A 43288-nucleotide genomic window follows, 5' to 3' on the forward strand; every position below is an offset into this window, starting at 1 on the left:
CATACTGGAGTTAATATAGTAGAAAAAGTTGTGAAGAATGGAATTTTGGTTCACGAAAAATAGTTATTAGCTATTTTTATATACAAAATTAAATATCTTCGGTTAACACACAGGTGGATTCACTTATTTTGCTTTAAAATAAGTGAATTTGCTTTTTAATTATTGGAAAAATTAATAAAATATCAATATAATTAAAATAGAGGTGATTTATATGGGGAATAAATTAGATGAAAGTATTCTTCAATCTTTTATGGAGATTAGTCCATATCTATCTAGTTTATTAGATGAAGAGATTAGTTTTGCATTAACAGATAGAGAGAAATTTATAGCATTTCTTCCAAGAGAAAATATAAAACCTGATATAAAGGTAGGGGGATTTATAAAAGAAGGAAGTTCTACTTATGAAGCTTTAAGATTGGAAAAAGTAGTATCTAAAATAGTTCCAGAGAATGTATTTGGGTTTAAGTTAAAATCTATTGCAGTACCATTGAAAAATGAACGAGGCAATATTGTTGGAGTAGTATCTATAGGGAAAAGCCTAGAAAAACAAGAGCATATTTTAAATTTATCAAAAAATCTATCAATAGCATTAAATCAAATAGCTTCTGCCATTACTGAACTATCGGAAGGAGTTCAAAATACTGCTTCTTCAAACGAGATTATATTGAAAGAAGCCAAAGATGCTTCAGAAAAAACTGAAAATACAGATGAAATTTTATCTTTCATAAAAAATATTGAAAAACAAACCAACTTATTAGGGTTAAATGCATCTATAGAGGCAGCTAGAGCAGGAGAATTTGGAAAAGGGTTCTCGGTAGTAGCATCAGAAATAAGAAAATTATCTAATTCAAGTAATGAATCTATTACTAAAATAAATAAAGTTATTAAAGAAATAAGAATATCTGTTGAGAAAATTTTGGATAGAATAAAAATAGTTAATGAAACTTCTCATAATCAAGCAGCAGCTTTAGAAGAAATTACCGCATCTCTTCAGCAAGTAAATACTACAGCGGAAAAATTAGAGCAAATATCCTCAAAATACTAAATAAAGGTCACAATTTTACATTATAATCTTTATATATTATACTTAATATAGAATATTAAATTTATGCGTGGAGAAAGAGGGGATAATATATGAGCACTATTTATGGAAAAATGTTTGGTACTCCCGTTATAAAGAAAGATGAAAAAGAAATTTTATTTCCATATAACAAAGTAAAGGCTTTATTTTATTATCTAATGGTTAATAAGCAAGCTAGCAGAGATGAGTTAGCAGGATTGCTATGGACTGATGAACAGGAAAATATAGCAAAAAAAAATTTGAGAAATGCAATTTATAAAATAAAAAAGTCTTTTGATGATGAAGTAATTATATCTCCAAAGAAATCTATAGTTATGTTAAATCCTAATATGGATATAAAATGTGATATAGATATATTTTTAAATGATTCAGAAAAATGGATTGACGCATATACAGGAGAATTTTTACAAGGCTTTTTTGTTAAAAATGCAGAGGAGTTTGAGGAATGGCTTATTAAAACTAGAGAAAGTTTTAAAGAAAAATATGTAACAAAATTATATGATAAAATATCAGAAGATATAAAAAATTCTATTGATGATAATATAGAGAGATGTGCTAAATCACTAATTAATGTAGATGAATTTGATGAGAAAGCTTATAGAATATTGATGGAATATTACAAAAACATAGGAAGCTATGGAAAAGCTATAGATATATATAATAAACTTTCTCAATTATTAGATAAGGAATTAGGAATAGCTCCAGATGAGCATACTAGAGAAATATTTAATAAAGTGTTGGATATTATGAATGAAGGTAAGATTGGAAATAACACTGGGTTTGTAGAATTTTTTTATGGTAGATGTAATGAATTAAGATTATTGGAAAATAACTATAAAAGTTTTATGAAAGGTAATGATGGAAAGTCAGTTATTATAACAGGAGAAGCTGGTATAGGCAAAAGCACATTAAAAGATAAATTTATGGAACATATATATGAAGATGAGGTATACATATTTGAAACCAGTTGTTATCAAGTAGAGAAAGAATATTTTTTAAAGCCATGGAATGCAATTATATGTAAAATATCAGATACTATAGTAAATGATAATATAAATATTCCTACCATATGGGAGAATATTATTTCAAATATATTTCCGGAATTTCATAAAAATCAAGGAGATTCTAATATAAAATTAATAGAAAATATCGATACTCTTAAATACGAAATGATAGCAGATGTGGTTGCGGATATACTGAAAAAGATTACAGAAAAAAAGAAAGTTATATTTGTTTTTGAAGATATTCAGTGGATGGATAGTATGAGTTTATCTTTACTAAGTAGTATAATGCTTCATCAACATAAAAATAATATTATATTTATTGCTACTTATAGGAATGAATATGATAGTAATATAGACAAATTTATAACTACAATGAAGAGTTATAATAAAATAATAACTATAAACTTACCTAGATTTACCAGTACAGAAGTGGAAGGATTTATTAGAAAAGCTATTCCAGATTATCATATAACAAAGGAAATATTAAAAAAAATTTATGATGAAACTGAGGGAAATACTTTTTTTCTAAATGAATATCTAAATATCATGAAATCTAATGGAGACACGAATATAATGTCAGTAAAGATGCAAGATGTATTGAAAAGTAGATTTCTTTATATATCTGAAGAAGGAAAGAAAATATTAAATATAGCTTCTTTATTTTTCGATGAAGTTCCATTAAGTATATTAGAAAATTTAACAGGAAAAGATCAATTAGAGATAATGGACATAATAGAAGAACTAGAGAATAAATTCATATTAAAAGAAATGAATAGTAATGATAAAATAAGTTTTAAATTTACTCATCAGAAATTAAGAGAATTTGTTTATATAAAGCAATCCGATGGTAGAAAGAAAATTCTTCATAATAAGATAGGAAATTTGTTGGAAAAAAATTTAAAGAACGATAAGACAGACATAAATACTTATCATAAATTGATATATCATTATTCTAATAGCGATAATAGAGTAAAGTCTTTGTATTATAAAATAAAGATTTTAAATTATTATTTAAATTTTAGTCATGAACTCTTTCCTATATTAAGTAATCAAGATATAGAAGCTTATAAATATGCATACTTTAGTAAAAATCAGACAATTAAGCATTTAAAAGATATTGAAAATCTATTAAAAGAAGTTAAGAAAAAAGAGGGTGCTACGGAAGAAGTTATAGAATTGGAAATAGCGTCTCTTCATATGAAGGGTAGATATTTAATAAGAGAGGGAGATTATGACCAAGGAACAGGTTTTATACAAGAAATGGTTGAAAAATCAATAGAAATTAGAGATAAAGATTATGCTTTAGAGGGATATAAGCAAATGATATATTTCTGTATACAAACTAATAATACTGATCTTATGATAAAATATGTAGGCTTAGCATTAGACTTGGCAGTAGAATGTAACTATCATAAGGAAATAGGTATATTATTAAGATTAAAGGGATTATATAAAATAATGTGTGGAGAATATGAAGAGGCTGAAAAACTTCTTAATGAGTCTATAAATATATTTAATGTAACAAAACAAGTGGCAGACAAATATTCTTTAAATATTGCAGCAGCTTACAATTATATTGGAGAAATAAGAAGATTTAACATGAAATTTTCAGAGGCGTTAAATTATTATGATAAAGCTATAGCTATTTGTGAAAATAAAAATGCTTTAACTAGTTTAGCAGTATTTAATATAAATGCAGGTCAAGCAGCATTTGATATGGGAGATTATTATAGAGCTAAAGATTATTTTGAGAAAGCTTATAGTTTATATAATCAATTTGATTCCGTATGGAGACGTTCTATATTAGAAGCTTTTATGGCACTTTTACATGTAAAGGAAGGTAATTATAATGAAGCTTTACAATATTTAAAAAGTGCAGATTCACATTCTCAAAAAATTAAAAATCCTCATGAAATAGGTGTTGGGTATAGAGTGAAAGCTGAAATAAGAGTAAATATGGAAGATAATGAGAATTTAAACAAAGTATTTAGCAAATACTTAGATAAGGATATAAATTATTATTGTGATGAAGGTGTTAAGTTTCTAAATGAAGCAAGAGATAACTATGAAATAGAAGTTATAAATATACTTAGAAAATCATATAAAAACTAATTGAATTAGTGATATCTAGGATAAAAAGTGATTTGTAATTCAAATCACTTTTTATTTTTAAATATTTTTGTACGACTTTACTTGTGGCATTTATAATAACAGTTATAAATGCAAGAATAAAACCATTAAGAAGTAAAAAAAGATGAATATTATGGCAGAGTAGAAGGAGAGAAAGAAAAAGTCAATATATTAAAGACAGACTGGAAGAAATGAAATTTGCTGATAATTTGATAAGTTAGGGAAAGAATATAATTGATACTATTATTTTATAGTTTTTATAATTTATCAGATTATTATAATAAAGTGATAATGAATTAAAATAATGAAGAATTAAATAAATAATGAATTAAATATTCATTGTGATAATTCGAAATAGTGTTAAAATTGAAAGAAAAAAATATATTATAAATAAAAAAACAGAAAATTCAAATATGGTTAATTAGAGAAAAAATTTAAAAAATAGACGTTCTATCGACGATAAGAGAAGATGTATATGAATTAAAATGACAAATTCCATGAAAAATTTTACTATATATCCGTATTTATAAATAATATTCTAAGAATAGAGGATTATTTATATTATTTTTATATTTATACGAAAATATGACTTTGAAGCTTTAAATTTTTAAAAAATTCAAAATAGACTTTTATTTGACGAAATTATGATATAATTGAATTGTGAAAAAGATAAAAGCAATTTAGGAAGGGGGCGGATTCAAATTAAGCTTCATTTTATTAAAGTTAATCCAGTGGAAAATATGACAGTATTTGTTTTAGATCAGGTTCCAAGGGATGTACAGATGAATGTAGCAAAAAAATTAATGAATTATAATAGTATATATGCAGAACAGGTTGGATTCATTGAAAAAGCGAACCTATATAAAGAAACAGAAAACAAATGTTTAAGACTTCAAATGATGGGAGGTGAGTTTTGCGGTAATGCTACAAGAGCTTTAGCTGCATTTTTAGTTCACAATCAGTATCCTTATTTTATTAAAGAAAAGGACAAATTTAAAATATCATTAGAAGTATCTGGAGCTGAAAAGTTAGTTGATTGCGAGGTTTATAAAACGGAGAATGATAATGAATATATGTCTAAAGTTTATATGCCTTTGCCAAACAATATAAGTAAATTTTCCCTTGAAGAAAATGATACCGTTTTCTCTGGCTTAAAGGTAGAGTTTTCAGGAATTACGCATTTTATAGTAGATAGTAAAAAAATAAAGAATAAAGAGGAACTTTTTAAACTAGTGAAAAGAGAAATGGATAACAGAGATTATGATGCTTTTGGAATTATGTACTATGATTATAATGAAAATTATCTAGAACCATTAGTTTATGTAAGGGGTACTGAAAGTCTTTTTTGGGAAAGAAGTTGTGCATCAGGAACTTCAGCATTAGGTGCAGCATTAGCCTACATGAGAAATGAATCAATAGAAGAGAAAATAAAGCAGCCTGGTGGAGAATTGGAAATTATAGCTGAGTTTGAAGAAAATAAAATAACTAATATATGCTTAAATGGATTAGTTCAAATTGTGGCTGAAGGAATAGTAAATGTATAGTGTAATCAATATTTATTGCAAGGAGGAGAAAAAATGTTATTATTAAATCCTGTTATAATATCAGTTGTAATAATGTCAGTTTTATGCTTAATGAAACTAAACGTAATGTTATCAATATTAGCCGCTGCTCTAGTTGCAGGATTAGTTGCTGGAATGTCAATACCTCAAACTGTAACTACATTGATTGCAGGTATGGGAGGAAACTCAGAAACTGCACTAAGTTATATTTTATTAGGTGCATTAGCAGTAGCAATTAGTAAGACTGGACTTGCTACTATATTAGCTAAAAAGATATCTAGAGTTGTTAAGGGAAAAGCGATTGTGTTTACATTGCTTATAGCTTTTGTAGCTTGTTTTTCACAGAATTTAATACCGGTGCATATAGCATTTATTCCTATATTAATACCACCACTAATTCCATTAATGAATAAAATGAAAATAGATAGAAGAGCAGTAGCTTGTGCTCTAACATTTGGATTAAAGGCGCCATATGTATCTTTTTCAGTAGGATTCGGTCTTTTATTCCATACTATAATAAAAGATCAAATGGTTCAAAATGGAGTACCAGTTGAAATTGCTGATATTTCAAAGGTAATGTGGATTGCTGGATTAGCAATGGTTGTAGGTTTATTAGTAGCAGTTCTTGTGGTATACAGAAAACCAAGAGAGTATGAAAACATAAAGATGGAAGGCGACTTAAAAGAAGATGAAGAAATTGAAATGACATCAAAGCATTGGGTAGCTCTTCTAGGTGCAGTAGCAGCTTTTGTAGCTCAGCTTTATACAAAATCACTTCCAATTGGAGCCATGGCAGGATTATTAGTTATGATTTTGACTGGTTCAATAAAATGGAAAGAAATTGACGAAATGATGGATGGCGGAATGAGAATGATGGCATTTATAGCTTTTGTAATGTTAATAGCAGCAGGATATGGAAATGTTTTGAGAGAAACTGGAGCAGTTGAATCTCTAGTTAATTCTACAGCTGCAATGGTAGGAGGAAAATTCGGTGGAGCATTCTTAATGCTTTCAGTTGGACTTCTAGTAACAATGGGTATAGGAACATCCTTTGGTACAATTCCAATAATAGCGGCAATATATTGTCCACTTGCTATAAAGTTAGGAATTAGTGTTCCAGCATTGATTTTATTAATAGGAGTAGCAGCAGCACTTGGAGATGCAGGTTCACCAGCTTCAGACAGTACTTTAGGACCTACATCTGGATTAAATGTAGATGGACAGCACAATCATGTTTGGGATACTTGTGTACCAACATTTATATTCTACGACATTCCATTATTTATAGCTGGTGTAATTGGAGCTATGATGATATAAAATTAATTTAAATTAGACAGAAAATATTTATGCATTTAATAAATAGATGCAATACTATTAAGGAGGCAATTATTATGAAAGAATTTAAAGAAGTTATTTTAACTGGAAATGATTTAACATTAGAAGAAATGGTAGCAGTATCTAGAAAAGGATGTAAAGTAGCTTTAAGTGAAGAAGCTAAAAAATCTGTTTTAGAATCAAGAAAAATTATTGATGATATAGTAGAAAATGAAAAGGTTGTTTATGGCGTAACTACTGGTTTTGGTGAATTTTGTAATGTAAGTATATCTAAAAAAGATTGTAATACATTACAGGAAAATCTTATACGTTCACATGCTTGTGGATATGGTCCAAAATTCCCAACAGATACAGTAAGAGCTATAATGCTTACTAGAGCTAATGCTTTATCAAAGGGATACTCAGGAATAAAAATAGAGACTTTAAATACTTTAATAGAAATGTTAAATAAAGGGGTTCATCCATGTATTCCTGAAAAAGGTTCATTAGGAGCATCAGGAGATTTAGCGCCACTTGCTCACATGGTTTTACCAATGCTTGGACTTGGTGAAGCTGAGTATAAAGGCGAAATAATGTCAGGAAAAGAAGCTATGGAGAAAGCAGGAATTCCTGTAATTATATTAGATGCTAAAGAAGGATTAGCTTTAATAAATGGTACTCAGGTATTAACAGCTACTGGAGCATTAGCTGTATATGATGCAATAGAATTATTAAAGGTTAGTGATATTGCAGCTGCATTAAGTATGGAAGCATTAAGAGGTATAAGAGATGCTTTTGATCCTAGAACTCACGTTATAAGAGCCCATGCAGGACAAATGGCTACAGCAAGAAATATATTAAAATTAGTCGAAGGAAGTACTTATGTAACTAGACAAGGAGAATTAAGAGTACAAGATGCTTATTCATTAAGATGTGTACCTCAAATCCATGGTGCTAGTAAAGATACAATTGATTATGTAAAAGCAAAAGTTGAAATAGAAATCAACTCAGTTACAGATAATCCAATAATAACAAGAGAAGGAGATGTAATTTCTGGCGGTAACTTCCACGGAGAACCAATGGCACAGCCTTTTGATTTCTTAGGAATTGGAGCAGCAGAAATTGCAAATGTATCTGAAAGAAGACTTGAAAGACTTATAAATCATCAGTTAAATGACCTACCAGCGTTCCTTGCTAAGCATGGTGGATTAAATTCAGGATTTATGATTACTCAGTATGCAGCAGCAGCTTTAGTATCAGAAAATAAGATACTTGCTCACCCAGCATCAGTAGATTCAATCCCATCATCAGCTAACCAGGAAGACTTAGTAAGTATGGGAACTATAGCTGCAAGAACAGCTAGAGATATAATTAAGAATGCTACAAGAGTAATAGCAACAGAAATGATGGCAGCTTGTCAAGCTATAGATTTTAGAGCAGATAAAGGCTTTAAGTTAGGAAAAGGAACTGCAGAGGCTTATAAAGTAATAAGAGAAGCAGTAGATTTTATCGAATACGATACTAATATAGAAATGTATAAAGAATTAGATAAAACTACAGAATTAATTACTAGTGGTAAAATACTAGAAGCTGTTGAAAAACAAGTAGAATTAGAACATTAATAAAGGATAAAAACTAGATCTGTAAATTTTACAGATCTAGTTTTTTTATATAGAAAATTGAAGAAAAGTTTTCTCATTATTAATAAAAAATATCAAAAATGAGAAAAGTGTTTTTCAGTGCAAAATAGGATTACAGTAAGGTGTAATTTATATATATTTAGAAATAATTATCATTTTTGATAAAAACAAATAAATAGACTTTGGTCTAATTGCTGATGAATATTAGGTCTGAATCAAATTTTGTAAAAAAAAGAATTGGCATATAAGTTGCTTTAAGTTATATGTAAGATTATTTTTGGGAGGTAATAATTATGAAAGATTATAATTTATTAATAAGTATTCTAAAAGATGGAGTAGTTCCAGCATTAGGATGTACAGAGCCAATGGCAGTAGCTTATGCTGTTGCAAAAGCAAAGGAATTATTAGGAGAAGAAATAAAGGAATTAAATATAAGTGTAGATAAAAATATATTTAAAAATGGTAAAGAAGTTGGTATACCAGGCACAGACAAAAAAGGTATTATAATAGGGGCAGCTTTAGCAGTGATAGTAGGAAAATCTGAATATAAATTACAAGTTATAAAGGATTTAACTAATGATGATATAGAAAAAGCTCTAAATTTAGTAGAAAAAAATATCATTAATTTAAACATAAAAGAAGGAGTAACTGGACTATATATAGAAATAGAAGCAAAAGGAAATAATAATAGTTCAAGAGTTATAATTAAACATAGCCATTTAAATGTTGTGTTGGTTGAAAAAAATGGAAAATGTATTTCGGAGAAAAAGGAAGAAAAGATTTCTAAAGTTAATTTAAGAGATAGGATAAGGGAGTTTTCTATAGCAGATTTTAAAGAATTTGTAGATAATGTACCTTTGGAAAAGATAGACTTTATAAATGAAGGAATACTAATGAATAAAAAAATTGCAGAAGATGGATTAAAATATAATTTGGGATTAGGATTAGGACAGTTAATGTATAAAGATAATGCAGATATAGAAAAGTATGCGAAAGCTATTACCTCAGCAGCATGTGAGGCTAGAATGTCTGGACATCCATTACCTGTTATGAGTAGTGCAGGTAGTGGAAATCATGGATTAGTAGCTATACTTCCTATAGCTTCAGTAGGAGAAAAATTAAAAATAGATAATGAAAAGATTATTCGAGCTGTAGCTTTGAGTCATTTAGTAACAATATATATTAAAAGTTATACTGGTCCATTGTCCCCAGTATGTGGTTGTGGTGTTGCAGCAGGGGTAGGAGCAAGTGCTGGATTATCATATGCTTTAAATGGTAATATTCAGCAAATATGTGGAGCTATTAAAAATATGATAGCTGGAATATCAGGAATGATTTGTGATGGAGCTAAATTAGGCTGTGCATATAAATTATGTATTTCAGTATCTTCAGCTATAGATGCTACAAAAATGGCATTAGATAATATTTTTGTTCCATCTGGTGATGGCATTTTAAATCAATCTGTAGAAAAATCTATACAAAATTTAGGAAAGGTATCTACAGATGGGATGAGTTGTACTGATGAGGTTATTTTAGATGTTATGATGGAGAAATGTAGCTAAAAGCTATTAAAATATAAATATTATGGGGGGAATTATGTTATGAGTAAAGTTAAGGATAGCTTAATTGTAAAGCTATTATTAGCTGTAGTAGGGGGAATCATATTAGGATTAATATGTTCAGAAGGTCTTATTAAGATAGTAGTAACTTTAAAGTATGTACTGGGACAAATTATTTTTTATTGTATTCCACTTGTTATTATAGGGTTTATTGCTCCTTCTATAGTTAAAATGAGAGCTAATGCCAGCAAAATGTTAGGAATTACTGTTGTGATAGCGTATATTTCTTCTGTAGGGGCAGCTTCATTTTCTGCTATTGCTGGTTATGCAATTATTCCCAAATTGTCTATAAGTAATAATGTAGATGGATTAAAGGAATTACCTAAAATACTATTTAAATTAGATATTCCACCGGTTATGTCAGTAATGACAGCTTTAGTTACAGCTATTTTAATTGGTCTGGCCACGGCTTGGACAAATTCTGATTTAGTAGAAAAACTTTTAGATCAGTTTCAGAATATAATGTTATCAATAGTAAGTAAAGTAGTAATTCCAATTCTTCCATTTTTTATAGCTACTACTTTTGCTTCATTATCTTATGAAGGAAGCATAACTAGACAATTACCTGTGTTTATTATAGTTATATTATTAGTGTTAATAGGACATATTATATGGCTTACAATTTTGTATAGTATTGGTGGAACAGTGTCAAAAAAGAATCCATTAGAAGTAGTTAAATATTATGGTCCAGCATATTTAACTGCAGTAGGTACTATGTCTAGTGCAGCAACATTACCAGTAGCGCTTAAATGTGCCCATAAGTCGTCAGCTTTAAAGGAGGATATAGTAGATTTTGCTATACCATTATGTTCTACTATACATCTTTGTGGCTCTGTATTAACAGAGGTATTCTTTGTTATGACTGTTTCTAAAGTAGTATATGGCACATTGCCATCAATTGGTAATATGATTCAATTTATAATATTGCTTGGAATATTTGCAATAGGAGCTCCAGGAGTACCAGGTGGAACTGTAATGGCATCTTTAGGATTAATTACTGGAATTTTGGGATTTAAGGATTCAGCAGTAGCTTTGGTATTGACTATATTTGCACTACAAGATAGTTTTGGAACAGCTTGTAATATAACAGGAGATGGGGCTATAGCTCTTATGTTAACTGGGATAGTTGATAAACATAAAATATCTGATAAGTCCACTGTATCAAGTTAAAATGTCTATATATAATTTTTTGAAATTAGCAATTAAAAGTTTTTATTTAGTTGAAAATTGACAATGGAAGATTAAAAAGAATTTTTAAAAGAGAAATAATAAAGAATAAATATGAGAAGAATCTTTGCTATAAGCAAAAATTCTCTCCTTATTTATTCTTTATTATTTAAGCTTTTGTAGAGTATTAGAATCAAATCTTTCTTAACTATAAATTGTTCTCTGTAAATTAAAAAAGCCAGTAGTGATTTTTGCTATTTAAAAAGTTTATCTAAAGATTCTTTTAGTGGAATTTCAATGCTTTTTTCCATATCCATAGATATAAGTTTACCATCTTTAACTAGTTTTTTACCACCAACAAATACATCTTTTATATTACCATTTATGTCTGTAATTTTTAAATCGCAGAAATTATTTATCTCTATATCTCCAATGAAACCATTATTAAATTTTAAAGGAAATTTTCCAAGGTTCTCTATAATATTAGTATTTATATCTTTATATTTACTTTTTAAGAAATCACGTTCTCCAGTAATGGATAAATTATCATTGCTAGCTTCTCCGTCAGTGCCCAAATATATTTTTATATCTTTTTCTAAAAGCTTTTTTAGATTGGCTTCACCAGCTTTTATTCTATCATTCATTCTAGGATTTAAAACAACTTTCATATCATATTTTTTTATTATATCTCTTTCATTATCATTAATCCAAATACAATCAGATAAAATAACATGTTCTAAACTTTTGATTTGCTTATTTTTTAATAAAGATTCTAGAAATTCTATAGGACGAAGACCATAAAGTTTAAGAGATAAATCAACGTCACCTTCATCTTCTGATAAATGGAACTGTATGTATTTTCCAGAATCAAAGGCTAGATTTATACCTTTTATAATAGCTTCTTTTGTTGATGCATGTATACTATGAAGTGATGGGGCCACTATAATATTAGGAGAACAAATTTCTCCTGAAAGCATCATAAAATTAATCTCAGCTTCATCAGGACTTTCATTATAGCTTTTTTGAGAAGCTTTTTTAGCTTCGTAAGCGTCTTCATTTATTATGTCATAGTTCATTCTTCCAAAGTACAATCTTATTCCTACATCTTTTGCTGCTCTTATAACTTCTTTATCTAAAAGATTTCCTTTATTTCCATGGCAGTAGAAAGAAACCATAACAGAGGTAACACCTAAAGTAAGCATTCTAGAAAAGGCTCTAAGGCAACCCAAGTATATATGTTCAGGTTCTAATTTAATACTATATTTGTAAATAGTGTTTCTACACCAAGTCCCTAAATCCCAAGATTTATCTACTATATCTGTATAAATGGATTGCTCTGGATGTGAGTGACAATTGAAGTCGCCAGCATTAATAATAAAATTATCTTCATAATTTATTATTTTTCCTTGAAAGTTTTCTAGTATATCACCATTTAAATTTACGTTTTCTATTAAGCCAGTATTTAAATCACTTAATATGTAGCCTTTAGTAATGACATCTCCTTTTTTTATATTACCAGTTATTAAAGCTTTCCTATCCATATTTATCCCATCCTTTGCATTTAAATTTTAAATATATTTATATTCTGAATATGTATTCTACAATCAGATATGTATTCCTCTAAAACTTTCGTTAAAAATTAAAAAATTTTAATAATTTTGAAAAAGGCCTGCAAAATTTGCCGTTTTGTAAAATTTGCAGGGTGAAAAATGTTGAAAAAAATAAATTTAGTTAATATTCAGGCAATTTTTCATTGGCATGATAAATGCTAATAAATATAATAAATAAAAAGATAAAGGAGGAGTTATTATGAAAACAGAAATTATAAAAGGCGTATTAACTTTAAAAATTGACATGGTGTCTACACTTACTTTAGCATTATTATTATTATTTTTAGGTAATTATTTAAGAAAAAAGGTTAATTTTTTTGAAAGATTTTGTATACCTGCTCCAGTAATAGGTGGTTTATTATTTTCAATTTTAGCTTTGATTTTAAAACAAAGTAATATTATAACTATAAGTATGGATACAACTTTCCAATCACCTTTTATGATTGTATTTTTTACTACAATAGGTCTAGGTGGAAGTTTTGGACTTGTAAAAAAAGGTGGAAGATTATTACTTATATATTGGCTTTTATGCTGTATACTTGCAGTAATGCAAAATGTTATAGGAGTATCTATGGCTAAATTAACTGGATTACATCCATTGCTTGGAGTTTTAATGGGGGCTGTATCTATGGAAGGTGGACATGGAGCAGCAGCAGCATTTGGACCTACCGTTGAAGGATTAGGAGTATCAGGGGCTACAACTGTAGCAGTAGCAGCTGCAACTTTTGGACTTATATCAGGAGGATTAATTGGTGGCCCAATAGCAAAACATTTAATTGATAGATACAATTTGAAGCCAACAGAAGAAAGTGAATTAGAATCAGAATCTTATAGGGAAATAGCAGGAATATCTGAAAAGGCTAGTGTAACTTCACACATATTTTTAATTCAATTAGCTGTAATATCTGTTTGTATGACTATTGGATCTATTGCGTGTGCATGGATAGCTAAGACAGGTACAGTATTACCAGGATATGTAGGAGCTATGTTTACAGCAGTTATATTTAGAAATATAAATGATAAATTAAAGTTAGTTAAATTAGATTTCTACACTATAGATTTAATTGGAGATGTAGCTTTAGGAATATTCTTATCTATGGCTTTAATGACTTTAAAACTTTGGGAATTAGCAAGTCTTGCAGGACCAATGCTTATAGTAGTAATTAGCCAAGTAGTATTTATATCATTATATACTATATTTGTAGTATTTAGATTATTAGGTAAAAACTTTGACGCAGCAGTTATGGCAGCAGGTATGGCTGGACATGGACTTGGAGCTACTCCAAATGCTATAGCTAATATGAGCGCTGTTACAGAAAAATATGGACCATCAACAAAAGCGTTCTTAATAGTTCCTTTAGTTGGAGCGTTTTTAATAGATTTAGTTGGTATACCTAATATAGTATATTTTATAAATATATTTAAATAGTAAATTTTATAAATTCATAACGTCTATAAATTAAATAAAAAAATATAACGTTTTCAAAATTTTTATAAAAATTAGACGATTTATTGATGTATATATAGTATAATAAAATCAGAAAAAACAAAATATTATGTTTTTATAGCAAGATAAGCTTAAATATATTTTAGTATCAAATATTGAGGAGGAATATAAAATGGCAAAATTAGTTGAATGTGTACCAAATTTTAGTGAAGGAAGAGATAAGGTACTTGTTGAAAAAATAGTTGATGAAGTAAGAAAAGTTAAAGGAGTAAAATTACTAGATTACTCATCAGATGAAGATCATAATAGAACAGTTGTTACAATGATAGGAGCACCTGAGTTAGTAAAAGAAGCAGTTATAAATGCAGCAAAGGTTGCAACTGAACTTATAGATATGACTAAACATGAAGGTGGACATCCAAGAATGGGAGCTACAGATGTTATTCCTTTTACACCAGTAGCAGATGTTACAATGGAAGAATGTATCCAGTTAGCTAAAGAAGTTGGAGAAGTTATTGGTGGCCTAGGAATTCCTGTTTATTTATATGAAGATGCAGCAACAAAACCAGAAAGAAAGAACTTAGCAGATGTAAGAAAAGGACAGTATGAAGGATTCTTTGAAAAGATTAAAGCTGAAGAATGGAAACCAGATTTTGGACCACATGCTATGAATGCAAAGAGTGGATGTACAGCAGTAGGAGCTAGAGTTTCATTAGTAGCATTTAATGTTAATTTAGGAACTGATAATGTAGAGATAGCAAGTGCTATAGCTAAAAAGATAAGATTTATCGGTGGTGGATTAAGATTTGTTAAAGCTATAGGATTAAAACTTGAAGAAAGAAATATAGCACAGGTTTCAATGAATCTTGTTAATTATGAAAAAACAGCAGTATATAGAGCTTTTGAAATGATTAAAATGGAAGCAAAAAGATATGGGGTTCCAATAGTTGGAAGTGAAGTAATAGGAACTGTTCCAATGAAAGCTTTAATGGATTGTGCTGAATACTACTTACAAATAGAAAACTTTGATATAAATCAGATTTTAGAAAAAAGATTGCTTGAGTAATTTGAATTGAAAATTCCTTTAAATATATAAATAAGTGTTGTTTTTAAAGATTATTTTACTACATTATAATACATTACTAGAAAAAATGAAAGTATATTTATAAAATCTCGATAAATGGGGGATAAAAGTGAAGACGAAGAAAATAGTTTATGCAGCTTTATTTATAGCAATAGGAGTAATAATAAGTAGATTTTTTTCAATCCAGTTGCCTATTTTAAGAATAGGATTTGGATTTATACCAACAATGTTAGCAGGAGTATTCTTTGGACCTTTCTTTGGAGGAATAGTAAATGCTGTTATAGATGTTGTAGGAGTAACACTTTTTCCTATGGGATCTTTCTTTATAGGATTCACAATAAGTGCATTTTTATGCGGAGTTATATATGGAATTTTCTTTTACAAAAAGGAAATTACATATAAAAATGTTATAATATCAGTAATATTAAAAATAGTTTTAGTTGATATGTGTCTAAATACTTTATGGTTATCTATGATGACAGGAAAAGCTTTTATGGTATTATTACCTATAAGACTTGTAAAAAATATAATTTTTATTCCAATAGAAAGCATAGTGTTTATGACAATTGTATATTCTCTTAAAAATACTTCTTTGGTTAGAAAAATAAATAATGTTCTTCAATAAATATAAAAATACATTTAAAATGTTTATAAGGACAAATTAGTAATATAAAAAATAATTAAATGAGGTGGATGAATATGATAAAAGTACCAAGCGATATTGAAATTGCACAAAGCGCAAATATGAAACCAATAGCTGAAATAGCTGAAAAATATGGAATTCTAGAAGATGAACTAGAGCTTTATGGAAAATACAAAGCAAAGATATCATTTGATGCATTTAAAAGATTAGAAAACAAACCAAATGGTAAATTAGTTTTAGTTACAGCAATAAGCCCAACACCAGCAGGAGAGGGAAAATCAACTACTTCAATAGGATTAGGTCAGGCTTTAAATAAAATAGGAAAGAAAACATATATAGCTTTAAGAGAACCTTCATTAGGACCTGTATTTGGAGTTAAAGGAGGAGCAGCTGGTGGTGGATATGCACAGGTTGTTCCAATGGAAGATATTAATTTACACTTTACTGGAGATATGCATGCTATAACTGCTGCTAATAACCTTTTATCAGCAGCAATAGATAATCACATTCATCATGGAAATACTCTAAGAATTGATTCTAGACAAATCGTTTGGAAGAGAGTTATAGATATGAATGACAGAGCTTTAAGACATGTTACAGTTGGCCTTGGCGGCAAAGCTTGTGGATTTGTAAGAGAAGATGGATTCATGATAACAGTTGCTTCAGAAGTTATGGCTATACTTTGTCTAGCAAGTGATCTAATGGATTTAAAAGATAGATTAGGAAAAATAATAGTTGCTTATGATTTAGATGGAAATCCAGTAACAGCTAAAGATTTAAAAGTAAATGGTGCTATGGCAATGTTATTAAAAGAAGCTATAAAACCAAATATTGTTCAGACTCTTGAAAATACACCAGCTCTTATTCATGGTGGACCATTTGCTAACATAGCTCATGGATGTAACTCATTAATAGCAACAAAATTAGCATTAAAATTAGGAGAAATCGTTGTAACAGAAGCAGGATTTGGTGCAGATCTTGGAGCTGAAAAGTTCTTAGATATAAAATGCAGATATGGTGGTTTAAAGCCAGATGCAGTAGTTATAGTTGCTACAATTAGAGCGTTAAAAATGCATGGTGGAGTTAAGAAAACAGAATTAGGAAATGAAAATTTAGAAGCATTAGATAAAGGATTTGCAAACTTAGCTAAACAAGTAGAAAATATGAGAAAATTCGGTTTACCAGTTTTAGTAGCTGTTAATAGATTTGTAAATGATACAGAAGCAGAAATAGAATTATTAACAAATAAATGTAAAGAATTTGGAGTTGAAGTTTCATTAAATGAATGCTGGGGAAGAGGAGGAGAAGGTGGAGTTGAAATGGCTGAAAAGCTTGTTAACATTCTCCAAACTGAAGAATCTCACTACAAACCACTTTATGATGTAGAAGCTTCAATAACAGAAAAACTTAATACAATTGTTAAAGAAATTTATGGTGGAGATGGAGTTGAAATAGACTCAGCTGCTATGAAACAGATTAAAAAGCTTGAAGAATTAGGACTAGATAAATTGCCAATATGTATGGCTAAAACTCAGTTCTCATTCTCAGATGATCCAAATTTAGTTGGAGCACCAAAAGGATTCAAAATTACTGTTAAAGATGTTAGAGTATCAGCAGGTGCTGGATTTATAGTATGCCAGACAAGCAATATTATGGTTATGCCAGGACTTCCAAAGGTTCCAGCAGCAGAAAAAATGGATGTTGATGAAAATGGAGTTATCACAGGTTTATTCTAGTAAGACGCCTTTCTAAATATAGTTCTATGAGTCTCTTTATTGTAAGGGGACTCATAGAACAAAATAATATTACTGAAAAAATGGGAGGAATTAATTATGCTTAAAGAAATGACAGTTAAAGAATTTATATATGAAACAGCTTCAGATTCACCAGCACCTGGTGGTGGAAGTATTGCAGCTCTTAGTGCAGCTTCAGCAGCGGCATTAATAGAAATGGTTGCTAACTTAACTATAGGTAAAAAAGGTTATGAAGAAGTGCAAGGAGAAATGGAAGAAGTTAAAAAAGTAGCTTCCAAATATAAAGAAAAATTTGTTAATTACATAGATGAAGATTCAGACTCTTTTAATAAGATAATGGCAGCTTTTAAAATGCCAAAAGATACAGATGAGCAAAAATCTGAAAGAACTAAAGCAGTACAACAAGGATTTAAAGGAGCAGCAACAGTTCCGTTAAATGTAGGTAAAGATGCTTTTGCATTACTTAAGTTAGCTGAAAAGGTAGTATTAAAGGGTAATCAAAATGCAGTAACAGACGGAGCAGTAGCAGCAATGTCAGCTAGAACAGCAGTACATTCAGCTTTTTATAATGTGAAGATTAATTTAGGTTCTATAAAAGATGAAGAGTTTGTAAACAATGCTAAAAAAGAGATGGAAGAATTAGAGTCTAAAGTAAATGAAATAGAAAAAGAAATTCTTTCAAAAGTTAATTTATAAAATATATACCTCCAAAATGCTATTGACAGTTTATTAAATTAGGTTATAATAAAAGTTATTATAATAAAATATGTAAAAGCTTTGAAAAAGAGGAGTAGAGGATAATAATACCAAGAGAGGAAAGTTCAATGGGTGAAAGACTTTCTGTATGAGTTTCCTTGAAGGTAGCTTTTGAGCTTCTTTACTGAAATAGTAGTAGGTAAAGACGGTTTTCTTAATCGTTAAATTTATAAGAGCCTGTAATTTATTTTGCAGGAAAAAAGGTGGTAACGCGCGCTGTCGTCCTTTTAAGGATTGGCAGCGCTTTTTGTATAAACAGAGTTCTTGCTTCAGAGGGAGTTTTTTACTCCCGCTAGAACTTAGAAATCGTTATCCAGGGACGTAGCCGCTCTTTGCTCCCATTTTGAAGAAGATGGGAGAATTAGAGCGGGTAGTCATCGGATAAAAAATAAGCATAAGGAGGAAATACATATGAATGAAAATTTAAATATTGCAAAGACTTATGATCCTAAAGAATTTGAAGAAAGATTATATAAACATTGGGAGGAGGCTAAGTATTTTACACCAGAAGTGGATAAAAGTAAAAAGCCTTTTACTATAGTAATGCCACCTCCAAATATAACAGGTAAATTACACCTAGGTCACGCATTAGATAATAGTTTACAGGATTTTTTGATTAGAGCTAAGAGAATGCAAGGATATAGCACATTATGGCTTCCAGGTGAAGACCATGCAAGTATAGCTACAGAAGTAAAGGTAGAAAATGAACTGTTAAAGCAAGGGCTTAAGAAAAAAGAGATGGGAAGAGAAAAATTCCTTGAAGAAGTATGGAAATGGTCTGATGAATATAGAGAAAGAATAAGAACTCAGCTTAAGAAAATGGGAGTTTCAGCAGACTTTACAAGAGAAAGCTTTACTATGGATGAGAGCCTAAACAAAGCTGTAAGAGCGGTATTTGTAAAGTTATATGATGAAGGATTAATTTATCGTGGAAATAGAATAGTTAATTGGTGCCCCAAATGTATGACAGCATTATCAGATGCAGAAATTGAATATGAAGAGCATGCAGGACATTTCTGGCATATTAAATATCCTGTTGTAGGATCAGACGAATACTTAGAAATAGCTACTACAAGACCTGAGACAATGCTTGGAGATACTGCTGTAGCTGTTAATCCAAAGGATGAAAGATATGCTCATTTAGTTGGCAAAAAACTTATGCTTCCTTTAGTAAATAAGGAGATTCCTATAGTTGCAGATGATTATGTAGATATGGAATTTGGAACAGGAGCTGTTAAAATAACTCCAGCTCATGACCCAAATGATTATCAAGTTGGAAAAAGACACAACCTTCCAGAAGTTATAGTTATGAATGAAAATGGAACTATAAATGAATTAGGTGGAAAGTATGCTGGATTGGATAGATATGAAGCTAGAAAAGTTATAGTTGAAGATTTAAAGGAACAGGGATTCTTAGTAAATATAAAGGATCATAGTCATAATGTAAGTTGTCATGATAGATGTGGCTCAGTTATTGAGCCTATGATATCAAAACAATGGTATGTAAAGATGGAAGAACTTGCAAAGCCAGCTATTAATATTGTAAGAAATAAAGAGATTAAATTTGTTCCTGAAAGGTTTGATAAAACATATTTTAACTGGATGGAAAACATTCAGGATTGGTGTATATCAAGACAGTTATGGTGGGGACATAGAATACCAGTATGGTACTGTGAGGATTGTGGCGAAATGATAGTATCTATGGAAGAGCCAACTCAATGTACAAAATGTTCAAGTCATAATTTAAAACAAGATGATGATGTACTTGATACATGGTTTAGTTCAGCATTATGGCCATTCTCAACTTTAGGTTGGCCAGACAAGACAGAAGATCTAGAATACTTCTATCCAACAGATGTACTTGTTACAGCATATGATATTATATTCTTCTGGGTTGCTAGAATGATATTTTCAGCATTACACAATATGAACGACATACCATTTCATACTGTACTTATTCATGGTATAGTTAGAGACTCTAATGGTAAAAAGATGTCTAAGTCTTTAGGAAATGGTGTAGATCCATTAGATATAATAGATAAATATGGAGCTGATGCATTAAGGTTTATGTTAATTACTGGTAACGCTCCAGGAAATGATATAAGATTCTATGAAGAAAAAGTAGAAGCAGCTAGAAATTTTGCAAATAAAATATGGAATGCGTCAAGATTTGTTATGATGCATCTTGATAAAGAACTTATGGAAAAATATAAAGATTGCAAAGATTATACAGCAGCTGATAAATGGATTTTATCTAGAGCTAACACTGTAGTAAAAGAGGTAACAGACAACATAGATAAATATGAGTTAGGAATAGCGTCACAAAAGGTTTATGATTTTATGTGGAGTGAATTTTGTGATTGGTATATTGAACTTGTAAAACCTGTACTGTACGGTGAAGATGAAAAAGCTAAGGGAGTAGTATTTAATGTATTATTTAGTGTTCTTACTACAGGACTTAAATTATTACACCCTGTAATGCCATTTATAACTGAAGAAATATATACTCATCTTCAAGAAGAAGAAAAAACTATAGCAACTTCTAAGTGGCCAGAATATAAAGAAGAGTTAAAAGATGAAAAAGCAGAAGAAAATATGAATTATATAATAGAAGCAATAAAAGCTCTTAGAAATGTTAGAGTTGAAATGAACGTACCTCCTTCAAGAAAAGCTAAGGTTATGATATATGCTATGGAAGGAAAATATGCTTTTGAGTCAGGAAAGATTTATTTTGAAAAGCTAGCTTCTGCAAGTGAAGTAACTTTCTTAAATTCAAAAGAAGAAGCACCAGAAAATGCTGTATCAGCTCTTACAAAAGGTGCAGAAATATATATGCCATTACTTGACTTAGTAGATTTAGAAAAAGAATTAGATAGATTAAATAAGGAAAAGGAAAAACTAGAAAAAGAAATAGAAAGGGTAGAGAAGAAACTTTCTAATAAAGGCTTTGTAGCTAAAGCTCCTGAATCAGTTGTTAATGAAGAAAAGGCTAAGGGAGAAAAGTATAGAGAAATGCTTAATTCAGTAATGGAAAGAATAAACAACTTAAAATAGTTAATAATGAATAGAGAATAGTGAGGAATAAAGGATGTTTTTTTCATTTACTCTTCACTATTTGTTCTTAACTCTTAACTAACAGAAAGTGGGGGATTTATTATGAATTATAATGAAGCAATGGCCTATATTGAAAATACAGCTAAATTTGGTAGCAATTTAGGTACTGAAAGAACAGAGAAAATATTAGAATTGCTAGGAAATCCTCATAAACAGTTAAAATGTATACATATTGCAGGAACTAATGGAAAAGGTTCTACTACTACGATGATAACAAAGATACTTATGGAATCAGGTTTTAAAGTTGGAATGTATACATCTCCTTTTATAGAAGAATTTGAAGAAAGAATGCAAATTAATGGAGAAAACATTCCAAAATGCGATTTAGCAAAAATAGTGACTAAAGTATCAGAAGCAGTTGAAAGGGTAATAGAATTAGGATATGAGCATCCAACAGAGTTTGAAATAATAACTTGTGCTATGTTTCTATATTATTATGAGTCAAAAGTAGATTATGCAGTTATAGAAGTAGGTCTTGGTGGAAGAATGGATTCTACTAATGTTATAACTCCTTTAGTAAGTGTGATAACATCTATAAGCTATGATCATATGCAAATACTTGGAGATACTCTTGGTAAAATTGCTTTTGAAAAAGGTGGAATAATAAAAGAGAAAGTTCCAGTTGTATTATATCCGCAAAAGAAGGAAGCAGAAGAAGTAATTAAAAAAATATGTGAAGAGAAAAGTAGCCACCTAACATTGGTAAGTGAAGATTCTGTGAAATATATTAATAAAGATTTGCCTAATGAATACTATCAGAATTTTACGGTGAAAACTGAAAATAATGAATACGAAGTGCAACTTTCTTTGTTAGGAACTCACCAAATATTAAATTGTTCAGTAGTATTACATACTATTGACCAATTAATAAAACAAGGAATTAATATTAAAAAAGAACATATTTATAAGGCGTTAAAAGAAGTGAAATGGGCTGGAAGATTAGAAATTATGAGTAAAAATCCATTAGTAGTATTAGATGGAGCGCATAATATAGATGGAATTACTAATCTTAAAAACAGTGTAGAAAGATATTTTAAGTATAATAAAATGGTATTAATACTTGGAATACTTGCAGATAAACAGGTAGAAGATATGGTAAGAACTATAACCCCTATGGCATACAAAGTTATAGCTGTTACTCCTCATAGTTATAGAGCTGAAAATTCTAATATTTTAGTGGAAGTAATTAAAAAACACAATAAAAATTGTGAATCAATAGATGACTATGAAGAAGCTTATAAAAAGGCATTGAGTTATTGTAATGAAGATGATTTAGTTTTAATTTCAGGATCTCTTTATATGATTGGAGATATGCGAAAAATTGTAAGAAAACTTCTATAGGGCATAGAGTACAGAGCATAGAAAACAGAGTGGGATTTTTTTGCTTTGCAAAAATAATAAATCTGTAATTTGTGCTCTGTACAGGTCTGTAAAAAAAGTCTTTAAATTACAAATACACACTTCTTTGTACTCTATTATCTATTAACAGCTTCTTCTAGGGCTTTTGAAAGTTGATCCGGACAGGAAGTTGATTTATTTCCACAAGTTATTCCTTTTAATCTATTAACAGCTTCGTCTACTGGCATACCTTCTATAAGACTAGCTAATCCTTTTAAATTACCACTACATCCACCAGTGAAGTTAACTTTTCCAACTTTATTATTAACTATTTCAAAATCAATTTTTTTTGAACAAACACCCTTTGGTTCATAACTATGCATTTTTATTCCTCACTTTCGTTTTTTAATAATAAATATATAGATATTATTTCTTTATTTATTTTAGAAAAGTTGCCACGTAATCTTTTTACTATATGATTATACTATATTTACACTATAACTTAATATTAATTAACAATATTTTATCTCACTTTTTTATTTCCCTACATATTATATCTGTGAGGAGGGGAATGTAATGAGTCATTTATTTATTTGTAATACATCTTCAGATTGTATATCTAAAGTAAATCTGGATACATTTAAAGAAGAAAATAAAATTACTTTAAATGTAGATAACTACTATAATAAAGTAGGCCCTCATGGAATATGTAATTATAAAGAAGATAGATTAATAATAGCAAATAGTTATAGCAATAGTATTTCCATTATAGATATAGAAGAAAATAGAGAGAAAGATACTCATTTTATTGGAATGCATTGTAACGATGTGGTGGTCTATAAGGACCAAGCTTATATAATATGCGGTGAAACAAATAATGTAGTAGTATTTGATTTAATAAAAAATAAGCTTTTAGAAGAAATTCCATGTGGAAGTCTTCCCCATAGTATAGCTTTAAATAAGGAAAAGAAAATATTACTAACATGCAATATGGAAAACGATAGTATAACTTTAATAGATTGTGAAAACAAAGATAATGTAAAAAATATAAAAGTAGGAACTTATCCAACTAAAGCATTGTTTAGTATAGATGGCCAATATATAATTGTTTGTGAAAGTAATTTAGGTTCAGATTTTAGAGGAAGTATAAGCATAATATCATTGAAAAATTTTAGAGTGCTTTATAGAATTCAGGTAGGTAATTCCCCTGTAGATATGTTTTTAGAAAATGAATTTTGTTATATATCTAATTTTGGAGACGGTAGCGTAAGTGTTATCAATATAAATTATTATGAGGAAGTTAAAAAATTAAATGTAGGTGGTATGCCAAGAGGAATTATTAAACTAAATGATAGTATATATGTAGGAGATAATTATAATAATCTTCTCTTGAAAGTAAATATAGATACTGGAAATAAAAAAAATATACCGATAGGTGGTGAGCCTACAGGTATGTTATTATTATAATAGTTTAATTTATTAATAAATTTAATATTTTGCTGTAAATTTCTGAGGAATTATTTTTCCATTTGCTACACAAATCTCTGGCCTGCTTATTAGAATCTACAGTTATTTTTAGGTCTAATAATGTTATATCATTTTCTACAGCTCTCAGATTTACAATAAATTTATCTTTATGTTCTATTGTATAGTCAGAAGTTATAGTTACCTCTCTTTTAATATTATTAATTTCTTTGTTTAAATATTCATCTAAAACATTTATTTTATTATTTGATATTCTATTGGAAAAAAGGACAAGAACCTTTTTTCCTTTTTCTGTTATTTCTAATCTATGTTTATTTTCATCTTCTGTATATTTTAAAAAGTTAGAGGAAACTAATTCAGAGAGATATTGCTGTAATGTAAAATAATTAATAAAATTATTTTCTAAAATAATTTGTGTAACTTGATTGTTGGTTATGGGAATTTGGACTTTATTAAATATATAAAGCAGAAGAAGCTTATTTTCAGCTAATTCCAAAGTATCTTCAAACATCATTTATCCTCCCTAGAAAATAAATAAAATAATATTAATTATTATCAATCTTATTTTATTATAACACAAAATTTTTAAAATTAATAAATCCGCTATAAGAAATCTATTCTTCAATTTTTTACTTTTAATATAATAATAAAATAATAGTAATAATTAATATTAAACTAAGCATATAAAATTTAGAGAGTGATAAATTTGGAGGTATTATTATTGAATAGAAAAGTTATAAAAAAACTAAAGGGTGCTATTTTTTTGCTTCTTCTCAGTGTTATTGCTTCTTTATTAATTAATAGTAAAGGAGTATTTTTGAGTCAAAGTAATAAAGTACCCATATATTCTGTTAAAACAGAAGAAAAAAAGGTTGCTATTACATTTGATGTTAATTGGGGACAGAGTAATACAAAAAAAATATTAGATATACTGGATAAAAACAATGTAAAAGCAACATTTTTTCTTATAGGTAATTGGATTGACGATTTTCCAGAGGAAACCAAAGAGATATACAAGAGAGGACATGAAATAGGTAACCACTCCAATACACATCCAGATATGAGAAAAGTATCAAAAGGAAAGATCATAAATGAAATAAGTATAACAGATGCTAAAATAATGAAAATTATTGGCAAAAATACAAAACTTTTTAGATGTCCTAGTGGATCTTATAATGATTCCGTTATAGATGTAGTAAATTCAACGGGACATTATTGTGTACAATGGGATGTTGATAGCATAGATTGGAAAGCAGAGGGAGCTGATAAAGAATATAATAGAGTAATAAGTAAGACAAAGCCAGGTTCTATAATCTTATTTCACAATGATGGTAAATATACTCCACAAACTTTACCAATTATAATAAGAGAGTTGAAACATAAAGGATACCAGTTTGTAACTGTTGGTGATTTAATATATAAAGAAAATTATTATATAAATAATGAAGGAAAACAAATTAAGAAAATGGGTAAGCAGTAATAATGTATAAATATTAATGTATTGATGAAAAGTCATATATATATTATAATGGAAATATAAGTAAAAATTAATATGATTTATGAATTTGATACAAACAAAGGAAGAGGAAGGTGGGAAAGTATATGTTTAAGATTAATAATTATATGTGTAAATCTCCATATAGCTAAAAGAAAGTATAAAATATGAACTCCTGTTAAAAATATTGTTAGGATATATAAATAGGAGTTGAATATTATGAAAACAATGAGCATTTATGATAATAATAGGGAATTTAATAAATATTTAAAAGAACAATTTAGTTTATTGAATATAGAAATGCATATTGAAAACAATAGAAATAAATTATCTGGTGCATATGATTTTATAGTAATAAATGATGGAAGAGACATAGAAAAAAATAAGGGAAACTTTGAAGGAAAATATATTTTGTTAAATATGGATATGCCCATAGGAATTGATTTAGATTTATCTGGTATGGTAGTTACTTATGGATTAGGAAATAGAAATACCATAACAGTATCTAGCATGGAGAAAGATAAGGAAAGTTTTGTCTATTGTCTTCAAAGATGTTTAAATAGTCATTCCTCTATTATTCAACCAGAAGAAATTCCTATAAATAGTACTTTTAAAGATAATTATGAATTGTACTCTTTTATGGTTACTATAACTATAGCATTAATTGAAGGAATTAATAGTTGTAATATAAGAAAATTATTATTGAATAAATAAATTTGGAAATAATAAGTATATTTGGAGTTAGATTTGAATAATTATATGATGTATAAATGATTTAAGATACTAAGGGAAAGAGGGGTTATAATGGACAATTTATTACAAAATAATAAAATTTATTTGGAAGGAACGGTATGCTCTGAATTAGAATTCAGTCATGAAATGTATGGAGAGGGATTTTACACGTTTTATATGGAAGTTCCAAGACTAAGTGAAGCTAAAGATTTATTATTTATTACTGTATCTGAAAGACTTATTGGAGGAATGGAAATAAAAGTAGGATCAGAGATAATAGTTGAAGGACAACTTAGATCCTACAATAAGTTTGTAGATGGTGCTAATAGATTAATACTAACTGTATTTGCTAGAAATATTGAAGAATGTATTGAAAAAAGTAAAAATCCAAATCAAATATTCCTCAATGGTTTTATATGCAAGCAACCAGTTTATAGGACAACTCCCTTTGGAAGAGAAATAGCAGATCTACTTTTAGCAGTAAACAGAGCTTATAATAAATCTGATTATATTCCTACAATTGCTTGGGGAAGGAATTCTAGATTTTGCCAAGAATTAAATGTAGGAGATAATATAAGGATTTGGGGAAGATTACAAAGTAGGGAATATCAAAAGAAAATATCTGAAAGTGAAGTAGTTAAAAAAATAGCTTATGAAGTGTCTATATCAAAAATGGAAAAGGTTTCTGAAGACGGTGAAAAACAAGAAATTTATTTAGAAGAAAAAAAAGAAGTTGAAGAGGAAAAAAGAGAAATTGAAGAAGTTGAAGAAAAAATGGAATTAATAAAGTAATATTAATAATAAAAGAAGGTTATCTTTTGAAAAGGATAACCTTCCTTTATGTATTATTTTCTTAAGTCATCTAATATTTGAGTTTTGTCTTTAGTTTTTTCATCTATAGCTTTTATAATTTTAGCTGGTGTACCGGCTACAACAACTCCAGCAGGCACATCTTCTACAACAACAGAACCAGCGGCAACAACAGAACCTTCACCAATATGAACTCCTTCTAATATTACGGAATTAGCTCCAATTAAAACATTATCTTCTATAATACAAGGTTCTTTACTAGGTGGTTCTAAAACTCCAGCAACTACTGCTCCAGCACCAAGATGAACTCTTTTACCAAGTTTTCCTCGGGCACCTATTACAGCATTCATATCTACCATAGTTCCATCGCCAATTTCTGCTCCAATATTTATTACAGCACCCATCATAACTACAGCATTTTTTCCTATTTTTACTTTATCTCTTATTAGTGCGCCAGGCTCAATTCTAGCATCTAAATTAAGCATATCACTTAAAGGAATAGCAGAGTTTCTTCTATCATTTTCTATTTTATATTTTTTTATATTATTTTTATTAGTATTAATAAAATTCAATACTTCATCACTTTCACCAAAAAAGACATAAAAATTATTTTCACCGTATACTTCAATATTTCCAACATCTAATCCCTCTAAGTTACCATCTATATAGGCTTTTACTGGTGTTGACTTTTTTGCATCTTTTATGTATCGGGCAAGTTCATATGGATCTGTTAAGTTATAATTCATGATTATCCTCCTTTGTTTTTATTTTTAATATACCACTTAATATAAAAATTATAATAAATAATATTCATAAATAAAAGCATAAAATTAAAAGTATAATATATTTATTGATAGACTATGTTATTAAAGAGTATAATATTCATAATATAAAAAAACGCGTTGCAATTTTTGAAAGGAGGGTTTAGGTAAATATGGAAGATAGATATATTTCTAACTATGTGCAAAATATAGAGATATCAGGAATAAGGAGATTTTTTAATAAAGTTAGTAAGTATCCAGAGGCTATTTCTTTAACTTTAGGACAGCCAGATTTTAATGTACCAGAAAAAATTAAGAAAGCTATGATAAAGGCTATTGAGGAAAATAAAACAGGATATACATCAAATATGGGTATTGTAGAGTTAAGAAAAGAAATATCTAATTATTTAAAGCAGTTCCACATAAATTTTGATGATGAGGAAATATGTTTAACTGTAGGAGGTAGTGAAGGGTTATTTAATACATTTATGGCATTGTTAAATCCGGGGGATAAAGTATTAATACCAAGTCCAGGATATCCAGCTTACGAAAGTTGTACAAAACTTTTAGGCGCTATTCCTATAAATTATAAATTAGATAAGAATTTTAATTTAGATATTGAAGAAATTGAAAGAAAGATAAAGGAAGAAAATCCTAAATTGTTAGTATTATCTTTTCCATCTAATCCTACAGGTGCTACTTTATCTAAGAAGGATAGAGATGACATTTATAGAATAATAAAGGACAAGGACATTACAGTGATTAGCGATGAAATATATAGTGCTTTAGTATTTGAAGAGAATTATTATTCTATATGTCAATATGAAGATATAAAAGATAAAGTCATATTGATAAGCGGTTTTTCAAAGATGTTTTCCATGACTGGATTAAGAATAGGTTATGTATGTGCTAAGGAAAAATATATGAAGCACATAGTTAAATTACATCAGTATAATACGAGTTGTGCACCTTCTATTGTACAATGGGCAGTAGTAGAAGGATTAAAGAATTGTATGGAAGATGTAGAATATATGAAGAATGAATTTATAAAAAGAAGAGATTATGTATATAAGAGATTAAAAGATTTAAACTTTGATGTAAATTTGCCTAAAGGAGCATTTTATATTTTTCCATCTATAAAAAAATTTAATATAACTAGTGAAAAGTTTTGTGAAAGTCTATTAAAAGAAGAAAAAGTTGCTGTAGTACCAGGAGCATCTTTTGGAGAAGGAGGAGAGGGATATATAAGAATATCCTATGCATATAGTATGAAAGAATTAAAGGAAGCTTTAGATAGAATTGAAATGTGGATTAAAAAAAACGTGTAGCGTTTTTTAGATAACAGAGTACAGATAAGAAGAATTTTCTTCAATATCTGTACTCTGTTATCTATTATTTTTATTCTGAAAAAATTAGTTACAATCTTTTTATAACATTATCCATGTCATAAAGTCCGACAGATTTACTTTTCATGAATTCACAGGCTTTAAGTGCACCTATAGCAAAAACCTCTCTTGATATAGCATTATGACTTATTTCTATGGTTTCTCCTATACCTGCAAAGATTATTTGGTGCTCTCCAACAATTGAACCTCCTCTAATAGCGTGGATACCTATTTCGTTAGGGTTTCTTTTTGATAAACCTTCTCTTCCATAATTAAATTCTGTTTTTTCTGGTATGGAATCTTTTATAGTGTTGGCTAGTAGAAGAGCAGTTCCACTAGGAGCATCTACTTTTTGATTATGATGTTTTTCTATTATTTCTATGTCAAAATTCTTATATAATTTTTCGCTTATATTTTTTAGTATAGAATTCACTATATTAATTCCTATTGACATATTTGCTGATCTAAATATAGGAATTTCTTTTGAAGTGGATGTGATTTTATCTATTTGTTCCTGTGAATAACCTGTAGTACAAAGCACTAAAGGTAAATTATTTCTTTTACAGTATGAGATTAAAGAATCTAAAGCATCGGGTCTAGAAAAATCTAGTATTACATCACTTTCTACAGAGCATTGGTCAATGCTATCAAATATTGGATAAGAAACCTTAGAATTTGAAGTTTTATCTATTCCAGCAACTATATTTATTTCTGGGAATGAATTAAGAGTTTCAGTTATAACCTTTCCCATTTTTCCATTACAACCACATAAAATTACCTTTACCATTATTTAACCTCCATTATAAGTATTTAATTATTTTAGCAAGCCGTATTTTTTTAATTCATTATTTAATACATTTAAGTTGTTGTCTTCCATATTACATAATGGTAATCTCAAATTACCAACATTCATTTTTAGAAGATTCATGGCAGTTTTTATTGGAATTGGATTTGTTTCTATAAATAAAGAATTAGCTAAAGTCAAAGTATCTAGTTGAATTTTTAAGGCTTCATTTACTTTACCATCCATATATAATTTGCACATATTATGAACTTCTTTTGGTAATATATTAGCTAGTACTGATATAACACCAATTCCACCTAGAGAAAGTATTGGGATTATTTGATCGTCATTACCAGAATAAATATCAATTCTATCTTTTAGAGAAGCTTTAATTTCGGCAATTTGACTTATATTTCCGGAAGCTTCTTTAATAGCTACAACATTATCGCAGATATCACATATTCTTGCTAATGTTTTTGGTAATAAGTTTAAGCCAGTTCTTCCAGGCACATTATAAACTATAATTGGAGTATTAACTTCATCATTTATAGCTGTAAAATGCTCTACTAATCCCTTTTGTGTTGTTTTGTTATAATATGGTGTTATTATTAAAAGACCATCCACTCCAATCGATTCAGCCCATTTGCTAAATTTAATAGAAGAAGAAGTATTATTACTTCCTGTTCCAGCTATTACAGGAACTCTTTTATTTATTTTTTCAACTGTAAATTTAATAGTTTCTTTTTTTTCTTCTTCTGACATGGTAGAGGCTTCTCCAGTAGTACCACAAATAACTATGGCATCTGTATTATTTTTTATATGCCATTCTAAGAGTTCTCCTAATTTAGTAAAATCAACGCCTTCATCATTGAATGGTGTAATTATAGCTACACCAGAACCTTTAAATATACTCATTAAAAAACCTCTTTTCTAAAAAAATTTTATTAACAACAATTCATTTTATAATATATTTTGCAATTTGTATTGCATATAATGAAGCTAGTTTCATTATAATATTTGAAATAAACTATAAAATAAGTTGAATTTTATTTTAGTTTTTCTTATATAAATAATATAATGTTATGTTGCTTATATTGATGTAATATATACTAATTCTTAAATATATTAGAGTTCTTATAAAATCTAAAAACACAACCTATATTTTATAATATAAATTCTATAGATACTATATTTTATTTCATAATGAAAATCCCTCCTAAAAATTCTTTACTATATTATATAACTGATATAAGTAAATTTACATACTTTTTTATAATAAATAAATAAAATTAAAATATTATTCTATAAAAAATATAATTTACAAATAATATTCAAATAATATGTATACTTATTCATTTTTATTATTAGCATGAGTTGAATTAATATAATATCAATTCAGAAATATATAATTCAATATACACAATATTCAGGTAATGCTTTAAGCCTGTTATGCAATTGAAATGATTGCAGTTATAATTGACAATACAAACAAATTATGCTAATATAGTTAAAACAAATGCAAGAAAATATACTATAAATGTCTTGTTAGCATATTAAAATTTGGGATATTTAATTTTAAATTATGTATAATTTTAACATGGTAAGGTTAACAATGTGAATTATAATAATAAGTATAATGAAATTTTTATTACAGTATATATTATGTTAATGAAATAAAACAATTAATAAGCATATTTATTATTAAATAAACATAATTATAAAAAATAAGGTAGTATTCAAAGGGGGAATTCAAGTTGAAGAGTAAAAAAATTTTGGCAGCGCTCTTAACAGCTACTATGTTGTTATCAATAGCATTAGTTGGCTGTGGGGGAGGTAGTGATGATAAAAAAGCTGCTGAAGGTGGAAAGAAGGAAAACTCTATTGTGCTTCAGGCTTCTGATGCAAAGACCTTAGATCCATCAAAGGCTACGGATCAAATGTCACATAACGCAATCAATGCATCATTTGAAGGTTTAACAAGATCTAATAAGGACAAACCTGAAAAAGCCATTGCTGAAAGTTGGGAATGTTCAAAAGATGAATTAAAATGGACTTTTAAATTAAGAGATGCTAAATGGTCAGATGGAAAGCCAGTTACAGCTAAGGACTTTGAATATTCATGGAAGAGAATATTAAATCCTAAGACAAAAGCTCAATATGCTTCTTTTATGTTTGTATTAAAGAATGGTGAAAAGTATTATAAAGGACAAGCAAAAGCTGAAGAAGTTGGAGTTAAAGCAAAAGACGATAAGACATTAGAAGTAGAATTAGAAAATCCGATTCCATATTTCTTGCAGTTAACATCATTCCCATTACTATATCCATTAAGGCAGGATATAGTTGAAGCTAGTGGAGATAAATTTGGTTCAGATCCTTCAAAAATGGTATTTAATGGACCATTTGTTCTTGATAAATGGGAAAGAGCATCAAAAATAGTAGCTAGTAAAAACCCTGAATATTGGGATAAAGATACAGTAAAGCTTGATAAAGTTACTTTCCAAGTAGCAGAGGAAATGACAACAAGATATCAAATGTTTACTAACAAACAGTTGGACGTAACAGCTATAGTTGGGGAATATGTCCAAAAGATGAAGGATGAAGCTAAATCCGGAAAATACAACTTTATTGAAGAAACAGATCCATCATCTTTCTATATGATATTTAATCAAAATGGTGAAAAAGCAAATAAATTATTGACAAATTCTAAAATTAGGCTTGCTATTTCTCTTGCTATAGATAGAGAAGCTTATGTTAATAAAGTTTATCAAAGAGGATTTGTATCACGTGGTTTAATTCCAGTAGGAATGTTTGCAGGGGAAAAGGTGTATAGAGATATAGTACCTGAACCATTAAAAGGAGTAGATAAAGATCCTAAAGCTTTATTTATAGAAGGATTAAAGGAACTTAAATTAGATCCAGATCCATCAAAATACACTTTAAGATATTTACCACAGGGAAGTTCTACTGATGATAGAGCCTATGCTGAATTTTTCCAAGCTCAGTGGAAGGAAAAGATAGGATTTAATACAAAAATGGATACAGCTGCTGATTTCTCAGACTATAATAACAAAAAAGAAAAAGGTGATTTTGAAATAGCTATGTCAGGATGGGGAGCAGATTATAATGATCCAATGGCATTTGTAGAATTATTTAAAACAGGAAATGGTAATAATAATGGAAAATTCTCAAATGCTGAATATGATCAAATAGTTGAAAAGATACTAAAAGAATCTAACATGGATAAGAGAATTGAATTATATAAGAGAGCAGAAGAAATATTAGTTAAAGAACAGGCAGGAATGGCTCCAGTATTCTATAAAGACAAACGTATGTTTACACAGAAATATGTAAAGGGACTTCAGTACCCATCTTTTGGTGGATTATATGAATTAAAATGGGCTTCAGTTACTGGTGAATAAATAACATAACATAATATAAATTCAAATGTAAAGCTACAACAGGAATTTCCTGTTGTAGCCTTTATATAGCTTATGGTACAATATTGTAAAATGTTTCGTTTACATAATTTTTTATTTATGGATAATTAAATGAAATAATTATTTCAGAAATATTTGTGATAATTATAATATACATAATAAATATTTTACATAAAAGTTGTAGTTACAAGGAAGGGGGAAAAATATGGTAAGATATATATCTAAAAGATTAGGATATATGGTGCTTACATTGTGGGTTGTAGTGACGGTTACATTTTTCTTAATGAATAGTATGCCGGGAGACCCTATATCTTCTCAGGCAAAACAATTGCCTAAAGAAGTACAACAAGTTTTAAGAGCTGAATATGGGTTGGACAAGCCTATTTCACAAAGATACGTAACTTATTTAAAAAATTTATCAAAAGGAAAAATGGGAGATTCTTTTATAACACCAGGAATATCCGCTAATAAATATATAAAAGAGAGATTTCCTAATTCAGCGAGAATCGGTCTTCAAGCTGTATTTTTTGGATTGGTTATTGGATTAATATTAGGAATTATTGCAGGATTTAATAGAAATACGGGAATTGATTATTTTGTTATTTTTATTGCTATACTGGGGGTTTCCATACCAAGTTTCGTATTGGCAGCTTTGCTTCAGCAGGGATTAGGAGGAAAAGCTGGTTTACCTATTGCAGGATGGTATAACAAAGGTGATGGATTTATAGATAGTTTAAAGTTTACCATTTTGCCTACTTTAGCATTAAGCTTTTCAAGTGTTGCTACTTATGCAAGATATATGAAAACTTCTGTGTTGGATGTTATAAGTCAAGATTATATAACAACTGCTCAAGCTAAAGGTGTGTCAAAAATAGCTATTGCATGGAAACATATTATAAGAAATGCTATACTTCCTATTATTACTATACTAGGTCCACAAATTGCAGTTATCATTACGGGATCTTTTGTAATTGAGAGAATATTTGCAATACCTGGACTTGGAAGTGCCATGATAGATTCAATAACAACGAAAGATTATAATATGATAATGGGCTTTACTATATTTTACTCATTTTTATATATAGTGGCTTTATTAATTGTTGATATATTATATACTGTAGTTGATCCTAGAATAAGACTATCAGGTGGTAAAAGGTAGGAGGGTAGCAAATGGTAGAATTAAATAAAGGGAAATTTGAAATAATAGGATGCGGCAGTTGTAATGCTGACGCTATAGTAAGGCCTAATATGACATATTGGCAAGATGCTTGGAGAAGATTGAAAAAAAATAAGATAGCAATCTTTTCTTTAATATTATTAGGTGTTATAGCTTTAATGTGTGCAGTAGGACCTTATATAGGGAAAATGCTTTCAGGAGTTAATTATTGGCAACAAAATACAGATATTACAAATCAAAAGCCTGGAGGACAATTTATATTTGGAACAGATAATTTAGGAAGAGATATGTTTTCTAGACTTTGGATTGGTGGAAGAGTATCAATTGCTATTGGTATATTTGGAACTTTAATTGAAGTAACTATTGGAGCTATGTATGGTGGAATTAGTGGTTACTTTGGTGGATTAATTGACGAAATAATGATGAGAATAGTTGAAATATTAAATAGTATTCCATATATGATAGTGGTAATACTTATAGCTGTTGTTATGCAGAAGCAAGGTATAGCAACTATATTATTAGCATTATGTTTAACTGGTTGGACTGGAATGGCTCGTTTAATCAGAGGACAAGTTATGCAGTTAAAAGAATCAGAATATGTACTTGCAGCTCAGGCGCTAGGAGCAGATTCAAAGAGAATTATTGCTAAACATTTAATACCTAACACTATTGGAATTATAATTATTTACATGACTTTTGATATACCAGGTTTTATATTTGCAGAAGCATTTTTAAGCTTTATTGGTCTTGGGATACAGCCTCCTAATACAAGTTGGGGTGCTATGTGTTCTTTCGGTCAATCTGTTATGCAATTTTATCCACATGAATTATTATTCCCAGCTATAGCAATAAGTTTAACAATGCTTTCATTTAATTTATTAGGTGATGGATTAAGAGATGCTCTAGATCCAAAACTTCGTCAGTAGGAAGGAGGATACTAATGGGGAAATTACTTGAAGTAAAAGATTTAAAAGTTTCTTTTCACACATATGCAGGAGAAGTCCAATCCGTTAGAGGAGTATCCTTCGATTTAGACAAAGGAGAAACTTTAGCTATAGTTGGAGAATCTGGATGCGGGAAAACTATAACATCAAAATCTATTATGAGATTAATACCTATGCCACCAGGAGAGATAAAGAAGGAGTCACAAATACTTTTTGAGGGGAAGGATATCTTAAAAATGTCTGACAAAGAGTTAAGGCAGTTAAGAGGAGAATCAATTAGTATGATATTTCAAGATCCTATGACTTCTTTGAATCCTACTATGAATATAGGTAATCAGATAGCAGAAAGTTTAATAATTCATAGGGGAATGAATAAAAAAGAAGCTTTAGAAGAAGCAGTTAAGATGCTAAAATTGGTTAATATTCCTAATGCAGAAAAAAGAGTAAATCAGTATCCACATGAATTTTCAGGTGGTATGAGACAAAGGGCTATGATAGCTATAGCTCTTGCATGTAATCCTAAAATTTTAATAGCAGATGAACCTACAACAGCATTAGATGTTACCATACAGGCTCAAATTATGGATCTTATAAAGGAACTTCAAAACAAGCTTGGAACTGCAGTAATACTTATAACACATGATTTAGGAGTTGTTGCTAGTGTAGCATCAAAAATCCAAGTAATGTATGCTGGTAAGATAATTGAGAGAGGAACTACAGATGAAATATTCTTCAATGCTAAGCATCCGTATACTTGGGCTTTATTGCAATCAGTACCAAGGCTTGATACAAAACATAAAAATGAATTATATTCTATACAAGGAACACCACCAGATCTTTTAAAACCACCAGTTGGGTGTCCATTTGCATCTAGATGCGAGTACTGTATGCAAATATGTAAAGAAGAAATGCCAGAGGTTACTAAAGTTAGTGATACTCATAATGTATTATGCTGGCTTCAGCATCCTTTAGCACCAAAGGTGGAAGCACCCATAGTTTCAGGAGGTGCAAAGTAATGGAAAATAATAATTTAATAGAAGTGAAAAATTTAAAGAAATATTTTAAAGTAGGAAAAGATGCTTTATTAAAAGCAGTAGATGATGTAAGCTTTGCAATAAGAAAAGGTGAAACATTGGGATTAGTTGGAGAATCTGGATGTGGTAAAACTACTTGTGGAAGAACAGTTTTAGGCCTTTATGAAGCAACAGAAGGGCATGTTTTCTTTGATGGAATAGATATACATGGACTTAAGGGAAAGGATAAGAGAAGCTTTACTAAGAATGCACAAATTATTTTTCAGGATCCATATGCATCATTAAATCCTAGAATGACTGTTGGAGAAATTATTGCTGAAGGTATAGATATCCATGGATTGTATAAAGGAAAAGAAAGAATAGATAAAATCTATAAATTATTAGACTTAGTAGGGCTAAATAAAGAACATGCATCAAGATTTCCACATGAATTTTCAGGAGGTCAAAGACAGAGAATTGGAATAGCTAGAGCTTTGGCTGTAGAACCTAAATTTATAGTCTGTGATGAGCCTATTTCTGCTCTTGATGTATCTATACAGGCACAGGTGGTAAATTTATTAATTAAATTACAAAATGAATTAGGATTAACATATTTATTTATTGCTCATGATCTTTCTATGGTAAAACATATATCAGATAGAGTTGGTGTAATGTATTTAGGAACAATGGTTGAGCTAGCGTCTAGCCATGACTTATATGAAAAGCCATTACATCCATATACTCAAGCGCTTTTATCTGCAATACCAGTTCCTGATCCAGATGCGGAGAAAACTAGATCAAGAATAATGTTAGAAGGTGAAGTACCTAGTCCTATAAATCCTAAACCAGGTTGCAGATTTGCAGGTAGATGTAAATATGCGAAATCTATCTGTAAAGAAAAGTCTCCTGAGCTTAAAGAAATTGAAAAAGATCATTTTGTTGCTTGTCATTTGTTTAATGAATAATAGGTAGTTTATATAGAGTAAGGATAATCCTTGCTCTATTTTTTTCTATTGAAATTATCAATTGTGAACTAAAAGTGCATTGTACTTTTTTATAGTTGTGTATAATAAAATCTCTTCATGTAAAAACTAATTAATATATTAAGAAATTTTATAATTATTATTTTTAAGGGAAGGGATATTTATGAGTAAGACACCTTTAAAAAAGGTTATTAAAGCAAAATTGAAGTCTAATAGAGAACTAACTCCTGCAGAAAAACTTAGAGAAAAAATGAAATATGAAATTGCAGAAGAATTAGGATTAAAAGAAAAAGTAGATAAATATGGATGGAGTGGGTTAACTTCAGAAGAAACAGGTAGAATTGGTGGTATAATGACCAAAAGAAAAAAAGAACTTAATATTCCTAAAAATGTTGACTTACTAAATAAAAATATATAATATTTAGTAGGTATGAATTATTTACTAAAAGGAGTAAATTAGATGGAGTGCTATAAGGATTTTGCTCAGATATATGATGAGTTAATAAAGGGAGATATAAATTATAAAAAATGGTCTAATGCAATATTGGACCTATGTAATAAATATAATATTGAACAAAAGGATTATGTTGATTTAGGTTGTGGAACCGGAAATATAACTGAATTGGTAGGTAAATATTTCTCTAGTGTTTGGGCTGTGGATTTATCTAATGATATGCTTACCAAAGCAGAAGAAAAGTTAAGAGTTAAAGGAATAAAGGGCAAGTTTATTTGTCAAGATATAAGTGAATTAAATTTAAATAAGACTTTTGATTTAATAACTTGTTGTTTGGATTCAACAAATTATATAGTAGAAAATTATAAGATAGAAAACTATTTTAAAAATGTATATAATCACTTAAAGAAAAATGGAATATTTATTTTTGATATTAATTCTCATTATAAACTAACGAAGATTTTAGGTAATAATATATATAATTATGATGATGAAGATGTTTATTATATATGGGAGAATAATCTTGAAGAGAATATAGTGGACATGTATTTAACTTTCTTTATTAAGGAGAATGAATTATATAAGAGATTTGATGAATTTCATCAAGAAAGAGCATATACTAAAGAAGAAATACAGGAATTAATAAAAGAATCTGGTTTTGAGATTCTTCAAATACTAGATGATTATGAAGAAAAGCAATTAAGAGAAGATACAGAAAGAATAGTATATGTATTAACAAGATAATGGAGGTAATAAAATGAGTGATAAATTAGTAAAGGCTATTGCAAAGGATGGGCAGGTAAGAATAATTGGAGCTATAACTACTGAATTAGTAAATGAAGGGGTAAAATTACATAATTGTAGTGCAACCGCAGCTGCAGCTTTAGGAAGAATGCTTACAGCAGGTTCAATTATGGGAACTATGTTAAAGTCAGAAAAAGATACTCTTACAGTACAAATGTCAGGTGGTGGAGAAGCAAAAGGTATAGTAGTAACAGCATATTCAGATGGTCATGTAAAAGGATATATAGGAAATCCTAATGTAGATCTTCCAGCCAATGATAAAGGAAAACTTGATGTAGGTGGAGCTATTGGCAAGAATGGTAATTTAACAGTTATAAAGGATATGGGACTTAAGGAACCTTATGTAGGTCAAGTGCCAATATATTCAGGAGAAATAGGTGATGATTTAGCTTATTACTTTACTGTATCAGAACAAACTCCTTCTGCTGTGGGATTAGGAGTATTAGTAAATAAAGATTTAACTATAAAATCTGCAGGTGGATTTATTATACAAATGATGCCAGATGCAGACGAATTAACTGCAGATTTAATAACTTACAGACTTGAAGAGGTGCCATCCATAACTGAGCTTATCTCAAAAGGAATGACTATTGAAGAAATATTAGAATTTATTTTTGAAGGAATGGATTTAAAGATATTAGAAAATATTAAACCTGAGTATAGGTGTGATTGTTCAAAAGAGAGAGTTGAAAGAGCTCTTTTAAGTATAGGAAAAAAAGATCTAAAAGAGCTATATGATGACAATAAGAAGGAAGAATTGCAATGTCATTTTTGCAATAAAAAATATATATTTGAACACGAAGAAATAGGGCAATTATTAGAAAAAATGGAACAATAAAATACGAATGATTATAGAAAAAACAGAGATAAAGTACTTGAAAGCTTTAGTGTAAAGTAATATAATTTATTTATAATAGAATATTTAATTTTAGGTACTATAAGTTTAAAATGAGAAAGTGGTGTAAATCCATTGCAGCCCCCGCTACTGTAAAAGTGAACGATTCCTATAATCCACTGGTTTTACCGGGAAGGAAGGAGGAGGATGATGCTTAAGCCAGGAGAACTGCCTAAATTTTTACTATATTCTTCGGAGGGAAGAGAAAAATAGTTAGCTATGATTTTTCCTCTTGCTGTTTTTAGTAAGGGGAATTTTAATTATTTTTAAATAATCATAGATTCTACATACCTCTACTTGAAAGTAGGGTAATTTTTTAGAGGAGAGGGAAAAATGAATTTATTACAAGAAACTTTAAATAATATTAAACCAGCAGATAAAGAGGCTATAAAAAAAGCTTGGGAAAGGATGGACAGTCTTAGTAAACCTATTGGCAGCTTAGGTAAATTAGAAGAAATAGCTGTTAAAATGGCAGGTATTACAGGGAAAGTAAAAAATCAAATAAATAAAAAGAATACTATAGTAATGTGTGCAGACAATGGAGTTTGGGAAGAAGGAGTAAGTGCATGTCCACAAGAATTAACAGCTATAATAACAGATAACTATACAAGAGGAATAACTGGTATAGGTGTATTATCAGATTATGCAAAAGCAGATATTTGTGTAGTAGATATTGGTGTTAAAGCAGATTTTAAAAATCCTAAAGTAATTAATAAAAAGATAGCTTATGGAACAAGCAATATAGCAAAAGAACCTGCTATGACTAGGGAACAAACTATTAAAGCTATTGAAATAGGAATAGAAACAGTAGATAAACTTGTTAAAGAAGGTTATGATTTATTTGGAACTGGAGAAGCAGGAATGTGTAATACTGCTACTAGTGCTGCAGTAATAAGTGTACTTTCAGGCATGGATTCTGATATTGTAGTTGGAAAAGGTTCTGGTCTTACAGAAGAAGGCTTTGAAAATAAAAAAAGAGTAGTTAAGAAGGCAATAGAAATTAATAATCCAAATAAAAATGATGCTATAGATGTACTATCAAAAGTAGGAGGATTCGATATAGCTGGTATATGTGGTTGCTTTTTAGGAGCTGCTAAAAATAGAGTGCCAATAGTTATAGATGGAATAATATCATGTGCAGCTGCATTATGTGCATTTAGATTAAATAATGATGTAAAAGATTTTATGTTTCCATCTCATCTATCTGCAGAACCAGGTGCTAAGTATGTAATGAAAGAAATAAATTTAGATCCTGGATTAAATATGGATATGAGGTTAGGGGAAGGTACTGGATGTCCAATAGAATTTTGCATAATTGAAGCAGCACTTTCTTTAATGAATAATATGGCTACATTAAAAGAAGCTAGTATACATAATAGTGAATTTTTTGTAGACATAAGAGAAAAGTAATTAGCTTAATTTGAGGATTATCAAAGCTTTTAATAAAATTATAAATTATATATGAAAAAAGATTTGTTCTTACAAGTCTTTTTTTTATTGACAAAATAAGAAATAAGGGTTACAATTTAAATGAAATTGAAAATCATTATCAATGAGGAGGAGAATTATGAAACATTTATCTGTAATTTATTGGAGTGGAACAGGAAATACTGAGGCTATGGCAAATGCTTTATCAGAAGGAGCTACAATGGATGGGGTTGAGATTAAAACTCTGAAAGTAGGGGAAGCAACAATTGATGATGTTGCATCTGCTGATGCAGTAGCTTTAGGATGTCCATCTATGGGTGCAGAGCAATTAGAAGAAGGAGAAATGGAACCTTTTGTGGAATCCATATCAACAGTAGTAAAGGGAAAGAAAATGGCACTCTTCGGATCTTACGGTTGGGGAAACGGAGAATGGATGGAAGAATGGCAGGAAAAAATGAAAAGTTATGGGGCGGAACTTGTAGATGATGGATTAATTATAAATGAGACACCTGATGAAGAGGGAATTGAAAAATGTAAGGAATTAGGAAAAGATTTAGCAAAAGCTTAATATAGTTGATATAGTTTTGAAGGGAAAAAATAAGTTTTTTAAATACTTATGCTTTGGGCTATAATCATTATTCGCAATACTCTTTACCTGTACAGGTGAGAAAGTGGATGGTATACTGTTTCATGAGTTTTTCTAAGTTTCAGCTGGAGTAAAATATTTTTTAAGAAAACTTTATCTGAAGCTTAGAAGAACTTAAATTTTTAAGTTTTTAAGTATTAATAAAAATAGCATAGGAATTTTGATAAAATATATTGACAAAATTATTAATATTAATTATAATATGTATTGTGTTAGTGATAAATTCTATGGGCGCATAGCTCAGCTGGGAGAGCATCTGCCTTACAAGCAGGGGGTCACAGGTTCGAGCCCTGTTGTGCCCACCATAGAATTGGCTGGATAGCTCAGTCGGTAGAGCAGAGGACTGAAAATCCTCGTGTCCCTGGTTCGATTCCTGGTCCAGCCACCAAAAATGCGGGAGTGGCTCAGTGGTAGAGCGTCACCTTGCCAAGGTGAACGTCGCGAGTTCGAATCTCGTCTTCCGCTCCAAAATTTAATATGGCGCTATAGCCAAGTGGTAAGGCAAAGGTCTGCAACACCTCTATCCCCAGTTCAAGTCTGGGTGGCGCCTCCAAAATTGTTAGAAAGTAATCTATTGAATAGTAGATTACTTTTTTTATTGTGTGCCCAGCATGGGCAACAACTTGACGGTGAAAGTCCGTTGTGGGCTTGGTAGTGGGAACCACTAGCTGACGGCAAGGGTGTCCACCGTGAGGTAGAATCTGAAGGAAGCCGAAGGCAAAATCTTGGTCTGAGGAATACAAATTACATATAAGGCTTACTAAGGGTGGATGAGTTTGCAATACAAAACCA

General features: G+C 29.3%; 36 protein-coding genes, 4 tRNA genes, 1 riboswitch and 1 other annotated feature (1 of these 42 running past the window's edge). Of the genes, 34 read left to right on the forward strand and 6 right to left on the reverse strand.

Annotated elements, in window-relative coordinates; genetic code table 11:
* From hutI to J2Z24_RS16085, 8 genes are all read left to right on the forward strand, one after another.
* A protein-coding gene (gene hutI, locus J2Z24_RS16050; protein WP_035150654.1) for an imidazolonepropionase crosses the window boundary here: on the forward strand, nucleotides 1-63 show its final stretch. Its footprint begins 1191 nt before the window's first position; only the last 63 of its 1254 coding nucleotides appear in the window; the start codon falls outside the window, past its left edge; it ends in the stop codon at nucleotides 61-63.
* A gap of 148 nt (nucleotides 64-211) precedes the next feature.
* Complete coding sequence (locus J2Z24_RS16055) at nucleotides 212-1045, forward strand: methyl-accepting chemotaxis protein (RefSeq protein WP_035150652.1); 834 nt, start codon at nucleotides 212-214, stop codon at nucleotides 1043-1045.
* A gap of 89 nt (nucleotides 1046-1134) precedes the next feature.
* Nucleotides 1135-4197, forward strand: a complete 3063-nt coding sequence (locus J2Z24_RS16060) for an AAA family ATPase (protein ID WP_035150650.1) — start codon at nucleotides 1135-1137, stop codon at nucleotides 4195-4197.
* Between the two features lie 671 nt (nucleotides 4198-4868).
* The gene (locus tag J2Z24_RS16065) at nucleotides 4869-5759 is read left to right on the forward strand and encodes a histidine racemase CntK family protein (RefSeq protein WP_241392982.1); all 891 of its coding nucleotides are present in this window, start codon (nucleotides 4869-4871) and stop codon (nucleotides 5757-5759) included.
* A 33-nt stretch (nucleotides 5760-5792) separates the two neighbouring features.
* On the forward strand, nucleotides 5793-7094 hold the full coding sequence (locus tag J2Z24_RS16070) for a Na+/H+ antiporter family protein (RefSeq protein ID WP_035150648.1): 1302 nt from the start codon (nucleotides 5793-5795) through the stop codon (nucleotides 7092-7094).
* A gap of 74 nt (nucleotides 7095-7168) precedes the next feature.
* Nucleotides 7169-8713, forward strand: coding sequence for a histidine ammonia-lyase (hutH, locus tag J2Z24_RS16075; RefSeq protein ID WP_035150646.1), 1545 nt, complete (start codon nucleotides 7169-7171; stop codon nucleotides 8711-8713).
* A gap of 311 nt (nucleotides 8714-9024) precedes the next feature.
* Nucleotides 9025-10293 carry an L-cysteine desulfidase family protein gene (locus tag J2Z24_RS16080; RefSeq protein ID WP_035150644.1) on the forward strand — a complete coding sequence of 423 codons (1269 nt, stop codon included), beginning with the start codon at nucleotides 9025-9027 and terminating at the stop codon, nucleotides 10291-10293.
* Between the two features lie 39 nt (nucleotides 10294-10332).
* Nucleotides 10333-11520: a dicarboxylate/amino acid:cation symporter gene (locus J2Z24_RS16085; RefSeq protein ID WP_035150642.1), complete on the forward strand. Its 1188-nt coding sequence runs from the start codon at nucleotides 10333-10335 to the stop codon at nucleotides 11518-11520.
* Nucleotides 11521-11771: 251 nt separating this feature from the next.
* Here J2Z24_RS16085 and J2Z24_RS16090 read toward each other — a convergent pair whose 3' ends face one another.
* Entirely contained in the window at nucleotides 11772-13058 is a 1287-nt protein-coding gene (locus J2Z24_RS16090; RefSeq protein ID WP_051593395.1) for an amidohydrolase family protein, read from the reverse strand.
* Between the two features lie 268 nt (nucleotides 13059-13326).
* Between J2Z24_RS16090 and gltS the strand changes: the two genes are divergently transcribed.
* The 7 genes from gltS (at nucleotide 13327) to J2Z24_RS16125 (ending at nucleotide 23266) form a co-directional block, all read left to right on the forward strand.
* Nucleotides 13327-14556: a sodium/glutamate symporter gene (gene gltS / locus J2Z24_RS16095; protein ID WP_035150634.1), complete on the forward strand. Its 1230-nt coding sequence runs from the start codon at nucleotides 13327-13329 to the stop codon at nucleotides 14554-14556.
* 190 nt (nucleotides 14557-14746) lie between these two features.
* Entirely contained in the window at nucleotides 14747-15640 is an 894-nt protein-coding gene (ftcD, locus tag J2Z24_RS16100) for a glutamate formimidoyltransferase (RefSeq protein ID WP_035150632.1), read from the forward strand.
* Nucleotides 15641-15767: 127 nt separating this feature from the next.
* Nucleotides 15768-16283, forward strand: coding sequence for a folate family ECF transporter S component (locus J2Z24_RS16105; protein WP_035150630.1), 516 nt, complete (start codon nucleotides 15768-15770; stop codon nucleotides 16281-16283).
* Nucleotides 16284-16357: 74 nt separating this feature from the next.
* Nucleotides 16358-18037 carry a formate--tetrahydrofolate ligase gene (locus tag J2Z24_RS16110; protein ID WP_035150628.1) on the forward strand — a complete coding sequence of 560 codons (1680 nt, stop codon included), beginning with the start codon at nucleotides 16358-16360 and terminating at the stop codon, nucleotides 18035-18037.
* A gap of 96 nt (nucleotides 18038-18133) precedes the next feature.
* The gene (locus tag J2Z24_RS16115; protein ID WP_035150626.1) at nucleotides 18134-18751 is read left to right on the forward strand and encodes a cyclodeaminase/cyclohydrolase family protein; all 618 of its coding nucleotides are present in this window, start codon (nucleotides 18134-18136) and stop codon (nucleotides 18749-18751) included.
* A gap of 72 nt (nucleotides 18752-18823) precedes the next feature.
* Nucleotides 18824-19041: a binding site (T-box leader), on the forward strand.
* 181 nt (nucleotides 19042-19222) lie between these two features.
* The gene (locus tag J2Z24_RS16120) at nucleotides 19223-21865 is read left to right on the forward strand and encodes a valine--tRNA ligase (RefSeq protein WP_035150625.1); all 2643 of its coding nucleotides are present in this window, start codon (nucleotides 19223-19225) and stop codon (nucleotides 21863-21865) included.
* 102 nt (nucleotides 21866-21967) lie between these two features.
* Nucleotides 21968-23266, forward strand: coding sequence for a bifunctional folylpolyglutamate synthase/dihydrofolate synthase (locus tag J2Z24_RS16125; RefSeq protein ID WP_035150623.1), 1299 nt, complete (start codon nucleotides 21968-21970; stop codon nucleotides 23264-23266).
* A gap of 134 nt (nucleotides 23267-23400) precedes the next feature.
* Here the strand turns inward: J2Z24_RS16125 and J2Z24_RS16130 are convergent, their stop codons facing one another.
* Entirely contained in the window at nucleotides 23401-23646 is a 246-nt protein-coding gene (locus J2Z24_RS16130; protein ID WP_035150621.1) for a TIGR03905 family TSCPD domain-containing protein, read from the reverse strand.
* A gap of 193 nt (nucleotides 23647-23839) precedes the next feature.
* Between J2Z24_RS16130 and J2Z24_RS16135 the strand changes: the two genes are divergently transcribed.
* Nucleotides 23840-24730 (forward strand): YncE family protein, encoded by an 891-nt coding sequence (locus J2Z24_RS16135; RefSeq protein WP_035150619.1) that lies wholly within the window; start codon nucleotides 23840-23842, stop codon nucleotides 24728-24730.
* Nucleotides 24731-24734: 4 nt separating this feature from the next.
* On the opposite strand, the gene J2Z24_RS16140 is transcribed toward J2Z24_RS16135, so the two are convergent.
* On the reverse strand, nucleotides 24735-25259 hold the full coding sequence (locus tag J2Z24_RS16140) for a DUF4364 family protein (RefSeq protein WP_035150616.1): 525 nt from the start codon (nucleotides 25257-25259) through the stop codon (nucleotides 24735-24737).
* Between the two features lie 210 nt (nucleotides 25260-25469).
* Here J2Z24_RS16140 and pdaB point away from each other — a divergent pair, with 210 nt between their 5' ends.
* From pdaB to J2Z24_RS16155, 3 genes are all read left to right on the forward strand, one after another.
* The gene (gene pdaB / locus J2Z24_RS16145; protein WP_241392981.1) at nucleotides 25470-26228 is read left to right on the forward strand and encodes a polysaccharide deacetylase family sporulation protein PdaB; all 759 of its coding nucleotides are present in this window, start codon (nucleotides 25470-25472) and stop codon (nucleotides 26226-26228) included.
* 234 nt (nucleotides 26229-26462) lie between these two features.
* Nucleotides 26463-26957 (forward strand): hypothetical protein, encoded by a 495-nt coding sequence (locus J2Z24_RS16150; protein ID WP_035150612.1) that lies wholly within the window; start codon nucleotides 26463-26465, stop codon nucleotides 26955-26957.
* 90 nt (nucleotides 26958-27047) lie between these two features.
* Nucleotides 27048-27767 carry a single-stranded DNA-binding protein gene (locus J2Z24_RS16155; protein WP_035150610.1) on the forward strand — a complete coding sequence of 240 codons (720 nt, stop codon included), beginning with the start codon at nucleotides 27048-27050 and terminating at the stop codon, nucleotides 27765-27767.
* Between the two features lie 53 nt (nucleotides 27768-27820).
* Here J2Z24_RS16155 and dapD read toward each other — a convergent pair whose 3' ends face one another.
* Nucleotides 27821-28531 carry a 2,3,4,5-tetrahydropyridine-2,6-dicarboxylate N-acetyltransferase gene (gene dapD, locus J2Z24_RS16160; RefSeq protein WP_035150608.1) on the reverse strand — a complete coding sequence of 237 codons (711 nt, stop codon included), beginning with the start codon at nucleotides 28529-28531 and terminating at the stop codon, nucleotides 27821-27823.
* A 188-nt stretch (nucleotides 28532-28719) separates the two neighbouring features.
* Between dapD and J2Z24_RS16165 the strand changes: the two genes are divergently transcribed.
* Nucleotides 28720-29874 carry a pyridoxal phosphate-dependent aminotransferase gene (locus tag J2Z24_RS16165; protein ID WP_035150606.1) on the forward strand — a complete coding sequence of 385 codons (1155 nt, stop codon included), beginning with the start codon at nucleotides 28720-28722 and terminating at the stop codon, nucleotides 29872-29874.
* An 88-nt stretch (nucleotides 29875-29962) separates the two neighbouring features.
* On the opposite strand, the gene dapB is transcribed toward J2Z24_RS16165, so the two are convergent.
* Both dapB and dapA read right to left on the reverse strand, forming a co-directional pair.
* Nucleotides 29963-30718 (reverse strand): 4-hydroxy-tetrahydrodipicolinate reductase, encoded by a 756-nt coding sequence (gene dapB, locus J2Z24_RS16170; RefSeq protein ID WP_035150604.1) that lies wholly within the window; start codon nucleotides 30716-30718, stop codon nucleotides 29963-29965.
* 27 nt (nucleotides 30719-30745) lie between these two features.
* The gene (gene dapA, locus J2Z24_RS16175; protein WP_035150602.1) at nucleotides 30746-31630 is read right to left on the reverse strand and encodes a 4-hydroxy-tetrahydrodipicolinate synthase; all 885 of its coding nucleotides are present in this window, start codon (nucleotides 31628-31630) and stop codon (nucleotides 30746-30748) included.
* Nucleotides 31631-32469: 839 nt separating this feature from the next.
* On the opposite strand from dapA, the gene J2Z24_RS16180 reads away from it, so the two are divergent.
* The 14 genes from J2Z24_RS16180 to J2Z24_RS16245 all read left to right on the forward strand — a co-directional run bounded on the left by J2Z24_RS16180 (nucleotide 32470) and on the right by J2Z24_RS16245 (nucleotide 43049).
* The gene (locus J2Z24_RS16180) at nucleotides 32470-34134 is read left to right on the forward strand and encodes a peptide ABC transporter substrate-binding protein (protein ID WP_035146152.1); all 1665 of its coding nucleotides are present in this window, start codon (nucleotides 32470-32472) and stop codon (nucleotides 34132-34134) included.
* 223 nt (nucleotides 34135-34357) lie between these two features.
* Nucleotides 34358-35311, forward strand: a complete 954-nt coding sequence (locus J2Z24_RS16185) for an ABC transporter permease (protein ID WP_035146150.1) — start codon at nucleotides 34358-34360, stop codon at nucleotides 35309-35311.
* A gap of 11 nt (nucleotides 35312-35322) precedes the next feature.
* Nucleotides 35323-36255 carry an ABC transporter permease gene (locus J2Z24_RS16190; RefSeq protein ID WP_035146147.1) on the forward strand — a complete coding sequence of 311 codons (933 nt, stop codon included), beginning with the start codon at nucleotides 35323-35325 and terminating at the stop codon, nucleotides 36253-36255.
* A 14-nt stretch (nucleotides 36256-36269) separates the two neighbouring features.
* Entirely contained in the window at nucleotides 36270-37289 is a 1020-nt protein-coding gene (locus J2Z24_RS16195; protein WP_035146145.1) for an ABC transporter ATP-binding protein, read from the forward strand.
* Nucleotides 37289-38251 carry an ABC transporter ATP-binding protein gene (locus J2Z24_RS16200; RefSeq protein WP_035146141.1) on the forward strand — a complete coding sequence of 321 codons (963 nt, stop codon included), beginning with the start codon at nucleotides 37289-37291 and terminating at the stop codon, nucleotides 38249-38251. Before J2Z24_RS16195 ends, J2Z24_RS16200 begins: the two co-directional genes overlap by 1 nt.
* Before the next feature lie 181 nt (nucleotides 38252-38432).
* Nucleotides 38433-38687 carry an alpha/beta-type small acid-soluble spore protein gene (locus J2Z24_RS16205; RefSeq protein ID WP_035146138.1) on the forward strand — a complete coding sequence of 85 codons (255 nt, stop codon included), beginning with the start codon at nucleotides 38433-38435 and terminating at the stop codon, nucleotides 38685-38687.
* 42 nt (nucleotides 38688-38729) lie between these two features.
* Nucleotides 38730-39467 (forward strand): class I SAM-dependent DNA methyltransferase, encoded by a 738-nt coding sequence (locus tag J2Z24_RS16210; RefSeq protein ID WP_035146134.1) that lies wholly within the window; start codon nucleotides 38730-38732, stop codon nucleotides 39465-39467.
* 13 nt (nucleotides 39468-39480) lie between these two features.
* Nucleotides 39481-40365, forward strand: coding sequence for an Hsp33 family molecular chaperone HslO (gene hslO / locus J2Z24_RS16215; RefSeq protein ID WP_035146132.1), 885 nt, complete (start codon nucleotides 39481-39483; stop codon nucleotides 40363-40365).
* A 75-nt stretch (nucleotides 40366-40440) separates the two neighbouring features.
* A riboswitch (cobalamin riboswitch) is annotated at nucleotides 40441-40612 on the forward strand.
* A gap of 143 nt (nucleotides 40613-40755) precedes the next feature.
* Nucleotides 40756-41832: a nicotinate-nucleotide--dimethylbenzimidazole phosphoribosyltransferase gene (gene cobT, locus J2Z24_RS16220; RefSeq protein ID WP_035146128.1), complete on the forward strand. Its 1077-nt coding sequence runs from the start codon at nucleotides 40756-40758 to the stop codon at nucleotides 41830-41832.
* Nucleotides 41833-41989: 157 nt separating this feature from the next.
* Nucleotides 41990-42418, forward strand: coding sequence for a flavodoxin (locus tag J2Z24_RS16225; RefSeq protein WP_111947465.1), 429 nt, complete (start codon nucleotides 41990-41992; stop codon nucleotides 42416-42418).
* Between the two features lie 307 nt (nucleotides 42419-42725).
* A tRNA-Val gene (locus tag J2Z24_RS16230) sits at nucleotides 42726-42801 on the forward strand.
* Nucleotides 42802-42808: 7 nt separating this feature from the next.
* Nucleotides 42809-42884, forward strand: a tRNA-Phe gene (locus tag J2Z24_RS16235).
* Nucleotides 42885-42889: 5 nt separating this feature from the next.
* Nucleotides 42890-42964, forward strand: a tRNA-Gly gene (locus J2Z24_RS16240).
* Nucleotides 42965-42975: 11 nt separating this feature from the next.
* Nucleotides 42976-43049, forward strand: a tRNA-Cys gene (locus J2Z24_RS16245).
* Nucleotides 43050-43288 lie beyond the last annotated feature (239 nt).

The sequence above is a fragment of the Clostridium tetanomorphum genome (assembly GCF_017873215.1).
In the GTDB taxonomy this organism is placed as follows: domain Bacteria; phylum Bacillota; class Clostridia; order Clostridiales; family Clostridiaceae; genus Clostridium_AO; species Clostridium_AO tetanomorphum.

What these genes read in the sequence shown, in the direction of transcription:
- J2Z24_RS16085 (WP_035150642.1), top strand. Translation starts at nt 10,333, where the DNA reads ATGAGTAAAGTTAAGGATAGCTTAATTGTAAAGCTATTATTAGCTGTA.
- J2Z24_RS16055 (WP_035150652.1), top strand. Translation starts at nt 212, where the DNA reads ATGGGGAATAAATTAGATGAAAGTATTCTTCAATCTTTTATGGAGATT.
- J2Z24_RS16060 (WP_035150650.1), top strand. Translation starts at nt 1,135, where the DNA reads ATGAGCACTATTTATGGAAAAATGTTTGGTACTCCCGTTATAAAGAAA.
- J2Z24_RS16185 (WP_035146150.1), top strand. Translation starts at nt 34,358, where the DNA reads ATGGTAAGATATATATCTAAAAGATTAGGATATATGGTGCTTACATTG.
- J2Z24_RS16150 (WP_035150612.1), top strand. Translation starts at nt 26,463, where the DNA reads ATGAAAACAATGAGCATTTATGATAATAATAGGGAATTTAATAAATAT.
- hslO (WP_035146132.1), top strand. Translation starts at nt 39,481, where the DNA reads ATGAGTGATAAATTAGTAAAGGCTATTGCAAAGGATGGGCAGGTAAGA.
- J2Z24_RS16195 (WP_035146145.1), top strand. Translation starts at nt 36,270, where the DNA reads ATGGGGAAATTACTTGAAGTAAAAGATTTAAAAGTTTCTTTTCACACA.
- J2Z24_RS16120 (WP_035150625.1), top strand. Translation starts at nt 19,223, where the DNA reads ATGAATGAAAATTTAAATATTGCAAAGACTTATGATCCTAAAGAATTT.
- J2Z24_RS16110 (WP_035150628.1), top strand. Translation starts at nt 16,358, where the DNA reads ATGATAAAAGTACCAAGCGATATTGAAATTGCACAAAGCGCAAATATG.
- J2Z24_RS16130 (WP_035150621.1), bottom strand. Translation starts at nt 23,646, where the DNA reads ATGCATAGTTATGAACCAAAGGGTGTTTGTTCAAAAAAAATTGATTTT.
- J2Z24_RS16210 (WP_035146134.1), top strand. Translation starts at nt 38,730, where the DNA reads ATGGAGTGCTATAAGGATTTTGCTCAGATATATGATGAGTTAATAAAG.
- cobT (WP_035146128.1), top strand. Translation starts at nt 40,756, where the DNA reads ATGAATTTATTACAAGAAACTTTAAATAATATTAAACCAGCAGATAAA.
- J2Z24_RS16225 (WP_111947465.1), top strand. Translation starts at nt 41,990, where the DNA reads ATGAAACATTTATCTGTAATTTATTGGAGTGGAACAGGAAATACTGAG.
- gltS (WP_035150634.1), top strand. Translation starts at nt 13,327, where the DNA reads ATGAAAACAGAAATTATAAAAGGCGTATTAACTTTAAAAATTGACATG.
- J2Z24_RS16125 (WP_035150623.1), top strand. Translation starts at nt 21,968, where the DNA reads ATGAATTATAATGAAGCAATGGCCTATATTGAAAATACAGCTAAATTT.
- dapD (WP_035150608.1), bottom strand. Translation starts at nt 28,531, where the DNA reads ATGAATTATAACTTAACAGATCCATATGAACTTGCCCGATACATAAAA.
- dapB (WP_035150604.1), bottom strand. Translation starts at nt 30,718, where the DNA reads ATGGTAAAGGTAATTTTATGTGGTTGTAATGGAAAAATGGGAAAGGTT.
- J2Z24_RS16090 (WP_051593395.1), bottom strand. Translation starts at nt 13,058, where the DNA reads ATGGATAGGAAAGCTTTAATAACTGGTAATATAAAAAAAGGAGATGTC.
- J2Z24_RS16135 (WP_035150619.1), top strand. Translation starts at nt 23,840, where the DNA reads ATGAGTCATTTATTTATTTGTAATACATCTTCAGATTGTATATCTAAA.
- J2Z24_RS16165 (WP_035150606.1), top strand. Translation starts at nt 28,720, where the DNA reads ATGGAAGATAGATATATTTCTAACTATGTGCAAAATATAGAGATATCA.
- J2Z24_RS16080 (WP_035150644.1), top strand. Translation starts at nt 9,025, where the DNA reads ATGAAAGATTATAATTTATTAATAAGTATTCTAAAAGATGGAGTAGTT.
- J2Z24_RS16155 (WP_035150610.1), top strand. Translation starts at nt 27,048, where the DNA reads ATGGACAATTTATTACAAAATAATAAAATTTATTTGGAAGGAACGGTA.
- J2Z24_RS16115 (WP_035150626.1), top strand. Translation starts at nt 18,134, where the DNA reads ATGCTTAAAGAAATGACAGTTAAAGAATTTATATATGAAACAGCTTCA.
- dapA (WP_035150602.1), bottom strand. Translation starts at nt 31,630, where the DNA reads ATGAGTATATTTAAAGGTTCTGGTGTAGCTATAATTACACCATTCAAT.
- J2Z24_RS16200 (WP_035146141.1), top strand. Translation starts at nt 37,289, where the DNA reads ATGGAAAATAATAATTTAATAGAAGTGAAAAATTTAAAGAAATATTTT.
- J2Z24_RS16205 (WP_035146138.1), top strand. Translation starts at nt 38,433, where the DNA reads ATGAGTAAGACACCTTTAAAAAAGGTTATTAAAGCAAAATTGAAGTCT.
- J2Z24_RS16190 (WP_035146147.1), top strand. Translation starts at nt 35,323, where the DNA reads ATGGTAGAATTAAATAAAGGGAAATTTGAAATAATAGGATGCGGCAGT.
- hutH (WP_035150646.1), top strand. Translation starts at nt 7,169, where the DNA reads ATGAAAGAATTTAAAGAAGTTATTTTAACTGGAAATGATTTAACATTA.
- J2Z24_RS16070 (WP_035150648.1), top strand. Translation starts at nt 5,793, where the DNA reads ATGTTATTATTAAATCCTGTTATAATATCAGTTGTAATAATGTCAGTT.
- ftcD (WP_035150632.1), top strand. Translation starts at nt 14,747, where the DNA reads ATGGCAAAATTAGTTGAATGTGTACCAAATTTTAGTGAAGGAAGAGAT.
- J2Z24_RS16140 (WP_035150616.1), bottom strand. Translation starts at nt 25,259, where the DNA reads ATGTTTGAAGATACTTTGGAATTAGCTGAAAATAAGCTTCTTCTGCTT.